Annotated in this window: 51 protein-coding genes, 1 pseudogene and 1 riboswitch (2 of these 53 cut by a window edge); of the genes and pseudogenes, 29 read left to right on the top strand and 23 right to left on the bottom strand. The window is 63.8% G+C overall.

The genetic code is table 11. The annotated features are described in order from the left end of the window. From ACZ3GY_RS19260 to ACZ3GY_RS19280, 5 genes and pseudogenes are all read left to right on the top strand, one after another. Positions 1-189, top strand: the 3' portion of a protein-coding gene (locus tag ACZ3GY_RS19260) for a trimethylamine monooxygenase (protein WP_465911616.1). The gene continues 1,185 nt to the left of window position 1, outside the view; only the last 189 of its 1,374 coding nucleotides appear in the window; its start codon lies off the left edge, out of view; the stop codon is at positions 187-189. A 9-nt stretch (positions 190-198) separates the two neighbouring features. Further along, the gene (locus ACZ3GY_RS19265) at positions 199-2,544 is read left to right on the top strand and encodes a trimethylamine N-oxide demethylase (protein ID WP_465911617.1); all 2,346 of its coding nucleotides are present in this window, start codon (positions 199-201) and stop codon (positions 2,542-2,544) included. A gap of 461 nt (positions 2,545-3,005) precedes the next feature. Next, positions 3,006-3,549, top strand: a pseudogene (locus tag ACZ3GY_RS19270) (methyl-accepting chemotaxis protein); the annotation flags it as partial. A 261-nt stretch (positions 3,550-3,810) separates the two neighbouring features. Continuing rightward, a complete protein-coding gene (locus ACZ3GY_RS19275) occupies positions 3,811-5,181 on the top strand; it encodes an ammonium transporter (RefSeq protein WP_465911618.1) in 1,371 nt (456 codons plus the stop codon). A 48-nt stretch (positions 5,182-5,229) separates the two neighbouring features. Beyond that, on the top strand, positions 5,230-5,409 hold the full coding sequence (locus tag ACZ3GY_RS19280; protein ID WP_042553459.1) for a hypothetical protein: 180 nt from the start codon (positions 5,230-5,232) through the stop codon (positions 5,407-5,409). A 340-nt stretch (positions 5,410-5,749) separates the two neighbouring features. On the opposite strand, the gene ACZ3GY_RS19285 is transcribed toward ACZ3GY_RS19280, so the two are convergent. The 5 genes from ACZ3GY_RS19285 to glnT all read right to left on the bottom strand — a co-directional run bounded on the left by ACZ3GY_RS19285 (position 5,750) and on the right by glnT (position 10,490). Continuing rightward, entirely contained in the window at positions 5,750-6,085 is a 336-nt protein-coding gene (locus ACZ3GY_RS19285; RefSeq protein WP_225836600.1) for a DMT family transporter, read from the bottom strand. 65 nt (positions 6,086-6,150) lie between these two features. After that, complete coding sequence (locus ACZ3GY_RS19290) at positions 6,151-7,473, bottom strand: FMN-binding glutamate synthase family protein (protein WP_465911619.1); 1,323 nt, start codon at positions 7,471-7,473, stop codon at positions 6,151-6,153. 15 nt (positions 7,474-7,488) lie between these two features. Next, complete coding sequence (locus tag ACZ3GY_RS19295) at positions 7,489-8,172, bottom strand: protein glxC (protein WP_465911620.1); 684 nt, start codon at positions 8,170-8,172, stop codon at positions 7,489-7,491. Continuing rightward, positions 8,169-9,083 (bottom strand): class II glutamine amidotransferase, encoded by a 915-nt coding sequence (locus ACZ3GY_RS19300; RefSeq protein ID WP_465911621.1) that lies wholly within the window; start codon positions 9,081-9,083, stop codon positions 8,169-8,171. The genes ACZ3GY_RS19295 and ACZ3GY_RS19300 overlap by 4 nt, the downstream gene beginning before the upstream one ends. Positions 9,084-9,155: 72 nt before the next feature. After that, complete coding sequence (glnT, locus tag ACZ3GY_RS19305; protein ID WP_225839565.1) at positions 9,156-10,490, bottom strand: type III glutamate--ammonia ligase; 1,335 nt, start codon at positions 10,488-10,490, stop codon at positions 9,156-9,158. Between the two features lie 245 nt (positions 10,491-10,735). Between glnT and ACZ3GY_RS19310 the strand changes: the two genes are divergently transcribed. The 9 genes from ACZ3GY_RS19310 to cls all read left to right on the top strand — a co-directional run bounded on the left by ACZ3GY_RS19310 (position 10,736) and on the right by cls (position 21,311). Continuing rightward, positions 10,736-11,335, top strand: coding sequence for a helix-turn-helix domain-containing protein (locus tag ACZ3GY_RS19310; RefSeq protein WP_225836608.1), 600 nt, complete (start codon positions 10,736-10,738; stop codon positions 11,333-11,335). Positions 11,336-12,002: 667 nt separating this feature from the next. Further along, positions 12,003-12,869 (top strand): formyltetrahydrofolate deformylase, encoded by an 867-nt coding sequence (gene purU / locus ACZ3GY_RS19315; RefSeq protein ID WP_225836610.1) that lies wholly within the window; start codon positions 12,003-12,005, stop codon positions 12,867-12,869. After that, on the top strand, positions 12,866-13,744 hold the full coding sequence (folD, locus tag ACZ3GY_RS19320; RefSeq protein WP_465911622.1) for a bifunctional methylenetetrahydrofolate dehydrogenase/methenyltetrahydrofolate cyclohydrolase FolD: 879 nt from the start codon (positions 12,866-12,868) through the stop codon (positions 13,742-13,744). The genes purU and folD overlap by 4 nt, the downstream gene beginning before the upstream one ends. Beyond that, positions 13,744-14,985, top strand: a complete 1,242-nt coding sequence (locus ACZ3GY_RS19325) for an FAD-dependent oxidoreductase (protein WP_463562913.1) — start codon at positions 13,744-13,746, stop codon at positions 14,983-14,985. Before folD ends, ACZ3GY_RS19325 begins: the two co-directional genes overlap by 1 nt. Positions 14,986-14,998: 13 nt before the next feature. After that, positions 14,999-15,295: a sarcosine oxidase subunit delta gene (locus ACZ3GY_RS19330; protein WP_042553471.1), complete on the top strand. Its 297-nt coding sequence runs from the start codon at positions 14,999-15,001 to the stop codon at positions 15,293-15,295. Further along, a complete protein-coding gene (locus tag ACZ3GY_RS19335; protein WP_465911623.1) occupies positions 15,292-18,189 on the top strand; it encodes a 2Fe-2S iron-sulfur cluster-binding protein in 2,898 nt (965 codons plus the stop codon). The genes ACZ3GY_RS19330 and ACZ3GY_RS19335 overlap by 4 nt, the downstream gene beginning before the upstream one ends. Before the next feature lie 68 nt (positions 18,190-18,257). Next, the gene (locus ACZ3GY_RS19340) at positions 18,258-18,866 is read left to right on the top strand and encodes a sarcosine oxidase subunit gamma (protein ID WP_465911850.1); all 609 of its coding nucleotides are present in this window, start codon (positions 18,258-18,260) and stop codon (positions 18,864-18,866) included. Positions 18,867-18,996: 130 nt separating this feature from the next. Beyond that, complete coding sequence (locus ACZ3GY_RS19345) at positions 18,997-19,776, top strand: IclR family transcriptional regulator (protein WP_465911624.1); 780 nt, start codon at positions 18,997-18,999, stop codon at positions 19,774-19,776. Positions 19,777-19,871: 95 nt separating this feature from the next. Then, entirely contained in the window at positions 19,872-21,311 is a 1,440-nt protein-coding gene (cls, locus tag ACZ3GY_RS19350; protein WP_465911625.1) for a cardiolipin synthase, read from the top strand. Here the strand turns inward: cls and ACZ3GY_RS19355 are convergent. The 3 genes from ACZ3GY_RS19355 to ACZ3GY_RS19365 form a co-directional block, all read right to left on the bottom strand. Beyond that, complete coding sequence (locus ACZ3GY_RS19355) at positions 21,308-22,012, bottom strand: class I SAM-dependent methyltransferase (RefSeq protein WP_465911626.1); 705 nt, start codon at positions 22,010-22,012, stop codon at positions 21,308-21,310. The genes cls and ACZ3GY_RS19355 overlap by 4 nt on opposite strands. A gap of 151 nt (positions 22,013-22,163) precedes the next feature. Continuing rightward, complete coding sequence (locus ACZ3GY_RS19360) at positions 22,164-22,694, bottom strand: DUF3617 domain-containing protein (RefSeq protein ID WP_463562917.1); 531 nt, start codon at positions 22,692-22,694, stop codon at positions 22,164-22,166. A gap of 84 nt (positions 22,695-22,778) precedes the next feature. Further along, the gene (locus ACZ3GY_RS19365; RefSeq protein ID WP_465911627.1) at positions 22,779-23,282 is read right to left on the bottom strand and encodes a GNAT family N-acetyltransferase; all 504 of its coding nucleotides are present in this window, start codon (positions 23,280-23,282) and stop codon (positions 22,779-22,781) included. A gap of 312 nt (positions 23,283-23,594) precedes the next feature. Between ACZ3GY_RS19365 and ACZ3GY_RS19370 the strand changes: the two genes are divergently transcribed. Further along, positions 23,595-24,410 carry an ion transporter gene (locus tag ACZ3GY_RS19370; RefSeq protein WP_465911628.1) on the top strand — a complete coding sequence of 272 codons (816 nt, stop codon included), beginning with the start codon at positions 23,595-23,597 and terminating at the stop codon, positions 24,408-24,410. A 157-nt stretch (positions 24,411-24,567) separates the two neighbouring features. On the opposite strand, the gene ACZ3GY_RS19375 is transcribed toward ACZ3GY_RS19370, so the two are convergent. From ACZ3GY_RS19375 to cbiE, 8 genes are all read right to left on the bottom strand, one after another. Beyond that, the gene (locus ACZ3GY_RS19375; RefSeq protein ID WP_463562920.1) at positions 24,568-24,957 is read right to left on the bottom strand and encodes a DUF1850 domain-containing protein; all 390 of its coding nucleotides are present in this window, start codon (positions 24,955-24,957) and stop codon (positions 24,568-24,570) included. Next, a complete protein-coding gene (locus ACZ3GY_RS19380) occupies positions 24,954-26,981 on the bottom strand; it encodes a TRAP transporter permease (RefSeq protein WP_463562921.1) in 2,028 nt (675 codons plus the stop codon). The genes ACZ3GY_RS19375 and ACZ3GY_RS19380 overlap by 4 nt, the downstream gene beginning before the upstream one ends. A gap of 294 nt (positions 26,982-27,275) precedes the next feature. Then, entirely contained in the window at positions 27,276-28,232 is a 957-nt protein-coding gene (locus ACZ3GY_RS19385) for a TAXI family TRAP transporter solute-binding subunit (RefSeq protein ID WP_463562922.1), read from the bottom strand. Between the two features lie 409 nt (positions 28,233-28,641). Beyond that, the gene (locus ACZ3GY_RS19390; protein ID WP_465911629.1) at positions 28,642-29,985 is read right to left on the bottom strand and encodes a sigma-54-dependent transcriptional regulator; all 1,344 of its coding nucleotides are present in this window, start codon (positions 29,983-29,985) and stop codon (positions 28,642-28,644) included. Positions 29,986-30,025: 40 nt separating this feature from the next. Further along, complete coding sequence (locus ACZ3GY_RS19395; RefSeq protein WP_465911630.1) at positions 30,026-31,771, bottom strand: sensor histidine kinase; 1,746 nt, start codon at positions 31,769-31,771, stop codon at positions 30,026-30,028. Positions 31,772-31,951: 180 nt separating this feature from the next. Then, entirely contained in the window at positions 31,952-32,662 is a 711-nt protein-coding gene (locus ACZ3GY_RS19400) for a (2Fe-2S) ferredoxin domain-containing protein (RefSeq protein WP_465911631.1), read from the bottom strand. Between the two features lie 28 nt (positions 32,663-32,690). After that, positions 32,691-33,455, bottom strand: a complete 765-nt coding sequence (locus tag ACZ3GY_RS19405; protein WP_465911632.1) for a cobalt-precorrin-6A reductase — start codon at positions 33,453-33,455, stop codon at positions 32,691-32,693. After that, positions 33,452-34,657, bottom strand: a complete 1,206-nt coding sequence (gene cbiE / locus ACZ3GY_RS19410) for a precorrin-6y C5,15-methyltransferase (decarboxylating) subunit CbiE (RefSeq protein WP_465911633.1) — start codon at positions 34,655-34,657, stop codon at positions 33,452-33,454. The genes ACZ3GY_RS19405 and cbiE overlap by 4 nt, the downstream gene beginning before the upstream one ends. A 136-nt stretch (positions 34,658-34,793) precedes the next feature. Then, a riboswitch (cobalamin riboswitch) is annotated at positions 34,794-34,999 on the top strand. A 96-nt stretch (positions 35,000-35,095) separates the two neighbouring features. Here cbiE and cobG point away from each other — a divergent pair. The 5 genes from cobG (at position 35,096) to ACZ3GY_RS19435 (ending at position 40,311) form a co-directional block, all read left to right on the top strand. Then, positions 35,096-36,451, top strand: a complete 1,356-nt coding sequence (gene cobG / locus ACZ3GY_RS19415) for a precorrin-3B synthase (protein WP_465911634.1) — start codon at positions 35,096-35,098, stop codon at positions 36,449-36,451. Next, entirely contained in the window at positions 36,448-37,080 is a 633-nt protein-coding gene (locus tag ACZ3GY_RS19420; protein WP_225836677.1) for a precorrin-8X methylmutase, read from the top strand. Before cobG ends, ACZ3GY_RS19420 begins: the two co-directional genes overlap by 4 nt. An 8-nt stretch (positions 37,081-37,088) precedes the next feature. Further along, positions 37,089-37,841 (top strand): precorrin-2 C(20)-methyltransferase, encoded by a 753-nt coding sequence (locus ACZ3GY_RS19425; RefSeq protein WP_465911851.1) that lies wholly within the window; start codon positions 37,089-37,091, stop codon positions 37,839-37,841. 168 nt (positions 37,842-38,009) lie between these two features. Next, positions 38,010-39,674, top strand: coding sequence for a precorrin-3B C(17)-methyltransferase (cobJ, locus tag ACZ3GY_RS19430; RefSeq protein WP_465911635.1), 1,665 nt, complete (start codon positions 38,010-38,012; stop codon positions 39,672-39,674). A 115-nt stretch (positions 39,675-39,789) separates the two neighbouring features. Further along, a complete protein-coding gene (locus tag ACZ3GY_RS19435; RefSeq protein ID WP_465911636.1) occupies positions 39,790-40,311 on the top strand; it encodes a hypothetical protein in 522 nt (173 codons plus the stop codon). Here the strand turns inward: ACZ3GY_RS19435 and ACZ3GY_RS19440 are convergent. Beyond that, positions 40,304-41,308: an Ldh family oxidoreductase gene (locus ACZ3GY_RS19440; RefSeq protein ID WP_465911637.1), complete on the bottom strand. Its 1,005-nt coding sequence runs from the start codon at positions 41,306-41,308 to the stop codon at positions 40,304-40,306. The genes ACZ3GY_RS19435 and ACZ3GY_RS19440 overlap by 8 nt on opposite strands. Before the next feature lie 255 nt (positions 41,309-41,563). Between ACZ3GY_RS19440 and ACZ3GY_RS19445 the strand changes: the two genes are divergently transcribed. From ACZ3GY_RS19445 to ACZ3GY_RS19455, 3 genes are all read left to right on the top strand, one after another. Beyond that, positions 41,564-42,100 (top strand): sigma-70 family RNA polymerase sigma factor, encoded by a 537-nt coding sequence (locus tag ACZ3GY_RS19445; protein ID WP_465911638.1) that lies wholly within the window; start codon positions 41,564-41,566, stop codon positions 42,098-42,100. Continuing rightward, positions 42,093-43,061, top strand: a complete 969-nt coding sequence (locus tag ACZ3GY_RS19450; protein ID WP_465911639.1) for a FecR domain-containing protein — start codon at positions 42,093-42,095, stop codon at positions 43,059-43,061. The genes ACZ3GY_RS19445 and ACZ3GY_RS19450 overlap by 8 nt, the downstream gene beginning before the upstream one ends. 78 nt (positions 43,062-43,139) lie before the next feature. Then, complete coding sequence (locus tag ACZ3GY_RS19455) at positions 43,140-45,569, top strand: TonB-dependent siderophore receptor (protein ID WP_465911640.1); 2,430 nt, start codon at positions 43,140-43,142, stop codon at positions 45,567-45,569. Between the two features lie 217 nt (positions 45,570-45,786). Here the strand turns inward: ACZ3GY_RS19455 and aroE are convergent, their stop codons facing one another. Both aroE and hemF read right to left on the bottom strand, forming a co-directional pair. Continuing rightward, positions 45,787-46,608, bottom strand: coding sequence for a shikimate dehydrogenase (gene aroE, locus ACZ3GY_RS19460; RefSeq protein ID WP_465911641.1), 822 nt, complete (start codon positions 46,606-46,608; stop codon positions 45,787-45,789). 58 nt (positions 46,609-46,666) lie between these two features. After that, complete coding sequence (gene hemF / locus ACZ3GY_RS19465; protein WP_465911642.1) at positions 46,667-47,590, bottom strand: oxygen-dependent coproporphyrinogen oxidase; 924 nt, start codon at positions 47,588-47,590, stop codon at positions 46,667-46,669. A 171-nt stretch (positions 47,591-47,761) separates the two neighbouring features. Between hemF and ACZ3GY_RS19470 the strand changes: the two genes are divergently transcribed. Beyond that, positions 47,762-48,739, top strand: coding sequence for an NADPH:quinone reductase (locus tag ACZ3GY_RS19470; RefSeq protein WP_465911643.1), 978 nt, complete (start codon positions 47,762-47,764; stop codon positions 48,737-48,739). A 228-nt stretch (positions 48,740-48,967) separates the two neighbouring features. Here the strand turns inward: ACZ3GY_RS19470 and tsaC are convergent, their stop codons facing one another. The 3 genes from tsaC to ACZ3GY_RS19485 form a co-directional block, all read right to left on the bottom strand. Further along, positions 48,968-49,525, bottom strand: coding sequence for an L-threonylcarbamoyladenylate synthase type 1 TsaC (tsaC, locus tag ACZ3GY_RS19475; protein ID WP_042556032.1), 558 nt, complete (start codon positions 49,523-49,525; stop codon positions 48,968-48,970). Positions 49,526-49,561: 36 nt separating this feature from the next. Next, positions 49,562-50,677, bottom strand: a complete 1,116-nt coding sequence (gene dprA, locus ACZ3GY_RS19480) for a DNA-processing protein DprA (protein WP_465911644.1) — start codon at positions 50,675-50,677, stop codon at positions 49,562-49,564. An 83-nt stretch (positions 50,678-50,760) separates the two neighbouring features. Then, complete coding sequence (locus ACZ3GY_RS19485; RefSeq protein WP_465911645.1) at positions 50,761-51,786, bottom strand: LysM peptidoglycan-binding domain-containing protein; 1,026 nt, start codon at positions 51,784-51,786, stop codon at positions 50,761-50,763. Between the two features lie 151 nt (positions 51,787-51,937). Between ACZ3GY_RS19485 and def the strand changes: the two genes are divergently transcribed. The 5 genes from def (at position 51,938) to ACZ3GY_RS19510 (ending at position 56,493) form a co-directional block, all read left to right on the top strand. Beyond that, a complete protein-coding gene (gene def, locus ACZ3GY_RS19490) occupies positions 51,938-52,444 on the top strand; it encodes a peptide deformylase (RefSeq protein ID WP_465911646.1) in 507 nt (168 codons plus the stop codon). A 93-nt stretch (positions 52,445-52,537) separates the two neighbouring features. Continuing rightward, positions 52,538-53,479 (top strand): methionyl-tRNA formyltransferase, encoded by a 942-nt coding sequence (fmt, locus tag ACZ3GY_RS19495; protein WP_465911647.1) that lies wholly within the window; start codon positions 52,538-52,540, stop codon positions 53,477-53,479. Then, positions 53,476-54,792: a 16S rRNA (cytosine(967)-C(5))-methyltransferase RsmB gene (gene rsmB / locus ACZ3GY_RS19500; RefSeq protein ID WP_465911648.1), complete on the top strand. Its 1,317-nt coding sequence runs from the start codon at positions 53,476-53,478 to the stop codon at positions 54,790-54,792. Before fmt ends, rsmB begins: the two co-directional genes overlap by 4 nt. Further along, positions 54,789-56,162 (top strand): Trk system potassium transporter TrkA, encoded by a 1,374-nt coding sequence (gene trkA, locus ACZ3GY_RS19505; protein WP_463562945.1) that lies wholly within the window; start codon positions 54,789-54,791, stop codon positions 56,160-56,162. The genes rsmB and trkA overlap by 4 nt, the downstream gene beginning before the upstream one ends. 10 nt (positions 56,163-56,172) lie before the next feature. Further along, entirely contained in the window at positions 56,173-56,493 is a 321-nt protein-coding gene (locus ACZ3GY_RS19510; protein WP_465911649.1) for a tetratricopeptide repeat protein, read from the top strand. Between the two features lie 57 nt (positions 56,494-56,550). Here the strand turns inward: ACZ3GY_RS19510 and ACZ3GY_RS19515 are convergent, their stop codons facing one another. After that, positions 56,551-57,215, bottom strand: the 3' portion of a protein-coding gene (locus ACZ3GY_RS19515) for a LysR family transcriptional regulator (RefSeq protein ID WP_463562947.1). 235 nt of this gene lie beyond the right edge of the window; the window shows 665 of its 900 coding nt (coding positions 236-900); the start codon falls outside the window, past its right edge; its stop codon occupies positions 56,551-56,553.

A 57,215-nucleotide genomic window follows, 5' to 3' on the forward strand; every position in this document is an offset into this window, starting at 1 on the left:
ACCTTCCTGCAGTGGAAGAAAGACAAGTACGACAACATCATGGGCTACCGCGACAAGTGCTATCGCTCGCTGATCACCGGCACCCTGGCCACACCGCATCACACGCCCTGGCTGGAGGCACTGGACGACTCGCTGGATACCTATCTGAGCGACACGCCGCCGGCCGACCGCCTGAAGTCCGCCAGCTGAGGCGCTGCCATGAACCTGCCTGTGACAAGCCGCCCACTGGAGCCGGCGCTGTTCGCCCGCGCCGCCGATCTGGAACGCCACCGCGTAGCCCCTGGCGGGCTGACCGTGTTCGCGCTGGAGCCGGGTGATCGCCTGGAGGTGATCGACCTCGAGGGCGATCAGCCTGCCGAGCTACTGGCCTTCGCCGAGGATGGCCGCGAAGCGCTGGCGGCACTGGGCCTGCAAGCCAGCGCTGGTGCCGATGCCATCGCCCGCCTGCTGCACGATGGCAGCCGCGAGTCGATTCACGTCAGCAACGGGCTTACCCGCCGTGGTGTGGACTGTCGCCGCCTGCCGGCCGCCGCCCGGCTGTGGCCCGCCGCCACACCCGCAGGCTTCAGCCGCCAACTGCTGGCCAACGCTGCGCTGTGCGTGATCGTCGCCGCCCCTGGTGGGCGTAGCGCAGTGGACAGCCAGCAGCGCGCCAGTGAACTGCGTGTGCTGCTGCACCGTGCCAACCCGCGCAGGCTTTGGGTGCCGACACTTCCCGTGCCGCTGGGCGAATTGATCGACGAGTTCACCATCCACCCCGGCAGCGCGCGCGACTACCTCGTCGCAGCCGGGCAGTTCGTCCAGGTGATCGACGTGGCCGGGCGCCAGTGTTCGGATTTCGTCGCCTTCGACCGCGCCGGCCTGGATACCGGACGCGAGATCGACCTCGACCCCACCGTCACCCGTACCCTGAACGGCAACGCCTACCCGGGGCCGGGCCTGTTCAGCCGCTTCTACGACCGCAACATGCAACCCATGCTGGAGGTGGTGCGCGATACCGTCGGCCGCCACGATACCTTCGCCCTGGCCTGTGCGGCACGCTACTACGAGGCGCACGGCTACTTCGGCCACGCCAACTGCAGCGACAACATCAGCCGCGCCATGGCCGCTCACGGCGTACACCCGCGCGCCGGCTGGCCGGCGATCAACTTCTTCTACAACACCGCCATCGACGCGCACCAGCACCTGACGCTGGACGAACCCTGGTCGCGCCCTGGCGATTACGTCCTGCTCAAGGCGCTGACCGATCTGGTCTGCGCCAGCAGTTCCTGCCCGGACGACATCGACCCCGCCAATGGCTGGCAGCCCACCGATATCCACATCCGCGTGTATTCCGAGAAGGAGCGTTTCAGTCTCGCCATGGCCACTCGAAAAACAGCAGATGCCGATCCGGTGCTGACCCGCGAAAGCGGCTTTCACGCCGGCACCTCGGCCCTCACCCGGCAGTTCGCCGACTACCGGGGCTTCTGGACACCGACCCGCTTCGACGGCTACGGCGCCACCGAGGAATACCACGGCTGCCGCGAACGCGTAGCGGTGATGGATCTCTCCGCGCTGCGCAAATTCGAGGTGCTCGGCCCCGACGCCGAAGCACTGCTCGACCACTGCCTGACCCGCGACGTGCGCAAGCTGGCGGTCGGCCAGGTGGTGTATTCGGCGATGTGCTTCGAGCACGGCGGCATGCTCGACGACGGCACCCTGCTGCGCCTCGGTGCCGATGCGTTTCGCTGGATCGGTGGCGAGGACTACGCCGGCATCTGGCTGCGTGAACAGGCCGCAAAACTGGGCATGAAGGTGTGGATAAAGAGCGCCTCCGAGCAGATCCACAACGTCGCCGTGCAGGGCCCGCTGAGCCGCCAACTGCTCGCGCAGATGATCTGGACGCCAGGCACCCAGCCAACGCTGGAGGAGCTGGGCTGGTTCCGCTTTCTGGTCGGCCGTCTGGATGACTACAACGGCCCACCCGTGATGGTGTCGCGCACCGGCTATACCGGCGAGCTGGGCTACGAAATCTGGTGCCATCCGCACGATGCGCTACAGGTGTGGCAACGCGTGTGGCAGCTCGGCGAACCCCTGGGCCTGGTACCCCTCGGTCTCGAAGCGCTGGACATGCTGCGTATCGAGGCGGGGCTGATCTTTGCCGGCTACGAATTCGACGACCAGACGGATCCGTTCGAGGCCGGCATTGGCTTCTGTGTGCCACTCAAGAGCAAGGCGGCGGACTTCATCGGCCGCGATGCCCTATCAAGGCGCAACGCAGCCCCCCGCCACAAGCTGGTCGGCCTGCAGCTGGAAGGCAACGAAACCGCGGCCCACGGCGATGGCGTATACAGCGGCCGGGCCCGTGTCGGCGTGATCACCAGTGCCACGCGCTCACCGGTACTGGGCCGCAACATCGCCCTGTGTCGCCTGGATGTCGGCTACTGCGAGCCCGGTACCGCCGTCGAGATAGGCAAGCTCGACGGCCAGCAGAAGCGCATCCGCGCCGAGGTCAGCGCCAGCACTGTCGCCTACGACCCGGACAAGAGCAGGGTGCGGGCCTAACCGAACCGGTTGTGGAAAGAGAATTGCTTGGTGATGGCCATTCGATCTCACGGAGGTGGCCCATGTGGTTCAGCAATGCATCCCGAAACCTGGCCGATGAACTCAGCCAGTGGCTCAACCGCCTGTTCGACGGCCAGCCCGGCGCGGCCGCCGCACAACCGCATCTGCAGCGCGACGCCCGACTGCTCAGCAGCCTGCAACGGCTGCAGCGCGACTGGGACGAGTTGCAACGCATCCGCCAGCAGGCCGAATGCCAGGCGCCGCCACCCTGCAGTGCAGAAGAGTACGCCGCACTCCGCGAAGACCTCGCCGAGGCCCGGGCGCAGATCGGCGCACTCATCCACGAACGTGACCACAGCCAGCAGCGCCTGCACGAGCTGGAGGCCGAGCGCGCCCATTGGGACGAAGAACGCCAGGTCTGGGAACTGACCAAACGCACCCTGACCGAAGGCAGCTGGGCGATGAACGTGGTGGCCGGCGACCCTGACCACCCGCAGAACCTGATTCGCTGGTCAGAGCAGTTCCGCGAGCTGATCGGCTACAGCGCCCAGGAATTTCCCGATGGCTGGGACAGCTATTTCAAGGTGGTCAACGCCGATGACCTGAAACAGGTCATGCAGGCCTTCAATGCCTCGATGGTCGACACCGGCGGTGATGGCTTCTACGCCGTCGAATACCGCATGCGTCACAAGACCCGTGGCGAGGTCTGGTACCGCGAACGCGGCCGCTGCCTGCGCAACGCCCAGGGTCAGTTGCTGTATGTCACCGGCGCTGTGCGCGAGATCAGCGACGAGAAAACCGCCGCCACGCTGCACCAGCGCGAACAGGCCAACATCCAGGCCACCTACACGCAGATCGCTCAGGTCGCCGGGGGGATTCGCAGCATTGCCGAGCAGACCAACCTGCTAGCGCTCAACGCCGCCATCGAAGCGGCACGGGCTGGCGATCAGGGGCGCGGCTTCGCCGTGGTCGCCGATGAAGTGCGCAATCTGGCGCGACGAACGCAGGACTCGGTGCAGCAGATCCAGGGCATGTTGCAGAAGGAACGCTCGGGCGAACCATCTTCAGGCGAGGGCTACTGATCGTGAGCAAAAAAAGGGCACTGCAACCCCTTCTACGCCGCAGACAGCAAGGGCTGGAGCCCTTTAGGACTGGCACACTCATTGCTTTCCCAATAAGAACATTTGTTTATCCGCAATAAAATACTTTCGACTCGACCTGCCTGCGCACCACTTATTCCAATAAACCGCTTTCGAGGATTCAGTGATGGAAGAACAGAAGACACCGCCTACGCTCGAAGAGCTGCAGGCCCTGATTGAAATGACCAACACGCTGAACATGGAAATGTTCTATTGGTGGTGTACCGCACTGATGATCTGCATCCACGCAGGTTTTCTGTCTTACGAGATCGGCGCCTCGCGCCTGAAGAACGCCCTGGCGGCGGGCGTTAAGAACATCCTCGCCTTCGGCTTCATCGTGCCCAGCGTGTTCCTGCTCGGCTGGGCCGTTTATAACGCCTTCCCCGATGGCCTGGTGCCGCGTATGGACGCCCTGATGGCCGGCATGCCGTGGAGTCAAGCCATGGGCCCGAACATCCAGGACAACGCCACCGGCATTTTCTGGGGCGCCTTCGCGCTGTTCGCCGCCACCACCGGCTCGATCCTCTCGGGAGCGATCATCGAGCGTGCGCGGATGAGCGCATTCATCATCATGACCATCGTGCTCGGCGGCTTTCTCTGGCTGCTCGCCGCCGCGTGGGGCTGGCACCCAGAAGGCTGGCTGACCGTACTGTGGGGCTACCATGACGTCGGCGCGGCAGGTGTGGTGCACATGGTCGCGGGCTTCTTCGCCCTTGGCGTGCTGATCAACCTCGGGGCACGCATCGGCCGCTTCAACCCGGACGGCAGCGCCAATGCCATCGTCGGCCACAGCATGCCGATGTGCGTGGTCGGCCTGATGCTGATCATCGTCGGCTTCTTCGGCTTCCTCGGCGGCTGCATCATCTACAACTCCGGCGCTCAGTGGACCAACATCTATGGCCAACCGACCAACCTCTCCGCCTTCTCCTTCAACACCCTGATGGGCTTCGCTGGCGGCCTGATCGGCGCCTACCTGACCACCCGCGAACCCTACTGGATGATGTCCGGTGGCCTGGTCGGCATCATCTCGGTAGCACCCGGCCTGGATCTCTACCACCCCGGGCTGGCCTACCTGATCGGCATGGGCGTTTCGGCCCTGGCACCACTGGTCAACAACCTGCTGCTCAAGTTCAAGCTGGACGATGCCGTCGGCGCGTTCGCCGTGCATGGCTTCGGCGGTTTCGCCGGCCTGCTGATCAGCGGCATCTTCCTGGCCGGTTACCCGAACGTGAACGGTATGCCGGAGATCAGTTTCTTCGGCCAGCTCGGCGGCGCACTGGTGATGGCAGCGCTGGGCTTCTTCCCCGGCTACGGCATCTCCTACGCCCTCAAGAAGGCCGGCATCCTGCGCGTTCCGGCGCATGCCGAAGAGCGTGGCCTCGACCTGACCGAAGTGCCGGCCCAAGCCTATCCGGAGTGGAGCAGCATGTACGGGCAGAGCACCACGGTGGGTGGCAACTCCGCACAGCCGCCTCTGACTGCCGCCCCGGCCAAATGACCCCTGGCCGGCCGCGAGGGCGGCCGGCTCATCTCAAGGAGTATCGCCATGAGTATCACCACCTACGAAGGTGCCAGCGCTGTATTCACCTTCGCCGACAAGCCCGCCATCCTGATCTTCATCAGTTTTCTGGTGGCTGCCGTCAGCCTCTACGCCCTGATCGCGACGATCATTCACGAGAAGCACAGCTACGCGCTGCCTGATGAAGAACTCGACAAGCTGAAATAACCCTTCGACCGGCGGCAACCGCCGCCGGTCATCCCCCAGCCCCTCCACTCTTTCGAAGCCACCGCTCGCGAGTTATCCGCAGCGAGCAGCTTGACGGCGCATCGCCTTCACACAACGAACGTCCTCTCGATGACGGCATCTGCCTGACCAGCCGCAGGGCTATGGCGGCCGACCAAGCGCCTTAGCGTCAACCAGGCAGTCGGTGACCGACAGGGGTGCAGCAGTGCATCAGGAGAATGTGCGAGATCTGATCATTGGTCGCAGACAAAGGCTGACGCATACCAGGAACGGCATGCCTTACAGGAGAAACTGCAGCCGTTGCGATTAGCCAGGCCTGCCTTCAGCTCACCGGGCTGAACAGCTTCAGGCCAGCCACCCCACAGATGATCAGCACCAGGCAAACGAGTCGCGCCAGCGTGGCGGGTTCGTTGAGGTAGACGATGCCGTAGATTGCCGTGCCGACCGCACCGATGCCGACCCATACGGCATAGGCAGTGCCCATCGGCAAGTAGCGGGCCGCAAGCGCCAGCAGGTACATGCTCAGGGCGATGAAGAAGATGCAGTAAAGGCTCGGCCAAAGCCGCGTGAAGCCCTGCGTACGAGGAATGGCAGAGGCGTACATCACTTCGCAGATGCCGGCGGCGAGCAGTGTCATCCAGGCCCAGGATGCAGTCATTTGAACTCCTTCAGGTGCACAAAAGCCGGCTTCTCTGCTTGAGAAAAGCCGGCTGATGGGTGTGATCAGTAACCCTGCCCAGGCACCCAGTTGGTGCCGGCCAGCGGTACCCGTGCCATGGCTGCAGACTCCACGGTCAGCGCCACCAGATCTTCTGGATCAAGGTTGTGCAGGTGCGACTTGCCGCAGGCGCGGGCCATGGTCTGCGCTTCCAGCACCAGTACACGCAAGTAGTTTGCCAAGCGTCGACCACCTTCGACCGGGTCGAGGCGTTTGGACAGCTCCGGGTCTTGGGTGGTGATACCGGCCGGATCGCGACCATTCTGCCAATCGTCGTAGAAACCGGCGGCTGAACCGATCCTCTTCAGCTCCTCGTCCAGGCGCGGGTGGTTGTCGCCCAACGCGATCAGTGCAGCAGTTCCAATAGCCACGGCATCGGCGCCCAGCGCCATGGCCTTGGCCACGTCGGCGCCGTTGCGGATGCCACCGGAGACGATCAGCTGAACCTTGCGGTGCATGCCCATTTCCTGCAGCGCCTGCACGGCTTGCGGAATGGCCGGCAGAATCGGGATACCAACGTGCTCGATGAACACTTCCTGAGTCGCTGCGGTGCCCCCCTGCATACCGTCGAGGACGATCACGTCAGCACCGGCCTTCACCGCCAGCTTGACGTCGTAATACGGGCGGCTGGCGCCGATCTTCACGTAGATGGGTTTTTCCCAGTCGGTGATTTCGCGCAGTTCGGCGATCTTGATCGCCAGGTCGTCCGGCCCCGTCCAGTCCGGGTGGCGACAGGCGCTGCGCTGATCCACGCCAATTGGCAGGGTACGCATGCCGGCGACTCGCTCGGTGACCTTCATGCCGAGCAGCATGCCACCGCCGCCAGGCTTGGCCCCCTGGCCGAGGACGATCTCGATGGCGTCGGCCTTGCGCAGGTCGTCGGGGTTCATGCCGTAGCGTGACGGCAGGTACTGATAGACCAGATGCTGGGACTGACCGCGCTCTTCAGGCGTCATGCCACCGTCGCCCGTGGTGGTGCTGGTACCCGCGATACTGGCGCCACGGCCCAGGGCTTCCTTGGCATTGGCCGACAGGGCGCCGAAGCTCATGCCGGCGATGGTTACCGGGATCTTCAGGTGCAGCGGCTTCTTGGCGAAACGGTTGCCGAGGATGACGTCGGTACCGCATTTCTCGCGGTAGCCTTCAAGGGGATAACGCGACACGCTGGCGCCGAGCAGCAGCAGGTCGTCGAAGTGCGGCAGCTTGCGCTTGGTGCCACCACCGCGGATGTCATAGATACCGGTCTCGGCGGCGCGCTGGATTTCCTGGATGGTCAGGCGATCGAAGGTGGCCGACTCGCGCAGAACGGGAGGTTGCTTGTCACTCATGATGATGCTCCTGAATCAGTACGCGCTGGCGTTATCGACTTTGAAGTTGTACAGCTGGCGAGCCGAGCCGTAGCGTTTGAAATCGGCAGCGTTCTCCTTGAAGCCGGCGCGATTGAGCAGCGCCTGCAGCTCCTCGATATGTTCGGCGCGCATTTCTTTTTCGATGCAGTCGGAACCCAGCGACTCGACACTGCCTTTGACGAAGATCTTCGTCTCATAGAGCGAATCGCCCAGCGCATCACCGGCGTCGCCACAGACCACCAGCCTGCCGGCCTGGCCCATGAAGCAGCTCATGTGGCCAATGCTGCCGCCGACCACGATGTCGATGCCTTTCATGGAGATGCCGCATCGTGCGCCGGCATCGCCCTCGATCACCAGCAGGCCGCCATGAGCGGTGGCACCAGCAGCCTGGGAGGCGCTGCCCTTGACGCGCACATAGCCGCTCATCATGTTCTCGGCGCAGCCCACGCCGACGTTGCCGTGCACGGTGACCGAGGCCTTCTGGTTCATGCCCGCGCAGTAGTAGCCGGCATGCCCCTGAATATCGATGGAGATGGCTTCGTTGACGCCAACCGCCAGGTTATGGGCGCCGTTGGGGTGGGCCACGACCCACTCGCGATCGCTGACCGCCTTGGCCTGGTCATGCAGCGCCTGGTTGAGGTCACGCACGCTGGCGCTGGAAAGATCGATGGTTTTCATGCTGCGTGCTCCTTCTTGCGTTCCCAGATGTACAGGGTGGCGGGAACGGGCTCCCAGACCCTGGCCTTGTCGATACCCGGCAGGCTGGACAGCGCCTGGTATTCGGAGGCCATGGCGACGTAGTCATCGGTCTCGGCGAGGATCGCCGGCTTGCAGGCGATCGGGTCGCGGATCACCGCAAAGCCGTTGCGGGTGCCAATGGCGAAGGTGAAGAAGCCGTCGAGGGCCTCCAGTGAGTTGTCCAGAGCCTGTTTCAGGGAGTCGCCCTGCTGCAGACGCCAGGCCAGGTAACCGGCAGCGACCTCGGTGTCGTTCTCGGTTTCGAAATGAATGCCTTCGCGGCGCAGTTCCTGACGCAGACGGAAGTGGTTGGACAGCGAGCCGTTATGCACCAGGCACAGGTCGACACCGGTCGAGAACGGGTGGCTGCCCTCCATGGTCACGGCACTTTCGGTAGCCATGCGGGTGTGGCCGATGATGTGGCTGCCCTTCATCGAGGCCAGGCCGAAGCGCGCGGAAATCTCTCTGGGCAAGCCCATGCCCTTGAGAATTTCGATGCTCTGCCCGGCACTCATGATGCGCACGCCCGGCGCCAGTTCGACCAGTGCGGCACGTACCACGGGCTCTTCGGCCTTGATTTTCAGAACCATGGCGCTGGCGTTCTGAAACCAGTCCAGCTCGGCACCGAGCTTTGCCTTCACGGCGCTCACCAGGGCGGTGAAGTCGTAGCCCTCCGTGGTGGCCTGCAGGGTCAGCTTGACCCAGCCATCGGCGACTTCATCGCCATAGATGGCGAAGCCGGCGCTGTCCGGGCCGCGGTCGGTCATGGCCTCGAGCATCGGTTCGAACAGCTTGCCGAGCTGCGATTCCAGCTGCGGATTTTTCAGGTAAAGCCCCACGATTCCACACATAGCTAAAAACTCCTGGGCAGAAGGCGCCCTACCCACGGGCGGGCGCCGGAAACGGTTGAAGAGACGGTCGGGTCAGAAGAATTCGGTGTAGCGCTTGATCTCCCAGTCGGAGACGTGGCGGCTGTATTCCACCCACTCCATGCGCTTGAGCTTGATGAACTCACCGACGATCTCCTTGCCCATGACCTCGGCAAACAGCGGGTCGGCCTCCAGCGCGTCGCAGGCTTCCTTGAGCGACTGCGGCAGGGTCTTGATGCCTTTCGCGGCAATCGCTTCGAGGCCCAGTGCGTAGAGGTTTTCGTTGCAGATCTGATCGGGCATCAGTTGCCGGTCGATACCGTCCAGCCCAGCGGCGATGATCGCGGCGCTGACCAGGTACGGATTGCAGCCGGCGTCCGGCAGGCGGAACTCCAGGCGGCCGTAGGGCACACGCACCATCGCCGAGCGATTGTTGGCGCCAAAGGCGATGAAGGCTGGAGCCCAGGTGGCACCGGACAACGAGTTGCCGACCACCAGACGTTTGTAGGAATTCACCGTCGGCGCGGCGAAGGCGCACAGCGCCGGCCCGTGAGCCAGCAAGCCGGCGGCGAAGTGATACGCGAGTTTCGACAGACCCATGCCGTTCTTGTCGCTGGCATCGAAGAACAGGTTCTTGCTCTCGGCACTGGCGATGGAAAGGTGGAAGTGCATGCCGTTGCCAGCACGCTTCGGATCCGGCTTGGGCATGAACGAGCAGATCATGCCCAGATCGTTGGCGATTTCGCCGGCCGCCATGCGGAAGAAGGTGAAGCGGTCAGCCGACTCCATGGCGTCGCTGTAGGTGTAATTGATCTCGAACTGGCCGTTGGCGTCTTCGTGGTCGATCTGATAGATGTCGAAGCCGACCGGCTGCAGCGCTTCCGTCAGCTTTTCCAGAAACTCGCGAGAGCGCGACAAGCCTTTGTAGTCGTAGCATGGCTTGTCGAGGTTATCGCTGGCGTCGACCAACTGCAGGGTGCCGTTGGCGTCACGGCGCATCAGGTTGAATTCGGGCTCCAGGCCGGTATTGAGCGTCCAGCCGCGCGCCTTGAGACGCTCCACCTGCTGCTGCAAGACATAACGGCTGTCGTACGGCCAAGGCTCGCCATCGACGTGCCCGATGCACACCACCCGGCCGTAACCCGGCTGCCACGGCACGGGAATCAAGGTCGACAGATCGCCTTTGGCCATGAAGTCCGGGCCATGGGGCTCCATACCCATGCCGCAGATGGCGAAGCCAGCGAACCCTGCCCCAGCTTCCGCCACCGCTTCGAGGCCCGACACCGGCACCGACTTGGTCTTGGCCGAGCCATGGATATCCACGAACTGGGCAAGCACATACTTGATCGCGTGTTTCTCGATGACCCGCTGGGTTTCGCTTGGCAACATCATGTGCCTCCTGTCGACTCGATGATTATTCCGATTAGGAAATTAACTTTCCCAATAAGAATGCAATCAACTTGCCAATTTTCAGCACAACGCATGCGAGCCAGCTGCCGCGCGGGTTTTCTTCTATCCGCAGAGGAAAAATGCTTTCATAGCAGGAATCTCACACCGCCCGGCGTGCACCGTTGCGAAGCAGCCTGATCATTCCTGGTGCGAATTTATTATTCATAATTAGAAAATGGCCTCGCATGAGCAAACCGACAGATATCCCACCCCGCCTGAAACTAGAGCAATACCTGGGCATGCAGATTCGCCGTCAGCGCCAGGCTCAGGAACTGAAGATCGCCGAAGTCGCGCGCATCGCCGGTATCAGCCAGGGCATGCTCAGCAAGATCGAGAACGCTCAGGTATCCACCAGCCTCGATACCCTGAGCCGACTGTGCGATGTGCTGGGCATGCCGATGTCCAAGCTGTTCAGCCAATACGATCAGCAAGGTAGCGGTGCGCTGCTGGTGAAGTCCGAAGAAGGCCTGGAAGTGGTGCGCCGCGGTACCGAGAAGGGTCACACCTATCACCTGCTGAACCATACCCGCGGGCCGAAGAAGAGCTTCGAGGCCTATATGGTCAGCATGGACGATGCCAGCGAGGAATTTCCCACCTTCTCTCATCCAGGCACCGAGTTCCTGCACCTGCTCGAAGGTGAACTGGTCTATCGCCACGGCAACCAGCTCTACGCCATGCAGGCCGGCGACAGCCTGACCTTCGACGCTGAAGTCCCCCACGGCCCGGAACAGCTGGTGCAGGTTCCGATCCGCCTGCTGTCGATCATGAACTACGGCAAGGAGTGAAGGCCGAGTTCATTCGGCGGCTATAAGCGGAAGCGGACGGTCGCGATCTCGTGGGAGTGGCTTTAGCCGCGAGCTCTTTACGCCTAGCTAGGCAAGATCGAGGCTAAAGCCTCTCCCACATAAGCAATCAACAAACGGCTGCTTCCGCCTCGAAGCTGCCTTCAGGCGTAGGGTGGACGTCGCTTCATCCGTCCACCACATTACGATCGCAATGGTGGACAAAAAGAGCGTTGTCCACCCTACGCACTTGATAAAAAGCTCGCGGCTAAAGCCCCTCCTACAAGTTACGCGAACGGCCGCTTCTACCTTAAACAGCCCACGTCGCACTCAACGCCCTTCTTCCAGCGCGCCTTCCAGGTCGAACAGAGCTGGATGGCTGGTGGCGCATCCCTCCTTCCGTTTTCTCGCCTCAGAGACGAACCCGCGACCTGGCTGCGGACTGGCGCCGGGAACAGCGATGACGTCCTCGCTATTATCCTCGCGACCACATCCTATAAATTCCTGATGGGATAAATAAATTCCCCACAGGCATAGACACGAACAAAGCATTCGCTTATAAAAATCACCATCAAGAAAATTAGATTCGTCACAAGAAAATATTTTCATAGACGAACCACGCATTCACCCATGAAGAATTCCCTGCCGCCGACCCTTCAGAGGATCCGACATGCAGCACGCCCAGAATCAGTACGTGATCAAGATCAGTTGCCCGGCCACGTCGGGCATCGTCGCCGCGGTGGCGTCCTTTCTTGCCGAGCATCAGTGCTACATCAGCGAGATGTCGCAATTCGACGACGAGGTCAGCAGCACCTTCTTCATGCGCGCGGTATTCCGTTTCAACACCGGCGTGACCGATGACCTGGCGAAGATCGAGGAAGGCTTTGCCGCGGTGGCCAGTGCCTTCGAGATGACCTGGGGCCTGTACAGCACCAGCAAGCCCACGCGCGTACTGTTGATGGTCAGTAAGTTCGACCATTGCCTGGCGGACCTGCTCTATCGCCATCAGAAGGGCGAGTTGAACATGGAGATCACCGCCATCGTCTCCAACCACCTCGACCTGCGCCCCATGGCCGAGCGCGAGGGCATCCGCTTCATCTACCTGCCGGTGACCAAGGACACCAAGACCGGGCAGGAAGCCGAGCTGATGAAGATCGTCGATGAAACCGGCACCGACCTGGTGGTGCTGGCGCGCTACATGCAGATTCTTTCCAACAACCTGTGCAAGCAGCTGGCTGGCAGGGCGATCAACATCCATCACTCCTTCCTGCCCGGCTTCAAGGGTGCCAAGCCTTACCACCAGGCGTTCGAGCGCGGCGTGAAGCTGATCGGCGCCACCGCCCACTACGTCACCTCGGACCTCGACGAGGGCCCGATTATCGAGCAGGAAGTGCAGCGCGTGGATCACGCCCTGAGACCTGACGACCTGGTCGCCATTGGCCGCGATACGGAAACGGTGGCGCTGTCGCGAGCGGTGAAATATCACATCGAGCACCGCGTGTTCCTCAATGGCGACCGCACGGTGATCTTCCGATGAGCCCGTTGATCGACGGCAAGGCCGCGGCCGCCCGCGTACTCGCCGACATACAGGCAGAGGTCGAGCAATTGCACGCTCAGGGCATCGAGCCGGCGCTGGCCGTGGTGCTGGTCGGTGACGATCCGGCCAGCCACGTCTACGTGCGCAACAAGGTGCTGCGCGCCGGTGAAGTCGGCATTCGCTCGCTCGAATATCGCCTGCCGGCCGAAGCCAGTGCCGCCGAGGTGCTGGACGTGGTCGGCGCGCTGAATGCCGACCCGGCCGTGCACGGCATCCTGGTGCAGTTGCCGCTGCCCAAACACATCGACGAAGTGCGCGTGCTCGAGGCCATTGACCCCGGCAAGGATGTCGACGGTTTCCATAGCGAGAACGTTGGCGGCCTCAGCCAGGGCCGACCGGTGCTGACACCCTGCACGCCAGCCGGCTGCATGCGCCTGCTGCGTGACACCCTGGGCGATCTTTCCGGCAAACACGCCGTGGTGGTCGGCCGCTCGAACATCGTCGGCAAGCCAATGGCCGCGCTGCTGCTGGCGGCCAACTGCAGCGTCAGCGTGGTGCACTCGCGCAGCATCGAGCCGCAGAAGCTGTGCAGCCAGGCGGACATCGTGATCGCCGCCGTCGGCCGCCCGAGAATGATCGGCGCCAGCTGGATAAAGCCCGGTGCCGTGGTGATCGACGTCGGCATCAACCGCATCGAGGAAGACGGCAGAAGCCGCCTGGTCGGGGATGTGGATTTCGCTGCCGTGCAGCCCATAGCCGCGGCCATCACCCCGGTACCCGGTGGAGTCGGCCCCATGACTATCGCCATGTTGATGCACAACACCGTCCTCGCCGCCCGTCAGCAGACCGGGCAAGCCACTCAGGAGGCTCGCTGATGCCTTTCTCGCTGCTCAAATACGGCCTGTCGTCGGAGTATCCCGTCGAGGTCGACCTGCCCGCACCGAAGGAGCTCAAGTCCTCCTACGACGTGGTCATCATCGGCGCCGGTGGGCATGGCCTGGCCACCGCCTATTACCTGTCCCGGTACCACGGCATCAGCAACATCGCGGTGCTGGAGAAAGGCTACCTGGGGGGCGGCAACACCGCGCGCAACACCGCGGTGATCCGCTCCAACTACCTGACCAGCGAGGGGGTGAAGTTCTATATCGAATCGGTGCGGATGTTCGAAAACCTCTCCAACGAGTTCGACTTCAACATCATGTACTCCGGCCGTGGCCAGCTCACGCTGGCCCACACCGACGCCAGCGTGCGCGCGTTCCGCCAGCGCGCCGAAGTGAACAAGCACTTCGGCGGGCGTACCGAGATGATCGATCGCCAGCAGATCCGCGAGCTGGTGCCGAGCCTGAATCTGGATCCCGGCCATATTCCGGTGCTCGCCGGCCTGTGGCACATCGACGGCGGCACCGCGCGCCACGACGCCGTGGCCTGGGGCTACGCCAAGGGCGCAGCCAAACGTGGGGTGGAAATTCACCAGCTCACCGAGGTACAGGACTTCGTCGTCGAGGGCGGGCGCATTCGCGCGGTGAAGACCAATCGCGGCACCATTCAGTGCGGCTGCGTGGTTCAGGCGGTGGCCGGTACCAGCTCGCTGCTGATGAACAAGCTGAATATCAAGGCGCCTATCCACACCTACCCGCTGCAGGCGATGGTCACCCAGCCGTTCAAGCCATTCCTCGATCCGCTGGTGAGCTCCTCGGCCCTGCATTGCTACGTGCAGCAGACCAGCCGTGGCGAGATCGTCTTTGGCGGAGGTTCCGACCCCTACCCGCTGTACAACAGCCGTTCGACCCTGGATCTCAAGGAAAGCCTGCTGGCCTCGGCAGTCGAGATGTTCCCCTTCATGGCCAACGCCAAGCTGATGCGCCAGTGGGGCGGTATCACCGACATGACCCCGGACTACAGCCCGATCATGGGTCTGTCGCCCATCGACGGTTACTACCTGGATGCCGGCTGGGGCACCTGGGGCTTCAAGGCCACGCCGATCTGCGGCAAGACCATGGCCGAGCTGGTCGCCAGCGGCGGCAAGGTTCCAGAGCTGATCGCGCCGTTCGGCCTGGATCGCTTCAGCCGCTTCCAGCAGGTCAACGAAATGGGCGCCACGGCGGCCAGCCACTGACGGGTTACAGCCAATGAAGATCATGACTTGCCCGCTCAACGGGCCGCGCAATATCAGCGAATTCACCTACGGCGGCGAACTCAAGCACATGCCCGACCCGACGACCTGCAGCGTCGCGCAATGGGCCGACTACGTGTTCAACAGCGAGAACCTGCTCGGTGTGGTCACCGAATGGTGGATGCACACGCCGTCGAGCTACTGGTTCCTGGCCGAGCGCCACACCGGCAGCGACGAGATCCTGCGTACCTTCGACCCTCGTGAACTGTTCGACCAGCGTGTCGATTTCGCCGCACCGGAGGCCGCCCAATGAACCGCCTGCCCGCCCCCATGGGGTTGTTGATCGACCGCAACAGACCACTGACCTTCAGCTTCGACGGCCGCTCGTGCCAGGGCTTTGCCGGCGACACCGTCGCCAGCGCCCTGGCTGGCGATGGTCGTTGGCTGCTGTCGCGCTCGTTCAAGTACCACCGCCCACGCGGCCCGCTGACCATGGCCGGCCAGGACGCCAACACCCTGGTGCAACTGCCGGACGAGCCCAACGTGCTGGCGGACGACCACCCGATCGCTGCCGGTATCAGCGTCACCCCACAGAACGTCAATGGCAGCCTGGAGAAGGATCGCGACGCGATTCTCGGCAAGTTCTCCAAGTTCATGCCGGTCGGTTTCTACTACCGCGCCTTCTACAAGCCCAAGGGCATGTGGAAGCGCTGGGAACCGCTGATCCGCAAGAAGGCCGGCCTCGGCGTGCTCGACCTCGGGTTCGAGCCGAGCTACCACGACAAGGCCTACCTGTTCTGCGACCTGGCAGTGATCGGCTCCGGGCCCGCGGGCCTGTCCGCCGCCCTGCACGCGGCCAACGGTGGCGCCAAGGTACTGCTGATCGAACAGAACCCGGTACTCGGCGGCTCGCTGACCTACGCCCGCTTCGGCCTCGACGCCAACGCCGCCATGGGCCTGCGTGAAGAACTGGTCAGTGCGGTGAAGGGGCATGCCAATATCCGCGTGCTCGACCAAGCCCTGTGCAACGCCTGGTTCGCCGATAACTACCTGCCGGTGATCCAGGGCAACCGCCTGTACAAGGTGCGCGCCAAGCAGTGCATCATCGCCAGCGGCTCCTTCGACCAGCCGGTGATTTTCCGCAACAACGACCTGCCGGGCGTGATGCTGACCAGCGCCGCCCAGCGCCTGATGCGCCTGTACGCGGTGAAACCGGGCAAACGCGCGGTGGTACTGACCGGCAACGATGACGGCTACCTGGCCGCCCTCGACCTGTTTGATGCGGGTGTGGAGGTCGCCGCGGTGGTCGACATGCGCGAGCGTATCGACACCCCCGGCCTGGTCACTGCGGTGCAAGCCAAGGGCATTCCCTGTCACGCCGGCCACACCGTGTATGAAGCACTCGCCGACAAGCACGCGCGCCACATTAGTGCTGTCGACGTCAGGCGTATCAGCGCTCAAGGCAAGGTGGCCGAGGCCAGCACGCGGATCGATTGCGACCTGTTGTGCATGTCTGCCGGTTACATGCCGGTCTACCAGTTGCTCTGCCAGGCCGGTGGCAGCCTGCGTTACGCCGACGAACATGCGGCGTTCTCGATTCATAATCTGCCGAAGATTCTCCGCGTAGCCGGCTCGGTGAACGGCCGCCACGACCTGCAACGGGTAATCGCCGACGGTCAGCGCGCCGCCAGCGAAGCCCTCGTCGACCTCGATCTGGGCGGCGCTCCGGTAGACGGCGCGGACAAGGACGACAGCCGGGTCAACTTCCCCTGGCCGATCTTCGCCCACCCCCAGGGAAAGGAGTTCGTCGACTTCGACGAAGACCTGCAGATCCGCGATATCGTCAACGCCACCCGTCACGGCTACCGCGACGTGCAACTGGTCAAGCGCTTCTCCACCGTCGGCATGGGACCGTCTCAGGGGCGCCACTCGGCGCTGCCCACGGCGCGCCTGGTCGCCGATGCCACCGGTCGTAGCGTCAGCGAAACCGGAGTGACCACGGCCCGTCCGCCCTTCTCGGCGGAGAAGCTCGCGCACATCGCCGGCCGCGGCTTCGACCCCTATCGCCAGACCGCCATGCACCGCCGTCATGTCGAGCTCGGCGCCAGGCTGATGCCCGCGGGTGTCTGGCAGCGCCCGGCGTTCTACGGCAAGGCAGAAGATCGTGAAGCCTGTATGCAAGCCGAGGCCCGCCATGTGCGTGAGAAGGTCGGCCTGATCGACGTGTCCACCCTGGGCGGCCTCGACATTCGCGGGCCGGATGCCGCCGAGCTGCTGGAACGCATGTACACCTTCGGTTTCAAGAAGCTCGCCGTCGGCCGTACCCGCTACGCGCTGATGACCGCCGAGGATGGCGTGGTGATCGATGACGGGGTGGCCTGCCGCCTGGCCGAGCAGCACTTCTACGTATCGGCGACCACCAGCGGCGTGGATCGCGTCTACCGCAGCATGCTCAAGTGGAATGCGCAGTGGCGCCTGAACGTCGACATCGCCAACGTCAGTGCCGCCTTCGCCGCGGTCAACCTGGCCGGGCCGTTGTCGCGCCAGGTACTGGAAAAGGTCTGCAGCGATGTCGACCTTGACGCTGAAGGCTTCCCCTATCTCGGCGTGCGTGAGGGCAGCGTTGCCGGGGTGCCGGCGCGGCTGCTGCGGGTCGGTTTCGTGGGCGAGCTGGGTTATGAAATCCACGTGCCCGCGCGCTTTGGCGAGCACCTCTGGGATGCGCTGATGGAGGCCGGCAAGGCCGAGGGCATCCGCCCGTTCGGGGTGGAAACCCAGCGCCTGCTGCGCCTGGAAAAAGGCCACGTGATCATCAGCCAGGACACCGATGGCATGACCCACCCTGCGGAGATCGACATGGGCTGGGCCATCGGCCGCAAGAAGCCCTTCTTCGTCGGCAAACGCACCATCGAGATTCTCGAAGCACAGCCCCTCAAGCGCAAACTGGTGGGCTTCACCCTGCCCAGGGGCAGTGCCAAACCGCTGGAAGGCCATCTGGTGCTCAAGGGCCCGGATATCAGCGGCAACGTGACGTCCTGCGAGTACTCGGAAACCGTCGGCGCGATCATCGGCATGGCCTACGCGGGCGCCGATCAGGCCGAGCCGGGCATGCAGATTCCAATTCGTGTGGAAGGCGGTGAAATTGTCCAGGCCACGGTGGTGCAACTGCCGTTCTTCGACCCTGAAAGCAAACGCCAGGAGCTGTGATCATGAGCCTGACCATTCGCGACCATACCGAACGCAGCCCTCTCTACGACCTGTATGGCAACGCACCGCTGACGCTGCTGGGCGAACGACTGTTCGTCGCCGGCTCGCAAAGCGACAGCGAACAACTGCAACGCTGCGCACTGATCGACCTGAGCAATCTGCCACGGCTCGGCTTGCGTGGCACCGATAGCGCGGCCTATCTGCAGGGCAAGGGTTATCAACTGCCAGACGCACCCAATCAGGCGCGTCTGCAGAGCAGCGGCGAGCGGGTGCTGCGCCTGTCGCAGACCGAGTATTTCCTGCTCGGCAGCCTGACCGACGGCGGTGCCCGCATCGCCTCCGATGAAGCCGACTGGCGCTACGACGACGGCCAGGCCAACTACCTGCTGCCCCGTCAGGACAGCCACGCCTGGCTGGCTCTGACCGGTGCGCACCTGCCTGAACTGCTGGCCAAGGTCTGCGGTGTCGACCTGCGCGCCGATGCCTTTCCGATCGGCGCAGTGGCCCAGACCTCGGTGGCGCGTCTCAATGCCATCGTGGTCAACGCAGGCACGGAAAGGCTGCCAGTGTTCCAGCTGTTGTGCGATCGCGCTTCGGCGCATTACCTGTGGGGCGCGCTGCTCGATGCCATGCAAGAGTTCGGTGGCAAGCCGGCGGGGATCGAAGCGCTGCAATAAGGCCGATGATCGTTCCCACGCTCCGCGTGGGAACGCCTGCCAAGGACGCTCCGCGTCCGCTGCTGATCCTGTGACGCACCTGATACTCCCACGTCGGAACGCGGGAGCCATCCATGAAAGAGATTCGCCCATGGCCGCCGATAAAGAAGAGCTGACCGACTACCGCGTCCCGGCGCTGCAGCGCGGGCTTGGCATCCTGCAGATGTTCAATGCCAGCGAGCGCAGCCTGAGCAGCAACCTCATCGCCGAGCGCCTGGGCGTCAGCGTCTCGGCCATCTACCGCATTTTGGTCACCCTCACCGACATGGGTTACCTGAACAAGCTGGGCACCAACAACTACGAACTCGGCCCCCAGGTGCTGTGCGACGGCTTCGCCTACCTGGCCAGTCGCGACCTGGTGGATATCGCCATGCCGCACCTCAACACCCTGCGCGACCGTACCTCGATGTCCTGCCATCTGGGTATCCGCGAACACACCGAGGTGGTCTATCTGTACCGCGCCTTCGCCGCCCAGCGGCTGTCGGTCAACGTGCCGATCGGCACGCGCCTGCCGTGCCACGTCACCGCCCTGGGCCGCGTACTGCTCAGCGAGCTGGATGAAAACTCCCTGGCGGGGCTCTATGCACACGTACGCCTGGACGGCTACCCGGCCCCCGCACCGAAGACGTTGCCAGAACTGCTGCGCATGAGCGACGAGGATCGTGCCCGTGGCTTCGTCCTGCATCGCTCGGACTACTCCACCGCCATCGCCGCCCCGGTACGTGATCACAGTGGGCATATCGTCGCCGCCATCAACCTGTCCGGGCCGGATGCCGTGATGGACGACGAAGCCAATCGCCAGACCCTGCGTGAAACCCTCTTGACCAGCGCGGCCCAGATATCCCGAAGCGCCGGCTACCGCGCGGCATGAATCACCGGGGTTTCACGTGAAACGCTGATTTCTATCGGTGACGTCGTGTCGATAGCGTGGTCTATGCTGGCACAGCAGCCAACAAGCGAACGGCAATGGAATTCGGCATACAGCATTTCTTCGGTTATCTGATCGCGGTGATTCATGGCCTCGGGGCGATAGCTGCCGTGCACGCGATCCTTACCGTACGTACCGCTCAGGGCGCCATCGCCTGGGCGTTGTCGCTGTTCTTCATGCCCTACCTGACGCTGCTGCCCTACGTGGTTTTTGGGCGTAGCCGTTTTTACGCCTACATCGAAGCCCGCCGTCAGGTGGACAAGCAGATGCATCAGGCCATGGCCGCCCTCGACTGGCGACCGTGGGTTGCAGAAGCCATCGCCGCCGGTGAATCGGAAGCCTACGGCCAGCTACGTGCCCTGCCTAGGCTGGGTCGCATGCCCTGCCTGGCGAACAATCAGGTCAGCCTGCTGATCGATGGCAAGGCGACCTTCGAGGCGATCTTCCAAGCACTGGCCGAGGCGCACCAGGTAATCCTCATCCAGTTCTTCATCGTCCACGATGACAAGCTCGGCCGGCGCCTGCAGGAGGTGCTGCTCGAACGCGCGGCCGCTGGGGTGCAGGTGCACTTCCTGTTTGATGCAGTCGGCAGCCACGCTCTGCCGCGGCGCTATATCAAACGGCTGCGCGACGGCGGTGTACACATGCACGCCTTCCCCACCGGCGGCAGCCTGTTCAATCGCTTCCAGCTGAATTTTCGCAACCACCGCAAGATCGTCGTGGTGGATGGCGAGCGAGGCTTCCTGGGCGGGCACAACGTCGGTGATGAGTACCTGGGCGAGAAGCCGCGGCTTTCACCATGGCGTGATACCCATGTCGAGGTGCACGGCCCAGCCGTGGTCTGCCTGCAGGAATCCTTTGCCGAGGACTGGTTCTGGGCGACCCGCAAACTGCCGCCACTGCTGCTACCGGAGCGCTACCCGGACGAAGGCATGCTCTGCCAGGTGATCACCAGCGGCCCGGCGGATGCACAGGAAACCTGCTCGCTGCTATTCGTCGAGATGCTCAACGCAGCCCGCGAGCGCATCTGGCTAACCAGCCCCTACTTCATCCCTGACGAAGCGCTGTTCGCTGCACTGCGCCTGGCGGTGCTGCGCGGCGTGGATGTGCGCATCCTGCTGCCGTCGCGGCCGGATCACCGCATCGTCTATGCCGCGTCCAGCCTGTTCGCCCTGGAAGCGCTGCGCGCCGGTGTGCGGATCTTCCGCTACCTGCCTGGCTTTCTGCACCAGAAGGTCGTGCTGATCGATCAGGACATCGGTGTGGTGGGCAGCGCCAACCTGGACAACCGCTCCTTCCGCCTCAACTTCGAGATCACCCTGGTGACGGTCGACGCCGAGTTCGCCCGCCAGGTCGAGGGCATGCTGGAAAACGACTTCAGCCAGTCCCGCGAACTGATAGGCGCCGACCGCCGCGACGTGCATCGCCTGCAACAACTGGGCATGCGCGTAGCGCGGCTGATCTCGCCGATTCTCTAGACTTTGTGCGTCAGCCAAGCGCCCCAGAACAGGCTGCTGAAGAACCTTGTACCCTCGGCAAAACCAGCATCGTGGAGCAGGCATTGAACCGCTTGCTCGGAACGAGGTGGATCAGCACCCTGCAGAATTTTCTCGAGCTTGGCCTGCACCTCGTCTGCACCTACACCTTGTTGGCGCCAGCGTGCCGCCCAGGCCCTCAACAGCAATGGCTGACTGGTATATGCATGGTGATTGCCCGCGACGATCAACGGCGCGCATGGCTTCAGGCGCATCTGGATGGATAGCAGCAACGCTCGCTTCGGATCATCGCCAGGCACATGATGCAGGACGCCAATCAATGTCGCGGCATCGTAGCCTTGAGCTGCGGGGAGGTCATCGACCGTACCCTGCACGACCTCGACTCTGTCCAGCAGACCATGGGCCTGTAACTGCTCACGAGCGGTGTCGAGCATCGCCGCCGACGGATCTACAGCCGTGAAACGCCAGCTCGGTTCGATAGCCGCCATGGTAATGATTTCCTGCGCAGTACCACCTGCCCCAACCACCAGCAGATGCGCACCCGGGCTTTGCTCAAGACTGACGCTGAGCATGCAGGCAGCCAGCTCATGGCAGGCATCGTATCCTGCGAGGGCAATACGGCTCTGACGGCCATATTCACTGGCACGGCTGTTATCGAACTTTGCGAAGCAATGCTGGGTCATGGAGCGCTCCATTGGAGCGCTCACCATAGGCGAGAAGGCCTAATAAGAAAAATTCTTACTTTTCATCAAGTCCATTCCAGCATGGAATTCAATGCGGACTGCATCATTCAGCTCGAATGCCTCTTCGTGCAAACCACGCTACCCGTATTACTCAGGGCTGGCGCGGCTTCAACGCGCCACAATCGGCCGATACCCAACGGGCGTCCGACTCCATGCTGCCCTGCTGGCGGCCGGCACCGCTGTCGAACTCGCCGCTGACCTTGGAGCTGAAGGACTTGTCGTCGAGAAAATGCGCCTCACCCTGCCCCTGACCCTGCGGACAAGTGAAGTTGAACACCCAACGATCATTGTCACGCGAAGTGATCTGCTGGCTACAATTGGGATCTTGCAGCGGAATGTTCTGCGCATCGACCTGCGCCTGGCTGATGCAGTACTGCACGCCCTTGTCGCCCAGCTGAATACCCTGCTGGGCCATGGCCCGTTCGAGCATTTCACGCTGCGCCTGAGGTAGGTTCTTGAACTGCTGCAACATCACATCGCTACTCGGCAACGCCTTGCCGCCGAGCTGCATGTTCTTCGAAGTGATTTCCCAGAGACCAGGTTGAATCTGCTGCTGGGCAGTGGCCATGAACGGCAGCACCAGCAGGCAAAGTGGCAGGATTTTCAAACTAGGCATCGGCATACAAGACTCCGTTCAGTGACCATTGATATGGCTCGCCTAATCTCCGACAGCAGAGCTGCCGGGATGTCACTACAGAATGGCCACTCAGCCTTCGACTTCCTGGTGATAAAGCTGCAGCCCACGGGCCTGATAGTTGGCAAGGGCGCTGGGATGATCGAAGGTGCAGGTGTGCACCCAGACCCGCCGGGTACCCGGCCAGGCCCAGGCGGATTGCAGGGCGTGGCTGAGCAACGGGCCACCGAAGCCCTGACCGAAGAACGCTTCGGCGAGACCGAAATAGAGAATCTCCACCGAGCCGTCGGCGTCACGCTGCAACTCGTAGTAACCGGCGATGGCACCTTGGTGATATGCCACCCAGGTGCGATGCTCGTCACGCTCGATCAGCTCGCGCCATTGCCCATCTGTCCAGGACAGCTTGTCCGTCCACTCCCAGGGCCCGCCCACCAATTGGTAGAGAAAGCGATTGAGCTGGAACTGCTTGATCCGGCATTCGACGACCTGCAAATCGTCCGGCAACGCCTTGCCACGCAACTGGTCGGGGCTGTTCATTTCCAGGTAGTAGGTGATGTTTTCAACCTGCTCGCTCATACCGTGATCCGTCGCTCTGGTAAGCCACGTGGCTGTGGCAAAGAGCGCAGGCTAAAGATCCGAGTGGCGTTCAGCAATCCCGCTTCGGGAAAACGGCAGCACTCAGGCACAACCCACCTGTACGAAAATTGGCCAGTAAAAGCTACGCGTGCGCTGCAAATTTACACATGGGCGAAGAAAAACTTACACATAGCCGCCCGCTAGCCCGCATGCCGCCTACACATTTAGCGAAAATCCAGTAGTCAGCCGCGCTTTCTTCCGTCACCTCGCTTATTTACTCTCGGCAGCCCGATTGCAGCCGTCGACACCACCATGACCGATATCGCCACACCGAACGCTCCAAGCGCCTGGCGCCAGCAACTGGCTCAGTTTATGGACGGCAAACCCGTGCAACGCCTGATCACCGTGCTGATCCTGATCAACGCCGTGATCCTCGGCATGCTCACCTCGGTGGAGATCGTCAGCGAGTGGGGCTGGCTTTTGTTGCCTGTGGATATGTTCATTCTCGCGGTGTTCGTGATCGAGCTGGCGCTGCGCTTCGCGGCCCGTGGCATCGGCCTTTTGCGAGATCCGTGGGCGGTGTTCGATTGCATCGTGGTAGGCATCGCGCTCGTGCCGGCCAGCGGGCCGTTCAGCGTATTGCGGGCATTGCGCGTCTTGCGGGTGCTGCGCCTGGTGTCGATCAACCCGAGCATGCGCAAGGTGGTGCAAGCGCTGCTGGCGTCGCTGCCTGGCATGGGCAGCATCATCATGCTGATGAGTCTGATCTTTTATGTGTCGGCGGTGATGGCCACGCAGCTGTTCGGCGAGCGCTTTCCCGAGTGGTTCGGCTCGTTGACCGCCAGCCTGTATTCGCTGTTCCAGATGATGACCCTGGACAGCTGGTCGAGCGGCACGGTGCGACCGATCATGGAGGTGTATCCGCATGCCTGGCTGTTCTTCATCCCTTACGTACTGATCGCCACCTTTATGATGCTCAACCTGTTCATCGCGGTGATCGTCAACGCCATGCAGGACGCCCAAGGCCCGGATCCCGAGATCGAGGCGCGCGTGCAGCGCGAGCAACTGATTCTCGATGAGCTCAGGGCCTTGCGGACAGAATTGGCAGAGATGCGCCGCCAGCCTTGACCCCTAAACGACGGGCAGGGCGACGCCTTCAAGGCGAAAGCGGACGGTGAGCAGAGCTTTTGTGGGAGAGGCTTTAGCCTCGATTTTGCCGAGCTAGGCGTAAAGAGCTCGCGGCTAAAGCCCCTCCCACGAGATCGCAACCGTCCGCTTCTGCCTTTCACCTGCCCAGCTCACAACTCCACAACTCCACCGCGGGCTGACTCGCCGTCGGTGGCCCGAGCCACTCGCTGAAGGGCTTACAGCCCTGGGCATCGCAAAGTTGATAGTCGCCAGCCTCGGGTGTGCGCCCGAGGCGTAGCGGTTGCAGAGGTGGCAGCTGACGCTGGTAGTGCCAGGCGCCATCACGCAATACCGCGCCGTCCGGAATTTCCATGCCGGCACCACTGCCGCGCACCCGCGCCTCGCCAAGCAACAACCCATCCGGCGTGACGCGGTAGTCCTCTTCCCAGCGGATCTTTTCGATCGTGTGGTTCCAGGCCAGGGTGAAGGACGGCAGGGGCATTTGCGCCCATACCGCCCCAGCCAAACCCAGGCACAGACCCATCACGCCGCCGCCACGCGCTGGGCGCGGCGATCACGCCAGACGTGCTGGGCGATCAGCAAGAAGCCCAATGCATAGCCAATCTCGTCACTGATCGGCATCGCCAGAATCAGCGCGACGCCGGCGCCGAACGCCCACAGTCGCTCCCACCAGGCCATGCGCACATTCAGGTAACCCACCACGGCCATGCCCCACAAACCGACCGCAAACACCGTTTTGACGAACATGTACAGCGTTGCGCCCCAGCTGTCGCCCTGCATCATCAGCGCCGGGTCGTACACCGCCATGAACGGCACAACGAACCCAGCGGCGGCGATACGCACGGCCCACAGGCTGATCTTGAAGCCGTTCTCCTTGGCGATTGGCGCCGCCGCGAAGCAAGCCAGCGCTACCGGCGGCGTCAGGTCGGCCATCAGGCCGAAATAGAACACGAACATGTGCGAGACGATCAGCGGCACACCCAGATCCAGCAACGCCGGCGCGGCGATGGCGCTGGTGATGATGTAGTTGGGAATGGTCGGAATACCCATGCCCAGAATCAGGCAGGTGACCATGGTCAGCACCAGCGACAGGAACAGGTTGTTCTGGCCGACGGCAAGGATGTACCCGGCAAAGGTCGTGGCGATACCAGTCAGCGAGACCACGCCGATGATCACCCCCACCAGTGCACAGGCGATACCCACTGGAATCGCATGCCGAGCGCCCTCGGCCAGTGCATGCACACAGGCGCGCAAGGTGTCGCGACCGCCCTTGACGAACCAGCACACCGCGACCAGCGCAGCGATGACGCCGAACACCACGCCAATGCCTAGTTGGAAGAACCCGGCGCAGAGAATCCCCAGGGCTACCCAGAAAACCATGCGCATGACTTTCGACGACACCTTGAGAATGATCGCCGAGCCGATGATCACGATGGCCGTCAACGCCAGCCCGACAGTGCCGGAGAACATCGGCGTACGCCCGGAAAACAACAGGTAGACCAGCACCAGCAGCGGGATGAGCAGATACCAGCGCTCCTTGACCGCGCCCCAGGCGCTCGGGCACTGATCCTTGGGCAAGCCGCGCAGGTTGGCTCGTTTCGCCTCCAGGTGCACCATCCAGAATACTGCGCCGAAATACAGCATGGCCGGAATCAGCGCGGCCTTGGCCACTTCGATGTACGGCACGTTGATGGTCTCGGCCATGATGAACGCCACGGCACCCATCACCGGAGGCATGAGCTGGCTGCCCATGCTCGCCGTAGCTTCTACCGCGCCTGCAAACGCCGGGCGGTAGCCAAATCGTTTCATCAGCGGAATGGTGAACTGTCCGGTGGTGACCACGTTGGCCACGCCAGAACCGGTAATGGTGCCCATCAGTGCCGAGGAAACGACCGAGACTTTGGCCGGGCCGCCGAGCTTGTGACCGAACAGCCCCATGGCGAAGTCGGTGAACAGTTTGATCATCCCGGCCTGCTCCAGAAACGCGCCGAACAGGATGAACAGGAAAATGTAGGTCGCCGACACATAGGTCGGTGTGCCATAGAAGCCTTCGGTACCGAAGGACAGTTGGTTGACGATCTGATCGAAGCCATAACCGCGGTGCGCCAGATCACCCGGCAGGTACTCACCGAACAGCCCGTAAAGCAGGAACAGCCCGCAAATCAGCGGCAAGGCGATACCCATCACCCGCCGTGCGGCCTCGAAAATCAGCACGGTCAGGGTAATCCCGACCACCATATCCAGACTGCTCAGGTCGCCCGAGCGCTGGACCAGATCGGCCTCGAAGTACCACTGGTAAGCGAAGGTGGCCATACCAGCCAAACCCAACAACCAGGCCAGCGGTTGCCAGGGACGCCCGGTGCCACGCGACGGATAGCAGATAAACACCATCAGCAGCAGGAAGCCGATATGCCCTGCGCGCAGCACCTGGCTGGACACGGGGTGGAAGGCTGCCGTGATGATCTGGTACGTCGAGAACAGCAAGGCGGTATAGAACAACGCCTTCGGCCACTCGCTCGGGCTGGCGTTCAGCCCCTGATGTTCACTCATGCTGTCATACCTTCGCTAACGCCCAAAGGGCGAAGAATCGGACGTTCACGCAATGACTCACCCGGCGTGGGCGATATCATCAGTGAGTTGAAAAAGATACCTGGCGGCGCTGTAGATTCGGACAAGCCGCGCGGGTTAGCGCGGCCCTACAGCAGCCTTGCACACGACACTGTCGTGGTGCGTCGCGTAACCCGCCAGGCAGTAGTCGGCGTTGCCCCAGGGATGGGTTAGGGCGCGCCCGTGAGCGCACAGAGTGTGTGCCGCTAACAGGCGTCTAACCCACCCTATGGATGACTACTTGAGTACACCTGCTTCTTTGTAGAAACGCTCAGCGCCCGAATGCAGTGGGATTGGCAGGCCATCGGTGGCGGTTTCCAGCTTGATGTCCTTGGCCGCGGAGTGGGAGTTGGCCAGACGAGGCAGGTTGTCGAACATCAGTTTGGTCATCTGGTAGGCCACCTCGTCGGAGACGCCGTCATGGCTGACCAGGATGTTGATAATCGCAGCGGTGGGTACATCCTGATCCTGGCCGTCATAGGTGCCGGCCGGAATCACGCGCGCCTGATAGGCACTGCTGCCAATCTTGCTGACCACATCCTCGGGGATCGCGACGAAGGTGATCGGCACCATTGAGGCCAAGTCGCGAATAGCCGCCATGCCCAGACCGGAGGATTGCAGGGTAGCGTCCAACTGGCGATTCTTGATCAGCTCGACCGACTCGGCGTAAGGCATGAACTCGACGCGGCCCATGTCCTTGTAGCTCAGGCCAGCCGCCTTGAAGATCGCCCGGGCATTGAGTTCGGTACCGGATTTCGGCGCGCCGACGGAAATACGCTTGCCCTTGAGATCCTCCAGGGTTTTGATCCCGGATTCCTTGCTGGCGACGATCTGAATGTAGTTCGGGTAGGTCGCGGCGATGGCGCGAATCTTGGTCAGCGGCGCTTTGAAGCCGGCTTCTTCAACACCTTTCCAGGCATCGTCCACCGAGTCGCCCAAGGCAAAGGCCAGCTCACCACGACCGGCCTGCAGCAGGTTGAGGTTCTCGACCGACGCCTTGGTGGCCTGTACGGAGGTTTTCGAGCCCTCAATACCGGTGCCATAAACCTGCGACAGCGCCACACCGATCGGGTAATAGACGCCGCTGGTGCCGCCCGTCAAAACGTTGATGAAAGTAGGTGCCGCGAGCACCGCCGTGCTGGCAGTGATGGCCGCAGCGGCGGCAAAAAGGCTGAAACGCTTGGTCAGTCGCATGGGTGTTTCTCCGTGATTATTCTTGTCAGAGAGCCGGTTCGGGATCAGTGAGCAAAAGGGACGGAGAGCGCCGCGTGAACGGACAGCATGCAGTTGTAAACCGCGGTGCATGACGACTCTTGTCTTTCTTATGGTCACCGGATCAATCAATACCGGTTGCCCAGAGAACAATGCAGATGCCATGCCAGTGGCAACAAAGCCCGCGCCAGAGCGCTGAAGGGGTTCAAGCGGGGACTAAACCAGCGGAAGCCTGCCGATTAGCCGAAAGAAAACGGCAAGATTCCGCTCAGACTGGCTCCTGGGTGTGGCTTCGCTCAACCCAGGCTACGTCTTGTGATCGAACCCATTCTGACGAAGTAGCTCGGATTGAGCATAGCGATAGCCGGGGCAGATTTATGCGCCTGCCCCCTCAGTCCTCGTCGCCGCTGCCGGCCGGGCGATAGGTGCTGCGCTGCAGACCGTGACGCTGCATCTTTTCATTGAGCGTACGGCGCGGCAGTTGCAGCAGCTCCATGGCCTGCAAGATGCTGCCCCGACAACGCAGCAGGACGTTGTGCAGGCACTGCGCCTCGAACGCTTCCATCTGCTGGGCCAGGGATTGTTCGGCGTGTTCCTGACTGGAACCGCTCAGGCCCAGCGCATGACGCTCGGCAGCGTTGATCAGCTCGCGTACGTTGCCCGGCCATGAGTGGCCAAGCAGAGCGGCCAATTCGGCCGGCGTGAGGGGTTCCAGGCTGCGACCATGGCGTTGCGCGGCCTCTTCGGCGAAGTGCTCGAAGAGCAAGCTGATATCTTCGCGACGCTCGCGCAACGGCGGTAGTTGCAGGGTGGCGAGATTGAGCCGATAGAGCAGGTCTTCGCGAAAGCGTCCGGCGCGAACCTCATCGAGCAGGTCGGGCTTCACCGCACTGATCACCCGCAGATCGACGCGAATGCTCTGGTTGGAGCCCAAGCGCTCCAAGGTCTTTTCCTGCAGCACGCGCAACAGCTTGACCTGCTGGGCCAGCGGCAGGCTTTCCACTTCATCGAGGAACAGGGTGCCGCCATCGGCGTGTTCGATACGGCCGATGCGCTTGCTCTGGGCACCGGTAAAGGCGCCACTTTCGTGGCCGAACAACTCGCTCTCGAACAAATGCTCGGGAATCGCCGCGCAGTTGAGCGCCACGAACGGCTTGCCAGCACGCTCGCTGAAATCGTGCAGGCAGCGCGCAACGCGCTCCTTGCCAGAGCCAGTCTCGCCACGGATCAAGACGTTCACCGAGGTGCCGGCCAGCTCCAGAATCTGCCGGCGCAAGCGCTCCATGGAGCGTGACACGCCAAGCAGTTGCGCCGTTATTCCCTCCTTGAGCGCGAATTGCTGGTGCAGCCCGCGGTTCTCGCAGACCAGTCGGCGCTTTTCCAGGGCCCGCCGCACCGTATCGAGCAGCCGCTCCGGAGTGAAAGGCTTCTCGATGAAGTCATAGGCACCCTGCTTCATCGCCTGCACAGCCATCGGTACATCACCGTGCCCGGTGATCATGATCACCGGCAGGTCGCGGTCGCACTCGACCAACTTGGCCAACAATTGCAAGCCATCGGTGCCGGGCATGCGCACATCGCTGATCACCACGCCGGGAAAATCGATATTGATCAGCGCCAGCGCTTGCGCGGCATTCGAGCAGACCTGCACGCTGAAACCGGACAACTGCAGCCACTGCTGCGCCGCCTCGCGGATCGCTGCTTCATCATCGACGACGATTACCTGACCACTCATATCACCTCCTGGCTCGACGCCGCAGTGTAACGCCATCCGCTCATGCCTTTGGCAGGCGCAGGGTGAAGACGGCACCCGCAGCAACGTTACCGGCCTCCAGATCTCCGCCCAGATCACGAACGATGCCATAGGAAATCGCCAGGCCAAGGCCAAGCCCCTCACCCACCGGTTTGGTGGTGAAAAAGGGTTCGAACACATGACCCAGGTGTGCCTCGGCGATGCCGCCACCGCTGTCGCTAATACGCATCACGCACTGCTCACCCTGCACCTCGATCGACACACCCAGCTCCCGTATGGCGCTGTCGAGCATGGCATCCAGGGCGTTGTTGAGCAGATTGAGAATGACCTGCTCCAGGCGGATGGCATCCCCACAGACCCGCTCCTCGCTACGGATCTCGCAGCGCAGCTCGACCTGCTCGCTGCGCAGACGCGGCGCCAGCAACAGCAAGGCTTGCTCCAGCACATCACTGAGCAGCAGTCGCTCGTTCAGCCCGGCCGGGCTCTTGCGCGCGAAGGTTTTCAGGTGCCCGGTCAGGCTGGCCATGCGCTGCAGCAGGCCGTCGATGCGCACCAGGCCGTCGCGCACATCGCCCTCACGGCCGTTATCGAGCAACAAACCAAGGCTGCTCAGGTGCATCTGAATGGCTGTCAGCGGCTGGTTGATCTCGTGAGCCATGGCCGCCGACATTTGCCCCAGCGCGGCCATCTTCGCCGCGTGCACCAAACCCTCCTGGGCCTCGCGTAACTCGGCGGTGCGCAGGGTCACTTCGCGCTCGAGGTTCTCGCGGATGCTCGCCTGCAAACGCTGGTTCTTGCGCCGTTGCAGCAGGAATAGGACGAAGAACACCAGGGTCAGCCATACACCCGCCGCCGCCAGGCGATAGCTGCGCGCCGTATCGCCAAGGCTGTCCTCGTCGATCAGCAGGTGCAGCGTCCAGGCTTCACTGCTCAGTTCAAGACGCTGCCACAGGTAATTGTGCCGCCCGTCCGGCCCATCGATGTTCATCCAGTCGGCATCTTTGCCGAGCGACTGCCCCTGTTGTTTGGGCAACGTGCGCAACGCACGCTCTGCATACTTGCGCACCTCCACCAGCTCGGCATGATCGAGCGCATCGAGTTCCTCAAGGGCCTGGAAACGCCAAGCCGGTCGGCTGCTCAGAATCACCACGCCATAGCTGTCGGCGACCAGCAGCACACCGGGCTGGCCGACCCACTCACGCTGCAGCTCTTCCAGTTCGAGCTTGACCACCAGTACGCCGATCACCGCACCGTTATCGTCATACACCGCGTGGGAGAGGAAGTAGCCGGGCACGCCGGTGGTCACACCAACCGCGAAATAGCGGCCAGATGTGTGGTGCAGGGCATCCTGAAAATACGGCCGGAAACTGTAATTGCTGCCGACGAAACTGCTCCATTCGTTCCAGTTGCTGGCCGCCAGTGTGATGCCCTTGGGGTCGATCAGGTACAGCACGCTGGCGCCTGCAGCGGTATTGAGCAACTCGAAGCGGCGGTTGAGCTTGTCACGTAACAGCGGATCGTCCGGCGACTGCAGCAGCGCCTGGATATCACTGTCCATCGACAGCAGCTGCGGCACCGAGCGAAAGCGATCGACCAGGGTCTGAATCGATTGTGCATATAGCTGCAACTGGCCGTGGGCCTCGCTACTGCGATCTTCCCAGGCCCGCTGTTCGGCGTAGCGGCTGGCCAGCCACAGGCTGACGGCCAGGCCGAAGATCACCAACAGCACGATGGCGACGATGCGATAACGCAGAAACAGGGCGGTCATGCACGACTCGAATTTTTATGATGCCGGCATGTTAGCCCGAAATGCGCGCGGGTCGCCTATGAGGATGCCGCGGCTTTTGTAGCCTGAGTTAGCCGAAGGCGTAACCCGGGACGACAGGCTCGGAATAATCGCCCGGCCCCGGGTATCGCTACGCTCAACCCAGGCTACGGGCGATACCGGTCACGGCCGCACCATCATCAGCTCGGGCACCGCACGGCCAGCGACCAGTTGCTCGTCGACCAGGCGCACCACGTCTTCCTCGCTACGCACCTGATACCAGTGACCCGGCGGATAGACCGTCAGCGTCGGGCCCTGATCGCAGGGGAACTGGCACTGGGTACGGGTGATATGCACACCGCCCTCGCACTCCAGCTTGCCGGCCGCCTTGACCTTCTCGCGCAGCATCTTCCACAGCGGCAGAGCGCCACGGCGAGTGCAGCGCGGACCGTTGCATAGCAGCACGCGGTACTGGTGAGCGGGAATCTTCGACCAGGCGTGGCTGCCGGGCAGCGCTGGCACATCGACGCAGCCCAGATGCAGCTCCGGGCGCTCGAGCAGTGCACAAGCGGCCCCGGCTGCATCGGCATCGAGCTGGCCGAACAGGCTGGTGACAAAGACCCGTGCAGGATCGGTCAGGCTCGCCAGTTCGCTACGCAGCCAGTCGACATGCTGGCTGCTGCTCTGCGCCTCCAGATCGATCACCAGCAGCCTGCCGCTGCCCTCCTTCACGCGCTGCCAGAGGCCGTCATAACCGGCGCCGGTATCGACGATGTCGGCCAGCGCAGCCTCGCCACGCAGCTCGACCAGGCGGGCACGAAACAGCTCGGCAAAAGAGCCGTCGAGCAGATCCGGGCCGGCGAACAGCACCTGAGCGTAGGGCGTGGTAGTCATGGGTAGGCTCCGGGAAAAGGGCGGCAGTCTAACAGCGTCGTGACGGACAAGGTTTCGTAGCCTGAAACTCGACGCCATGGCTCAGCAGCGCCTGCCACAGCGCTTCGGGTTCGGCGAACTCGCGATCCACAGCGGGCAACAAGGGTCGCTGCAACACCAGCACCGGCACGCCACGCTCACGAGCGACCTGCAGCTTGTGCTCGGTGGCGGCGCTGCCACTGTTCTTGCTCACCAACACATCGCAATCGAGGCGTTCGAACAGCGTACGCTCATCGTCCAAGCTGAACGGCCCTCGGGCGCCGATCACTTCGGCGCGGGGCGTGGCAGGCTGGCTCTGCAGGCAGCGCACCGTCCAGTGCTGGTGGGCGGGAATCTCGTGCAGATGCTCCAGTGGCTCGCGGCCCAGGGTGAACAGCGGGCGCTGGAAATCGCTCAGCGCGGTGATCAGCGAGGGCCAGTCGAATACCTCACGCCAGTCATCGTCGGGTGATGAAACCCAGCCCGGGCGACGCAAGGCCCAGCAGGCAATACCAGCCAACTGGGCGGCATGGGCAGCGTTGCGGCTGATCTGCGCAGCATAGGGATGGGTGGCATCGACCAGCAGGTCGATGCCCTGCTTGTGGATAAAATCCGCCAGCCCCTCGACACCACCAAAGCCACCGACACGTACCTGGCAGGCCAGATCCTCCGGCACCTTGCCCAGCCCGGCCAGGCTATAGATATGTGCGGGGCCAAGGCGACGGGCAAGATTCAGCGCTTCGCCGATCCCGCCCAGTAACAGGATGCGGCTCATAACGGCTTGCTGACCTGCAACAAGGTGATCGGCAAGGCGCCACGCCAGGTATCGAAGCCGCCCAGGGGTTTGGCCTGGGCCAGTTCGATGCGCGTCAGCTCGCCGCCCTCTTCGCCACGAAAGGCGATCAACGCCGCCTCGCTCTGCAGGGTCACGGCGTTGGCCACTAGTCGGCCACCCGGCTTGAGCGCGCGCCAGCAGGTGTCGAGCACGCCCGGCGCGGTCACCCCGCCACCGATAAAGATCGCGTCTGGCGCCGCCAGCCCGGCCAGCGCCTCGGGTGCCCGCCCGGCCACCAGTTGCAGGCCCGGCACGCCGAGGGCATCGCGGTTGTGGGCGATATGGCCCTGGCGGCCTTCGTCGGCCTCGATGGCGATGGCCCGACAAGCAGGATGGGCACGCAGCCACTCGATACCGATGGAGCCGCAGCCGGCACCGACATCCCAGAGCAGCTCGCCAGGCAGCGGCGCCAGACGCGCCAGGGTGATGGCACGCACGTCGCGTTTGGTGAGTTGCCCGTCGTGGCGATAGGCATCGTCCTGCAGGCCCGGCGTGAGTGGCAGGCGCATGGCGTCATCACCGGCAACGCAGTCGATCGCCACCAGATTCAGATCAGCAGATCGAGCCAGCGCCCAGCCATCAGCCAGGCCATCGATACACCGCTCGCGCTCACCGCCCAGGTGTTCGAAGACGCTCAGCCGACTGGGGCCGAAACCACGCTCGCGCAGCAATGCGGCAATGGCCGCCGGGCTCTCGCCATCGTTGCTCAGCACCAGCAGGCGCACGCCGGGATGAACCTGCGCATTGAGCGCTGCCAGCGGGCGACCCACCAGCGAGACCAGGGCTGTGCTCTGCAGTGGCCAGCCCAGGCGAGCCGCCGCCAGCGAGCAGGAGGAAGGCGCCGGCAGAATGTGCAGCTCATCGCTCGGCAGCTCGCGGGCCAGGCTGGCGCCGACGCCAAAGAACATCGGGTCACCGCTGGCCAGTACACAGACTGGCGTACCGCGCCTCTCGAGCACTGGCACCAGGGAAAACGGCTTCGGCCACTCCAGACGTGTGGCACGGATGCAATGCGGCAACAGCGCCAGCTGGCGCTCGCTGCCAAACACCTGTTCGGCCGCCAGCAATGCATGTCGCGCCGCCTTGCCGAGGCCGGGGTAGCCGTCTTCACCAATGCCCACGACGGTTAGCCAGCGTGTCATGCGTTTTTCCTCGTTATCAAAATCGCCCAGATCGTTCCTCACGCTCCGCGTGGGAATGCCGCCCAGGACGACGCTCCGCGTCCGATGCTGCACGCTATCGGACGACGCGGCTTTTCATCCTAGCGAACAAAGCGGGCATAATAGCGCCTCTGTCGGTGTCCGTCGGCTACGTGGTACGTAGGCGCGGGCCTAAGAGGGAACACGAGCAGATCGTTCTGCGGCGTGGCTGCCCCCGCAACTGTTGCAGCGAGCGCATGCGCCAATCGCCACTGGGAAACCGGGAAGGCCGGCCACGCGCCATGACCTGCGAGCCAGGAGACCTGCCGACGGATTCAGTCGCATGTGCCCACACCGGGCGGGGTGTCCCGGTGATAGAAGCTCGTCCTTCTCTGGCCTATCCTCGAACGGATGCCCATGTGACCCGACCCCGGTGATCCGTTGAAACAGGCTTTTTGCATTCCATCCCCTGCTGTTCGCCCCTCGGCCTGTCCGGGGTTGCTGCGTATCGTGCAGGCGAAGGATGGCGGCATCTGCCGGATCAAGCTGGCCTGCGGGCGCCTCGATGCCACCGGAGCCGAGCGCATAGCCCAGGCCGCACAACACCATGCAGGCGGCGTGATCGAAGCCACCAACCGCGCCAACCTGCAGATTCGCGGCATCCACGCCGGCAGTGAAGACGCATTGATCGGCGAGTTGCTGGCCGCCGGCCTCGGCCCGCGCTCACCCGCTGCCGACGATGTGCGCAACCTGATGGTCAGCCCGGCGGCCGGCCTCGACCCGGCGGCGCTGGTCGACGTATCACCACTGGCCGCCCACCTGCTGACGACGCTGGAGAACACTCCGCGCCTGCACGCGCTGTCGGCCAAGTTCGCCCTGCTGCTCGATGGCGGCGAACGCCTGGCCATGCTCGAACACCCCCACGACATCTGGCTCAGCGCCCTGCCGCTGGATGGCCAGATCGGCTATGCCTTCGGCCTGGCGGGCTGCCCGCCACAAGCGCCTGGCGATGTGCCCGCGCTGGCCGTGGTGCCCGAGGCCCATGCCGATGAGCTGCTGCTGGCGCTGCTCGACCTGTTTCTTGAACTGGCCACGCCCGAGCAGACACGCATGCGCCACCTGCTGGTCAGCCACCCGGCCGCCGAGCTGCTGCAGCACCTGAAGGAGCGCCTGGGTGACGTGCTGCTGAGCGCGGATGACTGGCGACGCAGCCCGGCGGAGCCCCAGGCCCATATCGGTATCGGCGGCCAGCGCCAGCTTGGCCGCGTGTATGTCGGCGGCGTCCCTCCATTGGGCCGGCTCGACGCCGAACAGCTGCTCGGGCTCGCCGCTCTGGCTAGGCGTCTGGGCGATGGCAGCCTGCGCATGACGCCCTGGCAGAGCGTGCTGCTGCCCAATATCGCCACAGCCGATGCGCAGGCAGCCCTCCAGGCGCTGGAGGGGCTCGGCTTGCTGGTCGATGCCGATGCGCCGCTAGCCCGCATCATCGCCTGTACCGGCTCAAGCGGCTGCGCCAAGGGCCTGGCCGATACCAAAGCCGATGGATGCCGCCTGGCCGAGACGCTGAAGGCTGGCCGCCGCCTGGCCGGCATCCACCTCAGCGGCTGCAGCCGTTCCTGCGCCGCCGCCCACCGTGCCCCCGTGACCCTGCTGGCGGTAGCCGAAGGCCGCTACGATCTGTTCGCCCGCCAGGCGGACAGCAACGATTTCGGCGCGCCACTGGCCCGCCACCTGACACTTGACGAGGCCAGCGAGCTGCTGGCCTCGCTTCCCGATACCTGGAGTTTCACCCGATGACCGATTACATCCGCGATGGTCAGGAGATCTATCGCCATTCCTTCTCCATCATCCGCGCCGAGGCCGACCTGAGCGCCATTCCGGCGGATCTCGAGAAGCTCGCGGTGCGGGTCATCCACGCCTGCGGCATGGTCGATGTGGTGCAGGATCTGCGCTTCTCCGCGGGTGCCGGTGCAGCCGGTCGCCAGGCCCTGGCCAATGGCGCGGCGATTCTCTGCGATGCGCGCATGGTCGCCGAAGGGGTGACCCGTGCGCGCCTGCAAGCGGCCAACCCGGTGCTCTGCACCCTCAACGATGCCGGCGTGCCTGAGCTGGCCAAGAAGCTGGGCAACACCCGTTCGGCGGTGGCGCTGGAGCACTGGCGCGAGCATCTCGAAGGCTCGGTGGTGGTGATCGGCAATGCCCCCACCGCATTGTTCTATCTGCTCGACATGCTCGCTGCGGGCGCGCCCAAGCCAGCGCTGATTCTCGGCTTCCCGGTGGGCTTCGTGGGCGCTGCGGAGTCCAAGGATCTGCTCGCCAGCACCTTTGCCGAGCATGGCGTGCCCTACGTGATCGTTCAGGGCCGTCGGGGCGGTAGCGCCATGGCCGCCGCCGCGGTCAACGCCCTGGCCACGGAGGTCGAGTGATGAACGGTATGGACCGCCCCGGCAAAGGCCGCCTGCTGGGCCTGGGCGTAGGCCCGGGCGACCCCGAGCTGATCACCCTCAAGGCCCTGCGCCTGCTCAAGTCGTCACCCGTGGTCGGCTACTTCGTGGCCAAGGCCAAGGCCAATGTCGGTCAGGGCGGCAACGCCTTCGGCATCATCGAAGGCCACCTGGACGACAGCCAGCAGCGCCTGCCACTGGTGTATCCGGTAACCACCGAAAAACTCGAACCGCCACTGACTTACGAAGGCGTGATCAGCGACTTCTACGACACCTGTGCGGTGCAGATCGCCGAGCATCTGGATGCTGGTCGCGACGTGGCGGTGATCTGCGAAGGCGACCCGTTTTTCTACGGCTCCTACATGTACCTGCACGACCGCCTGGCCGAACGCTACGAGGCCCAGGTAATTCCGGGCGTGTGCTCGATGCTCGGCAGCGCGGCGGTGCTCGGCGTACCGTTGGTGTACCGCAATCAGAGCTTGTCGGTGCTCTCCGGCGTGCTGCCCGAAGACGAGCTGCGCGAGCGCCTGCGTGATGCCGAAGCCGCCGTGGTGATGAAGCTGGGTCGCAACTTCGAGAAAGTCCGCCGCGTGCTGCAGGACCTTGGTTTGCACGACCGTGCTCACTACGTGGAACGGGCGACCATGGCCAACCAGCGCATCGTGCCGCTGCACGACGTCGAGCCCATGGCCTCGCCGTATTTTTCAATGATCGTGGTGCCCGGTGAGAAGTGGCGGGGTTGAACCGAAACAGCTGTCTCGCAGTAAGCACCTTTTCCGTAGGAGCCAGCTTGCTGGCGATATCGATGGCCAAATCGATAGTTGTGTTGCGGGTCGGATCGTTTCGCCAGCAAGCCAGCTCCTACATGACTCCAGCGAACTCGCCTGCCTGTTCCTGACAGTGGATAAACCATGACCTCTTCACCCGCCATCGTCATCCTCGGCACCTCTGCGCTGGCCACTGCACGGCGCATCCAGGCACTTTATCCACAGGCCGTTATCCATGGCTTGCGTGAGCGGGTAGACGCCGATCAGGCCTACGACGACTTCGGCGATACCTTGCGCAGCCTGTATCGCAACGGCACGCCGATCATCGCCCTGTGCGCCGCGGGTATCGTCATCCGTAGCCTGGCGCCGCTGCTCGCCAGCAAGGGTGCCGAGCCACCGGTGCTGGCCGTGGCCGAAGACGCGAGCGCCGTGGTGCCGCTGCTCGGCGGCCTGGGTGGCGTCAACCGCATGGCCAGAGAAATCGCCGCGACGCTGGAAACCCGCGCAGCCATAACCACCAGTGGCGAACTGCGCTTCGGCACCTGCTTGCTCGACCCGCCGAGCGGTTATGCCCTGGCCGATCTCGAGCAGGGCAAGCGCTTCGTCTCCGACCTGCTGGGCGGCGAAAGCCTGCACATCGATGGCAATGCGCCATGGCTGGACGAAGCCAAGCTACCGCTGGCCGAGGATGCCAGCCGTACCGTGCGGATAACCACCGAGCAGCGCCCTGCGCAGCCTGACGAACTGCTGATCCATCCACGCACGCTGCTCGTTCTGGTCGACCAGGCAGATGATCTTGCAGCAGCCATCCGCCAGGTATTCGAACAGTCGCGCATGGCGCCGAAATCACTGGCCGCTCTGCTCGCCCCCCAGACTCTGATGAGCGACAAGCGTCTGGCCCAGGTCGCCAGCGACCTCGCCGTACCGCTGCGCTTCGTCCGCGCTGACAATGGACTGCCACCTCGGGTGCACCGCAGCGAAAACCTGCAGTTGCTGCAGGCCGACTCGCCCGAAGCGGCGCTCGGCATTGGCCGCCCCCGCGGTCGCCTGAGCGTGATCGGCCTCGGCCCCGGCGCCGCCGAGCACATGACCCCCGCGGTACGCCGCGCGCTGGACGAAGCCGAAGACCTGCTTGGCTACGAAACCTACGTGAAGATGGCCGAGCCGTTGCGCCCGGAACAGGTACGCCACTGCAGCGACAACCGTGAAGAGCTGCAACGCGCCCGCCATGCCTTCGAACTGGCCGCCAGCGGCCGCCGCGTGGTGGTGATTTCCTCCGGCGACCCCGGCGTATTCGCCATGGCAGCGGCCGTGCTGGAAGCCTTGGAAGCCAATGGCACGGCGACCGACTGGCACGCCGTCGAACTGGAAATTCTGCCTGGCGTCTCCGCTGCCCTGGCCACCGCCGCCAAGGCCGGCGCGCCGCTGGGCCACGACTTCTGCCTGATCTCCCTGTCGGACAATCTCAAGCCCTGGGCGGTGATCGAAAACCGCCTCGACCATGCTGGCGCAGCGGATCTGGCGATGGCCTTCTACAACCCGATCTCCAAAGCCCGCCCCTGGCAACTCGGCCGCGCCCTGGAAATCGTCCGCCAGCACCGCACGCCCGACACAGTAGTCGTACTCGGCCGCGACATCGGCCGCCCCGCCGAAGCCCTGCGCGTGCTCGATCTTGGCGAACTGACGCCAGAGATGGTCGACATGCGCACCCTGGTGATTATCGGCTCCAGCCAGACCCGCCGCTTCCCCCGAGGCGATGGCGGTGAGTGGGTGTACACGCCGCGCAGTTATCCACAGCTCCATCCGTAGCAACGCGCGGGGTTTACACCAGCTTTACATCTGCCTGACGTCACCTTGCACAGGCCTCCCGATAATCGATTCTGCCCAACCATCTGGTCGGGCTGTCGATTCTCTGGAGCCCATGATGAAAGCAAGTCTCCCCCGTACCGCCGTCGCCGCGCTGTTGCTGGCGACGCTTTCCCTGAACGCGGTGGCTGGCCCAGGCGGGCCGGGTGGTGGCCCAGGGGGCCCGGGTGGTTATCGCGGGCACGGCGGCCCTGGGCCAGGCTGGGGCGGCCCGGGCCCACGGCATGGTCACGGCCTGCCGGACTACGCCCGTGAGCTGTGGATCGGCAGCGCGCTGTACTTCGTCGCGGCCGGCAGCTACTACATGTGGAACGCCGACCGCAGGCAATACATCGTGGTCGAGGCGCCGCCGGTAGCCGTGGCGGCCCCTGCGGCCAATTACAACGTGATCGCCTATCCAGCCCGCGGCCAGAACGCGGACTTGCAGGCCCGCGACCGCTACGAGTGCCACAGCTGGGCAGTCAGCCAGAGCGGTTTCGATCCGGCTACCGCCATCAGCGCACCCGCCGCCACCGCCACCGACTACTACCGGCGCGCCCTGGGTGCCTGTCTGAGCGGACGCGGTTACAGCATCAATTGAGCAGCGCTTTCAGGTCGTCGTAGAGCGCCTGGGGAATCTGTACGCCGTCGGTAAGGCTGCGGGCGCGCGCATCGTAGCGACGCTGCGAAGGCAGTCGTGCGCCCTGCCCTTCGATGCCGTCGAACAGCGCCTCGGCCCTTGCCAGGTGCTGATCGGCGGCCGCACCGAGAAAGCGCTGAGGATCGAGGGCGATGATCAGCTCGCCGTGATACGGCGACGATTTGCTGCCCGCGTCATAGGCCAGGGACTCGGCGCTGGTCAGGTCACCGATCAGCGGCCCGGCGATCAGCTCCACCATGGCGGCCAGTGCCGAGCCCTTGTGTCCACCAAAGGTCAGCATGGCGCCGTTCATGACCGCCTCGGCGTCGGTGCTCGGCTGGCCGTCGGCATCGATGCCCCAGCCCTCCGGGATGGCCTTGCCGGCACGACGATGTAGCTCGATGTCGCCGCGGGCGATGGCGCTGGTGGCGAAATCGAAGATGAACGGATGCTTGCCGGCGCGCGGCCAGCCAAAGGCGATGGGGTTGGTGCCGAAGATCGGCTTGCTGCCACCGGCCGGAGCCACCCAGGCATGGCTGGGGTTACAGGCCAGGGCTACCAGCCCAGCCTCGGTGAGCGCTTCAATCTCCACCCACAATGCGGAGAAATGCACACAGCGATTGATCGCCAGCGCGGCGATGCCGTTGGCCCTGGTTTTCTCCTCGAGCACTGGCAACCCGGCCTGGAAGGCCAGTTGCGAGAAGCCGCCGCGGGCATCCACGCGGACGATCGATGGCGCCTGGTCGATCACCTCGGGCTCGGCATCGGCCACCACCTTGCCGGCCTTGAGCGAGCTGACGCAGCCCAGCACACGGTACAAACCATGGGAGGCGCAGCCGTCGCGCTCGCCCGCCAGCACGGTGGCGGTCACGGCACGCGCCTGGGCCTCGCTGAACCCGTTGTGGCGCATGATCGAAAGCGCCAGCTCTTCGGCTTCGGCCAGGGTCAGTCGAATCATCTTCAGCTCCTTGTTAGAGGCGGCCGCAGGGCCATATTGACGGTATACAGTGAGACCTGAACCCGCCGCTGGCTTGATGCCTTTGCTCCCGGCAGATGACGAATTCAGCATAGCCCGATCAACACTGACATCGCCCGTAGCCTGGTGTTGAGCGCGGCGATACCCAGGAGGCAGTCCAGCCGCGCCTTTGTTTGCACGAGCCTCGGGTTACACTGATAGAATGCGACGAATTCTCATTCCCACCGATCCCATCCAGTGCATTCGACCTCATCGGCATCCCACCAGCATCAGGCCATCGATCAGCTCTACAGCCACCACCACAGCTGGCTGCAGGGCTGGCTGCGCAAGCGCCTGGGCAATGCCGCCGATGCGGCGGATCTGGCCCAGGATACCTTCGTGCGCCTGCTCAGCAGTGAGCCGGGCGAGCCGCTGAACCTCACCACACCACGGGCCTACCTGGCCACCATCGCCAACCGCCTGACCATCAACCTCTACCGCCGCCGCTCGCTGGAGCACGCCTACCTGGCCGCGCTGGCGGAAATACCGGGAGAGCTGGCGCCATCGCTGGAACATCAGGCCCTGGTGCTCGAAGCCCTCGACGAGGTCGACCGGGTACTCGCCGTGCTGCCAGCCAAGGCCCGGCAGGCGTTCCTGATGGCGCAGCTGGAAGGTTATACACAGGAAGAGATCGCCAGCCGGCTCGGCATCAGCGTGCGCTCGGTGCAGCGCCACCTCGCACGGGCCTTCGAGGAGTGCATCGTGCTCGCCAGTCTGGGCGCCCAGCATGAGTGAGTCGCCCATCGACCGACGTGTCGCCCGTGAGGCGGCCGGCTGGTTCGTGCGCCTGCAAAACGCTGGCGCCAGCGCCGCCGAGCATGCTGCCTGCGTCGAATGGCGGGCCCGGCATGCCGATCACGAACGAGCCTGGCAACTGGCCGAGCGCTTCAGCGGTCGCGCCCAGCAGCTTGCCGGAGGCGCCGGACGGGCGGCCCTGGAGCGCCCACGCAATCTGCAACGGCGACAGGTGCTCAAGACCCTTGCCCTGCTGATCGCCGCCACCCCGCTCGGCCTCACCGCACACCACGGCCTGCCGTGGCGCGAATGGCAGGCGGACGAGCGCACCGCTACCGGTGAGCAGCGCACCCTGCGCCTGCCCGATGGCGGACAGCTTCGCCTGAACACTGGCAGCGCGGTCGATATCGCCTATGACGACAGCGTGCGGCGGGTGCGCCTGATCGCCGGTGAGATGCTCGTCGAGGTGCCCCGCGAGCATGCCAGGCGGCCGTTCATCGTGGATACCGCCGAAGCGGAAATCGCCCTGCTCGGCAGCCGCTTTCTGGTGCGCCAATACCCGCAAAGCACCTACCTCGCCGCGCTGGAGGGCGCTGTCGAGGTGCGTCCGCGGCTGTCACGAAGCGATGACGGCCTGCTGCGTCTGGCGGCAGGCCAGCAGACCCACGTCAACGCCCACACTGCAGAGCCTTCAGTGGCACTGGCACAGAATCGTCTCGACTGGCTCAGTGGCGTACTGCGCGCGGAAAAGATGCGCCTCGATGACTTCATCAGCGAGCTGGATCGCTATCGCCCCGGCCTGCTGCGCTGTGATCCAGCGGTGGCCGGGCTGCTGATCTCCGGCGCCTTCCAGCTGCGCGATACCGACCAGATTCTTCGCGCCCTGAGCCAGACACTGCCAGTGAGCGTCCAGTACCGCACGACCTATTGGGTCACCGTCACGGCGCGTGCGAACGCGTAAGAGAATCATTGTCGTGTTTTATGAATGCTGCGTGTCCCTCCCGTAACCACATCATTCTCACAGGGCGGGGACGGAAACATGGCGACGACGCAGGGCATGCAACCACTGGCACGGGCGGTACACGCTGCCGCACTGGGTCTGATCATCGCAGGCGGCAGCCTGACTGCGGCCTCGCTGCAAGCCGCCGAGCAGGCAGCCCAGCAGAGCCGTGCCTATCAGGTACCAGCCGGTAACCTGAGCAGTGCCCTCTCCGACTTCGCCAGTCAGGCAGGCATCACCCTGCCCATCGAACCGGGTCTGGTGGAAGGTTTGCGCAGCCCGGGCCTGAACGCCGCCACCAGCGTGGAAGGCGGCCTGCGGCAACTGCTGCAGGGCACCGGTCTGCAGGCTGCACCGCAGGGTAACGGCCTGTACCTGCTGACGCCGCAGGAAGCGGGGGCAAGCCTGGAGCTGGGCGCGACCAGCATCACCGGGCAAGGCCTGTCGTCGACCACCGAGAACAGCGGTTCCTACACCACTGGCTCCATGCAGACGGCCACCAAACTGCCCCTGAGCCTGCGCGAAACGCCGCAGTCGGTCAGCGTGGTCACGCGCAAGCGCATGGACGACAAAGCCATGACCAGCATCAGTGACGTGATTCAGAGCACGCCGGGCATCTTCCTCAACGGCTCCGGCGGCGTCGGCCGTCCGAGCTTCAGTGCCCGTGGCTTCGACGTCGATAACATCATGTACGACGGCTTCCCCACCAGCTTCCTGACCTACCTGCCCAGCGGCGAAGCCAACCTGGCCATGTATGACCGGGTGGAAATCGTCCGCGGGGCCACCGGCCTGGCCCAGGGCTCTGGCAGCCCCGCAGGCGCCATCAACCTGGTGCGCAAGCGCCCGACCCACGAATTTCAGGGCACGCTCACCGGCAGTGCCGGCAGCTGGGACGATTACACCGGCACCCTGGATGTCGGCGGCCCGCTCAATGAAAACGGCACCCTGCGCGCCCGTACGGTGGTCTCCCGGCAAGACGCCAAAAGCTTCCGCGATTCGGTGGAGCACGATCACGACCTGTTCTATGGCGTGGTCGACGCCGACCTCAGCGACAGCACCACCCTGACGCTCGGTGCCTACCGGCAGAAAAACCATACCAACTACATCTGGGGCGGATTGCCCATGGCACGTGGAGGCGGTCATCTGGGGCTACCACGGGACACCTTCCTGGGTCATGACTGGGAGTACTCGGACAACCGCACCACCGGCTACTTCGCCACCCTGGAGCACGCCTTCGCCAACGACTGGAAGCTGCGCCTGGCCGCCATGCAGTCGAAAACCGACACCGACGTGCTGGCCTCTTCAGTATGGGAATACGACCGCCACTATCTGTGGACGGAAGCCATGGAGCAGAAGGAAACCGGCTACGACCTGGCGCTCAGCGGCCCCTTCCAGTTGCTCGGGCAAGAGCACGACCTGACCCTGGGCGTCAGCAAGCGCCAGCTGGACTATCGTTCCGGCAAGGCCTGGAGCGCTTTCATCGACGCGGGCAGCAACCCCTTCGAGTGGAACCCGGGTGCGCATGCCAAGCCGGACTACGTCACCGGCGGCTACGGTCTTCCAGAAACCACCACTCAGGACAGCGTCTATGCCAGCACCCGCCTGCGCCTGACCGAGCCACTGGCGCTTATTCTCGGCGGCCGTCTCGACTGGTACGAACTCGAAGACCGCGAAAACAGCGAAGGTAACTACAAGGTCACCCGCAACCTGACCCGCTATGCCGGCCTGGTCTACGACCTGGATGCCAATCACTCGGCCTATGTCAGCTACACCGATATCTTCAAACCGCAGAACAGCAAGGGCCTGGACAGCAAGGTGATCGCCCCGATAGTGGGTGAGAATTACGAAGTCGGCCTCAAGGGCGAATACTTTGATGGCGCACTGAACGCCAGCCTGGCCGTTTTCCAGATCGACCAGAAGAATCGCGCCCAGGAGCTGACCGATTTCAAAGGGTGCGGCTCAGGCCCCGCCAGTGCCTGCTACGAGGCTTCCGGCCTGGTACGCAGCCGCGGCATCGACATGGAAATCCAGGGTGCCCTGACCGACAATTGGCAGCTCGCCGCGGGTTACACCTATACCCAGACCAAGTATGTCAGCGACGCCAACGCAGCCCGGGAAGGCGAAGACTTCGACCGCAAGAAACCGCGCCAGCTGTTCAAGCTGTCGACCCTCTACACCCTGCCCGGTGAGCTGCAGCGCTGGCGCATTGGCGGCGATGTCTACCAGCAGAGCCGCATCCGCACCTCGGGTGGCACCGGTGCCAGCGCCTGGAAAAACCAGCAGGGTTCCTACACCGTGGTCGGTCTGGTGGCCGGGTACAAGGCCAGCGAGCAGCTGGATCTGCAGGTCAACGTCAACAACCTGTTCGACCGTACCTACTACAGCAGCGTGGCCAACGGCGGTTGGAGCCCGTACGACATCTACGGCGACCCGCGTAATTTCAAACTGACGGCGCGCTACAGCTTCTGAGAAAGCAGCTCGCCAGCGAAGATCCAGGGAAGGACGACGCAGACCGGCTGCATCAAGGCGAAAGCGGCCGGTGAGCAGAGTTTATTTTGTAGGAGGGGCTTTAGCCCCGAGCTTTTTTGGGGTGCAAAGAGCTCGGGGCTAAAGCCCCTCCTACAAGTTACGCGAACGTCCGCTTCTGCCTTGCTCCAGACGCAAAAACCGGCGGCGCGGCGTGGTGCTACGCAGCCAGTTGGCGGCGGAGCTCGGCCAGTACCGGTGCGCTGTCCGGGCGCACACCGCGCCACAGGTTGAAAGCTTCCACGGCCTGTTCGACCAGCATGCCGAGGCCATCGAGGGTACGTGCAGCGCCCTGCTCCGCAGCCCAGCGATTGAAGGCGGTGGGGCCGGCGCCGTACATCATGTCGTAGCAGCAGGTATGGCCCGGCTGGATCAGACTGGCGGCGATCGGTGGCAGCTCGCCGGACAGGCTGGCGGACGTGCCGTTGATGATCAGATCCACCGGCGCATCGATCCAGTCGAAACCACTGGCCACCACCGGGCCGAGGTCAGCGAACTGGCGGGCCAGTTGCTCGGCCTTTTCCACCGTGCGGTTGGCGATCACCAGAATCTGCGGCTGCTGTGCCAGGAACGGTTCGAGAATGCCGCGCACCGCACCACCGGCGCCGAGCAGCAGGATGCGCTTGCCGCGCAGCTCGATGCCGGCATTCACGGTCAGATCACGCACCAAGCCGGCACCGTCGGTGTTGTCACCGAGCAGGCTGCCATCATCCAGCTTCTTCAGGGTATTCACCGCACCGGCACGGCGGGCGCGCTCGGTCAGGCTGTCGGCCAGGGCGTAGGCCTGTTCCTTGAACGGCACGGTCACATTGCCGCCACGGCCCTCGGCGAAGAAGGCTCGCGCATAGCCTTCGAAATCATCCAGCGGCGCCAGCAGTGTTTCGTAGCTCAGCTCCTGACCGGTCTGATCCGCGAACAGGCGGTGGATCAGCGGCGATTTGCTGTGGCCGATGGGGTTGCCAAATACACCGTAGCGATCCATGAAAGTTTCCGTGCGCAAAAGCCAAAGGCGGCAAGCCTGAAGCTTTTTGCGCTGACCTTCAAGCCTGGTTCTGGTCGTTCAGCCAATCGCGGTCAGTCAGGAAATACTCGGTCAGGCGTGCTTCCTCGCTGCCCGGCTGGGCTTTCCAGTCGTAGCCCCAGCGCACCTGCGGCGGCAGCGACATGAGGATCGACTCGGTGCGCCCACCCGACTGCAGACCGAACAGGGTGCCGCGGTCGTAGACCAGGTTGAACTCCACGTAGCGGCCGCGACGATACTCCTGGAACTCGCGCTGCGCTGGGGTGAAGGACATGGCCTTGCGACGCTGCACGATGGGCAGGTAAGCCTCGATGTAGGCGTCACCGATGGCGCGGATGAAAGCGAAGCAGGTGTCGAAATCCCACTCGTTGAGGTCATCGAAGAACAGCCCACCGATGCCACGCGGTTCACCGCGGTGCTTGAGATGGAAGTAGCGGTCGCACCAGGCCTTATAGCGCGGATAGACATCGGCGCCGAAAGGCTCACAAGCCTGCTCGGCGACCCGGTGCCAGTGCACGCAGTCCTCTTCGTTGCCGTAATAGGGGGTCAGGTCGAAGCCACCACCGAACCACCAGACCGGCTCTTCGCCTTCCTTCTCGGCACTGAAGAAACGCACGTTGGCGTGAGAAGTCGGCACATGGGGATTGTGCGGGTGGATCACCAGCGACACGCCGAGCGCCTGGAAACCACGCCCGGCCAGCTCCGGACGATGGGCGCTGGCCGACGGCGGCAGGCTGTCGCCGAATACGTGGGAGAAATTCACCCCACCCTTCTCGATCACCGCACCGTCACCGATGACCCGTGTGCGACCACCGCCACCGCCAGGACGCTGCCAGGCGTCTTCGATGAAACTTCCCCGGCCATCCTCGGCTTGCAGGGTGGCGCAGATACGGTCTTGCAGGTCGAGCAGGTAGGCTTTTACGGCCTCGGTCTGGTCACTCACGGGCTTACCCTGGTTGCGGCGAAATCGGCGGCTAGCATAGCACCGGGTATCCGCACTCCGCAGTTGACGCGGGTCAACGACAGGTGCGACGTTCAGCCGCTGAGAAAAAACGGTTTAACCCCGTACCGCACTCGCGGTCTATTGCACTCATCTTTAAGCAGGAGCAAGACGATGGCCAAACGCATCCAGTTCAGCCGCCACGGCGGCCCCGAGGTTCTCGAATACGCCGACTACCAGCCGGCTGCCCCTGGCCCTCATGAGGTGCGTGTGCATAACCAGGCCATCGGCCTCAATTTCATCGACACCTATTTCCGCAGTGGCCTGTATGCGCCGCCATCGCTGCCGTCCAGCCTGGGCACTGAAGGTGCCGGCTTTGTCGATGCCATCGGCTCCGAGGTCAAGGGCTTCCAGGTCGGCGACCGCGTCGCTTATGCCACGGGCCCGCTGGGTGGCTACAGCGAGTTGCACGTGCTGCCCGCGGAAAAGCTGGTCAAGCTGCCCGAAGCGATCAGCTTCGAGCAGGCCGCAGCGGTGATGCTCAAGGGCCTGACCGTGCAATACCTGCTGCGCCAGACAGCCGAGCTGAAAAGCGGCGACATCATCCTGTTCCATGCGGCCGCAGGTGGCGTTGGCTCATTTGCGTGCCAGTGGGCAAAAGCTCTGGGCGTCAAGCTGATCGGCACCGTGAGCTCGGCGAAGAAGGCCGATTACGCCAAGCAGCAAGGTGCCTGGGCGACCATCGACTACAGCCATGAAGACGTCGCCCAGCGCGTACTGGAACTGACCGATGGCAAGAAATGCCCGGTGGTCTATGACGGCGTCGGCAAGGACACCTGGGAGACCTCGCTGGATTGCGTCGCGCCGCGTGGGCTGCTGGTCAGCTTCGGCAATGCGTCCGGCGCCGTCACTGGCGTCAACCTCGGCATCCTCTCGCAAAAAGGCTCGCTTTACGTCACCCGCCCGACCCTGGCGGGCTACGCCAATACGGCGGATAACCTGCAGAAGATGGCCGATGAGCTGTTCGGCATGATCGCCAAGGGCAAACTCGACGTGGATATTGCCCAGCGTTATCCGCTCAGCGAGGCTGCTACGGCGCAGACGCTACTGAGTGACCGCAAGACCACCGGCTCGACCATTCTGTTGCCCTGAAACCCCGGCCATGGGATCTGTAGGGATGGCATCGAATCGCTCCCTACGCTCAGCTTCAGGGGTGCTCTGCGCCCCCGCAAGCGAGCGATGATGCAACCCATCGGTGGGCTGAAGCGGATCGCCGCCCGGCCCACCCTACAGGGCATGTGGGTGTGGCGTAGGGTGGGCTTTAGCCCACCAAATCCAACGGCCGACAGTATGAGAGCGAACACGGCCGGTGGCTTTTAATCAGGCCGGGCGACGCACGTCGCCGGTCACCAGATCGCGAATCACGCTGGGATTGCGGCGCCCACCCAGGGCACCGCCCAGCACCGCGTCCAGCTGCCTTGGAAAGTATTGCTCAACCCGCAACCGCGAGCGCGCAGCCGGGCGGCCGGCGGGGTTCGCGGAGGTCGAGACCAATGGCCCGGTCAGGGCGCACAGCTCGCGTACCCGCGGGTGATCGCTGACCCGCAAGGCAACGCTGTCGTGCTCACCGGTGATCCACTCCGGCAGGCGATCCTGATGCGGCACCAACCAGGTATTCGGGCCAGGCCAGGTGCTGGCCAGACGGTCCTGCCAGATCTCGGGCAGATCCTCGAGCAGGAAGTCGAACTGGCGGATGTTGTCGGCCACCAGAATCAGGCCCTTGCGCACGGGCCTTTCCTTCAGCGCCAGCAGGCGATCCACCGCCATTTCATCCCAGGGATCGCAGCCAAGCCCCCAGACCGCTTCGGTCGGATAGGCGATAACGCCCCCGGCACGAACCACACGCGCTGCCTGCTGAACCTGCCAACTGGTGATCATGGATATCTCCCCCGGAAAACACTGGGGCGCAGTGTATTACGCCTTGCAGCCCACCCAAAGCCCGGCTTCGCAGGCAACGCGCCCGTCCAGCTCCAGCTCGGTCAACGCGGCAAGCACCTCGGGCAGCGCCCAGCCGCTGGAGTGGGCCAATGCTTCACTGCTGTGGGGCGCGGCGTGCAGCAATGCCAGCAGCGGGTGGGCTGGCAGCTGCGGGGCAGCCTCGGCAACCGCCGAATGCTCAGTACTGGATGCCTGCCAACCGCGTAAGGCTTCGAGGATGTGGTCGATGCTTTCCACCAGCGTAGCGCCGTCACGAATCAACTGATGGCAACCCTTGGCGCCCGGATGATGAATGGAGCCGGGAATCGCATACACCTCGCGGCCCTGCTCTGCCGCGAGGCGCGCGGTGATCAGCGAGCCACTCGACGGGCTGGCCTCGACCACCAGCACACCCAATGACAGGCCAGAAATTATCCGATTTCTTCTCGGAAAGTTGCTGGCCTGGGGTGGACTATCCAGCGGCAGTTCCGAGACCAGCGCCCCGCCCCGCTCGATGATGTCCTGAGCCAGACGCTTGTGGCGGGCCGGATACAGGCACTGCAAGCCCGTACCGAGCACGGCGATGGTGTGCCCGCCGACATCCAGCGCGCCCTGATGCGCTGCGCCATCGATGCCGAGCGCCAGCCCGCTGGTGATCACGAAACCACCACGGGCCAGGCTGCGGGCGAAACTGTGCGCGGTATCCAGACCGGGCTTTGATGCCCGACGGCTGCCGACCATGGCCAGTTGTGGGCGCTCGAGCAATGTCGGATCACCGGCGACGAACAGCAGCGGTGGCGCATCGGGAATTTCTGCCAGCAAGGCGGGATAGTGCGGGTCATCCCACATCAGCACCTGCTGACCAGGCGCCTGCAGCCACTCCAGGCTCAGCCGTGCCCGCTCGCGCACCTGTGGGCTACGCCGTGCTTCGGCGCACGCCAACGGCAACCCAAGCGAGCGCCAAGCGCTGGCCGGCGCGCTCAGGGCAGCAGAGGCGCTGTCGAACGCACTGAGCAGTTTGTGGAAACGCTTTGGCCCCAGCTCCGGCAGACAATGCAGGCGCAGGCGGGCTTCGAGTTCGGCGGGAGACAACGCAGATGAGAATGGCGACATGGCTGATCATCCTTGATCGGTCGCGCCGCCAAAGCGGCGGAGGTAGAAAACACAAGCCCCGCAGAAGCGGGGCTTGTTTGACGTTACGGGTTGCGAACCTTGTCCATCACTGCCAACTGCCGGGAGGCATTGAGGATCATCCCGTAGCTGAGCTTCTCGTAGGTGCGGAACACCATCAGCAGACCGGCGCGCTCGTCAGGGATCTTCACTGACTCACCGGTAACCCGGTCGCGTACCGTTTCGCCGGTCTTGTAGACGGCCAGCACGTTGCCGATCTCCAGACCGTCACGGGCGCCCTTGTTCAGGGTGACCACGTCGAACTGACCGATCTGGCTGACACCACGCGGCACATCGAGGATCAGGCCCTTGATCTCCGTGGTCGGCTCGCTGGGCATGAACGACGAGTTGATAGCCCGCTCCTCGGTGGCGAACAGACGGTCGCCGTTACGCACTTCCTGGGTGGTGCGGGTCAGGTTGAGGGTACCGACGCTCTCTTCTTCGGCAACGATTTCACCGCCGCCGATGTCATCGGCGTTGATACCGAGGAATTCCTTGGTATCCGGATCCGTGTAAGTCTTGCCCTGACGGAAGATGCCGTACACCGGCGCGGCCGGGTCGAAGGTGCCACGGGCATAAACGCGATCACCGGCGCCACTGACCACACGCTCGGCATTGCCGGCGACGATATAAGGTGCGCGCTGGAACTCTTCCGGGGTATCGACGATACGGTTCTTCAGCAGAAAACTGTTGATCGCCTCCAGCGGAATGGTCGGAATGGCTTCCGCCATCGGCGTGCTGCGCACTTTCGGCGACAGCTTGATGGTGCCGCGCGATTCGCCACGACCGAGCATCAGACGCGGCTGACCGTCGATATAAACCAGGCTCAGCAGGTCGCCCGGATAGATCAGGTGCGGGTTTTCCACCTGCGGATTGGCGTGCCAGATTTCGGGCCATTTCCAGGGCTGGCGCAGAAACTTGCCGGAAATATCCCAGAGGGTATCGCCCTTCACGACCGTGTAACGGTCGGGGTGGCCTTCCTTGAGCTGCACCTCGGCGTGCGCCAGGCCGCTAGCAGCGACCAGCAACAGGGCGAGTAGTGATTTCCTCATGCGGTGAATCCCTTTATTATGTGGCTTCGCGTGAAGCGCCCTAGCGCCGCGACAGAACCCAGTAAAACCGCGGCGTGAAGCCGTTTTTCGATGCTGCCGCCATCTTAGCAGCGGATTTTGAATTTATTCCACAAGTGCATCACAAACGCATATGGCGATTTTAAACATCCTCGAATTTCCCGATCCACGCCTGCGTACCATCGCCAAACCGGTGGACGTGGTCGATGAGGCCCTGCGCCAACTGATCGACGACATGTTCGAAACCATGTATGACGCCCCCGGTATCGGCCTCGCCGCGACCCAGGTGAACGTGCACAAGCGCGTGGTCGTCATGGATCTGTCCGAAGACAAGAGCGAACCGCTGGTGTTTATCAACCCGGCATTTGAATCGCTCACCGAGGAAATGGATCAGTATCAGGAGGGCTGCCTCTCGGTGCCCGGCTTCTACGAGAACGTCGACCGCCCGCAGAAGGTCAAGATCAATGCCCTGGATCGTGACGGTCAGCCATTCGAGATCATTGCTGAAGGCCTGTTGGCGGTGTGCATTCAGCACGAGTGCGATCACCTCAACGGCAAACTGTTCGTCGACTATCTGTCTACGCTCAAGCGTGACCGCATCAAGAAGAAGCTGGAAAAGCTGCATCGCCAGCAAGATTGATCGCATTCAACCCAAAGGCTTGCTTCGCGAGCCTTTTCTTTTTCAGGTGAGACGCACGGCCAGGCCAGCGCTTCCCAGCAACCGCGAGACACCATGACCGAAGCTCTGCGTATCGTATTCGCCGGCACCCCGGAATTCGCCGCCGCCCACCTCAAGGCGCTGCTCGACACGCCGCACCAGATCGTCGCGGTGTACACCCAACCGGATCGCCCTGCGGGCCGCGGGCAGAAACTGATGCCCAGCCCGGTCAAGCAGCTTGCCCTGGAACACGACATTGCCGTGCTGCAACCGCCGAGCCTGCGTGACGCAGCGGCACAGGCCGCGCTGGCCGCGCTGGCACCAGATCTGCTGGTGGTGGTCGCCTACGGGCTGATCCTGCCGCAGGTGGTGCTCGATATTCCACGCTTCGGCTGCATCAACAGTCACGCCTCCCTGCTGCCCCGCTGGCGTGGTGCCGCGCCGATCCAGCGCGCGGTGCAAGCGGGCGACGCAGAAAGCGGCGTAACCGTGATGCAGATGGAAGCCGGCCTGGACACCGGGCCGATGCTGCTCAAAGTGCGTACGCCGATCACTGCCGACGACACCGGCGGCAGTCTGCACGACCGTCTCGCCGAGCTCGGCCCGCCTGCGGTGATCGAAGCCATCGCCGGTCTGGCCAGTGGCACCTTGATGGGTGAGGTGCAGGACGACGCCGCGGCCAACTACGCCCACAAGCTGAACAAGGACGAGGCACGCCTCGACTGGGCACGCCCGGCCGACGAGCTGGAGCGACGGATCCGTGCCTTCAACCCCTGGCCGATCTGCCACAGCACCCTCAACGACGCGCCGCTCAAGGTGCTGGCCGCCCGCCTCGCTGAGGGCCTGGGCCAGCCCGGTGAAATCCTCGCAGCCAGCAAGGACGGCCTGACCGTTGCCTGCGGTAACGGCGCCCTGCTGCTCACTCGCCTGCAATTACCCGGCGGCAAAGCGCTGAACTTCACCGACCTGTACAACAGCCGCCGCGAGCAGTTCGCCGTCGGCACGGTGCTGGTATGAACCCCAGGCTGGCGGCCGCCCGCGCCCTGGCGACGGTACTCGAAGGCAAGGCCTCGCTGGGCAGCAGCCTGCCACCGCTGCTCGACAAGGTCGAGGCACGCGACCGCGGTCTTGCCCAGGATCTGGCCTTCGGCGCCGCGCGCTGGCAACCACGCCTGGCGCTGATCGCCGACAAGCTGCTGCGCAAACCCTTCAAAGATGGTGATCGCGACCTCGAAGCCCTGCTGCTGATCGGCCTCTACCAACTGTTTTACACGCGGATTCCCGCCCATGCGGCGATCGGCGAGACCGTCGGCTGCGTCGACAAACTGAAGAAGACCTCGGCCAAAGGCCTGCTCAATGCCGTGCTGCGCAACGCCCAGCGCGACAGCGAGAGCCTGCTGGCCGAACTGGATCGCGATCCGGTGCTGCACACCGCCCATCCGCGCTGGCTGCAAAAACAACTCAAGGCCTTCTGGCCCGAGTACTGGCAGGCGATCTGCGCGGCCAACAACGCCCATCCGCCACTGATCCTGCGGGTCAACCGTCGCCATGGCAGCCGTGACGGCTATCTCGCCCAGCTGCGTCAGGTCGGTTTCGAAGCGGAGCCCTGTGTCTTCAGCCGCGATGGCATCCGCCTGCTGCAGGCCTGTGACGTGACCCTGCTGCCGGGCTTCGCCGAGGGCCACGTCAGCGTGCAGGACGAAGCCGCGCAGTTGGCTGCCGACCTACTGCAACTGGCGCCCGGGCAACGCGTGCTGGACGCCTGTGCGGCCCCCGGTGGCAAGACCTGCCACCTGCTCGAAGCCGAGCCTGGGCTGCAACAGGTGGTCGCCGTCGACCTGGAAGCCAAGCGCCTGGTGCGCGTACGCGAGAACCTCGACCGCCTGCAGCTCGATGCCACGCTGATCGCTGCCGATGGCCGCGATACGGCTGCCTGGTGGGACGGCAAGCCGTTCCAGCGCATCCTGCTCGATGCGCCCTGCTCGGCCACCGGTGTGATCCGTCGCCACCCGGACATCAAGCTGACCCGTCAGCCGGACGACATTCCGGCGCTGGCCAAACTGCAGGGCGAACTGCTCGACGCGCTGTGGCCCACCCTGGAAGTCGGCGGCATGCTGCTCTACGCCACCTGCTCGACCCTGCCGACGGAAAATACCGAAGTGATCGGCGCGTTCCTCGAACGTACGCCAGGCGCCCGTGAACTCGACATTGCAGGCCCCTTTGGCCTGCAACAGCCCCATGGTCGGCAACTGCTCGCCCAGCAGGACGGCCACGACGGTTTCTACTATGCCAAGCTGATCAAGATCGCAGCGGTTGGAGCAACCCGATGAAAATCATCATCCTCGGCGCCGGCCAGGTCGGCGGCACGCTGGCCGAACACCTGGCCAGCGAAGCCAATGACATCACCGTGGTGGATACCGACGGCGACCGCCTGCGCGCCCTCAGTGACCGCCTCGATATACGCACGGTGCAGGGCAAAGGCTCGTTCCCGACCGTACTACGCCAGGCCGGCGCGGATGATGCCGATATGCTGGTGGCGGTGACCAACAGCGACGAAGTCAACATGATCGCCTGCCAGGTGGCCTACACGCTGTTCCACACGCCGACCAAAATCGCCCGCGTGCGCGAGCCGGCCTACCTGACCCGCGCCGGGCTGTTCGACAACGAAGCTATCCCCATCGACGTGCTGATCAGCCCCGAGCAGGTGGTGACCAACTACATCAAGCGCCTGATCGAATACCCCGGCGCCCTGCAGGTTATCGACTTCGCCGACGGCAAAGCCCAGCTGGTGGCGGTCAAGGCCTACTACGGCGGCCCGCTGGTCGGCCAGCAACTGCGCCAATTGCGCGAGCATATGCCCAAGGTCGACACCCGAGTGGCGGCGATCTTCCGCCGCGACCGGGCCATCATGCCCCAGGGCGATACGGTGATCGAAGCCGATGACGAGGTGTTCTTCATCGCCGCCAAAGCCGATATACGCGCGGTAATGAGCGAAATGCGCCGACTCGAGGAAGGCTACAAGCGCGTGGTGATCGCCGGCGGTGGCAACATCGGCGAGCGCCTCGCCGAAGCCATCGAAAGCCGCTATCAGGTGAAGATCATCGAGATGAACCCGGCGCGCTGCCGCTATCTCTCGGAGAACCTGGAAAGCACCATCGTGCTGCAGGGCAGCTCCTCAGACCGCGATCTGTTGGTGGAAGAAAACATCAAGGATGCCGACATCTTCCTGGCCCTGACCAACGACGACGAAGCCAACATCATGTCGTCGCTGCTCGCCAAGCGCCTGGGCGCACGCAAGGTGATGACGCTGATCAACAACCCCGCCTACGTCGACCTGATTCAGGGCGGCGAGATCGACATCGCCATCAGCCCGCAGTTGGCGACCATCGGCAGCCTGCTGACCCACGTACGCCGCGGCGATATCGAAAGCGTTCACTCGCTGCGCCGCGGCGCCGCCGAAGCCCTGGAGGTGATTGCCCACGGCGATACGCGCTCGAGCAAAGTGGTGGGCAAGGCAATCAAGGATATTTCCCTGCCACCCGGCACCAGCATCGGCGCGATCATTCGCAACGATCAGGTGCTTATCGCCCACGACGCCACGATGATCGAATCCGGCGACCATGTGATCCTGTTCCTGATGGACAAGAAACACATTCGCGATGTCGAGCGGCTATTCCAGGTTGGCCTGACCTTCTTCTAGGGAGCACGTCATGAGCACCGAAGCACTGGAAAAGATGCTCGCCAAGGGTGTGGATAACTCGCTGCTGCGCTTCGGCCTGGGCAAGGGCTATCTGGATGCTGGCGAGGCGGCGCAGGCAGCCGAACACCTGCAACGCTGTATCGAGCATGACCCGCAGTATTCGGCCGCGTGGAAGCTGCTGGGCAAGGCCCACCAGGCCGCCGGCAAGCCCGATGCCGCCCGCGCCGCCTGGCAGAGCGGTTTACAAGCCGCACAGGTCAAAGGCGACAAGCAGGCGGAAAAGGAAATGAGCGTATTCCTGCGCAAGCTGGACAAGAGCGCCAGCGCTTGAATCGCGACGCAACCCGTAACCTCAACCCAGGCTACGCAAAGCGGTGCCCAGCCCCGCTTACTTCATCGCCTGCACTTCCCGAGTCAACAGATCGATAAAGGCTTGGGCCAATGGCGAATGTTCCTGGCGGCGTTTGACCAGCCATACCGCTGTGGTGGCATCGGCATCCATCAGTGTGCGGAACACCACGCCATCGATGCGGATGCGTCGGAACGAGGCCGGCAGCACGGAAACACCAAGGCCCGCGGCCACCAGACCGATGATGGTCAATGCTTCGTGTGCCTCCTGAGTGATCCGTGGGCTGAACCCGGCCTGCCGCGCCAGGTTGAACAACTGGCCGTACAGGCCGCTGCCGTAACTGCGCGGGAAGAACACGAAGGGCTCATCAGCCAGCTCCGCCAAGGCCAACCCGCGATCCTGCTCGCCAGCCAACGGGTGACCGGCATGCAGCAGCGCCACCAGCGGTTCGCTGAGCAGCTCCACCGCGTCCAGCTCGGCGGGCAGCTCCAGCGGGCGAATCATGCCGATCTGCAGTTTTTTTTCCAGCAGCGCCTGGCTGACCTGACGGCTGGTCATTTCCTGCAGATTGAGGTGTACCGCCGGAAACGCCTGGCGAAAGGCGAACACTGCCCGCGGGATGATCGACACGAACGGCGCCGATGCGGTGAAGCCGATCTGCAGCTCGCCGATCTCGCCCTGTTCGGCGCGGCGCACCACATCCA

It is taken from the genome of Pseudomonas sp. PME37.24/006 (genome assembly GCF_055556635.1).

Coding starts and splice junctions, on each gene's coding strand:
- ACZ3GY_RS19485 (WP_465911645.1), bottom strand. CDS start 51,786: ATGAGGAAATCACTACTCGCCCTGTTGCTGGTCGCTGCTAGCGGCCTG.
- ACZ3GY_RS19405 (WP_465911632.1), bottom strand. CDS start 33,455: ATGAGCCGCATCCTGTTACTGGGCGGGATCGGCGAAGCGCTGAATCTT.
- ACZ3GY_RS19390 (WP_465911629.1), bottom strand. CDS start 29,985: ATGAGTGGTCAGGTAATCGTCGTCGATGATGAAGCAGCGATCCGCGAG.
- ACZ3GY_RS19435 (WP_465911636.1), top strand. CDS start 39,790: ATGAAAGCAAGTCTCCCCCGTACCGCCGTCGCCGCGCTGTTGCTGGCG.
- ACZ3GY_RS19280 (WP_042553459.1), top strand. CDS start 5,230: ATGAGTATCACCACCTACGAAGGTGCCAGCGCTGTATTCACCTTCGCC.
- ACZ3GY_RS19400 (WP_465911631.1), bottom strand. CDS start 32,662: ATGACTACCACGCCCTACGCTCAGGTGCTGTTCGCCGGCCCGGATCTG.
- ACZ3GY_RS19265 (WP_465911617.1), top strand. CDS start 199: ATGAACCTGCCTGTGACAAGCCGCCCACTGGAGCCGGCGCTGTTCGCC.
- glnT (WP_225839565.1), bottom strand. CDS start 10,490: ATGTTGCCAAGCGAAACCCAGCGGGTCATCGAGAAACACGCGATCAAG.
- ACZ3GY_RS19395 (WP_465911630.1), bottom strand. CDS start 31,771: ATGACCGCCCTGTTTCTGCGTTATCGCATCGTCGCCATCGTGCTGTTG.
- ACZ3GY_RS19425 (WP_465911851.1), top strand. CDS start 37,089: ATGGACCGCCCCGGCAAAGGCCGCCTGCTGGGCCTGGGCGTAGGCCCG.
- ACZ3GY_RS19440 (WP_465911637.1), bottom strand. CDS start 41,308: ATGATTCGACTGACCCTGGCCGAAGCCGAAGAGCTGGCGCTTTCGATC.
- ACZ3GY_RS19360 (WP_463562917.1), bottom strand. CDS start 22,694: ATGCCGATGCCTAGTTTGAAAATCCTGCCACTTTGCCTGCTGGTGCTG.
- ACZ3GY_RS19335 (WP_465911623.1), top strand. CDS start 15,292: ATGAACCGCCTGCCCGCCCCCATGGGGTTGTTGATCGACCGCAACAGA.
- cbiE (WP_465911633.1), bottom strand. CDS start 34,657: ATGACACGCTGGCTAACCGTCGTGGGCATTGGTGAAGACGGCTACCCC.
- tsaC (WP_042556032.1), bottom strand. CDS start 49,525: ATGATCACCAGTTGGCAGGTTCAGCAGGCAGCGCGTGTGGTTCGTGCC.
- dprA (WP_465911644.1), bottom strand. CDS start 50,677: ATGTCGCCATTCTCATCTGCGTTGTCTCCCGCCGAACTCGAAGCCCGC.
- rsmB (WP_465911648.1), top strand. CDS start 53,476: ATGAACCCCAGGCTGGCGGCCGCCCGCGCCCTGGCGACGGTACTCGAA.
- ACZ3GY_RS19470 (WP_465911643.1), top strand. CDS start 47,762: ATGGCCAAACGCATCCAGTTCAGCCGCCACGGCGGCCCCGAGGTTCTC.
- ACZ3GY_RS19420 (WP_225836677.1), top strand. CDS start 36,448: ATGACCGATTACATCCGCGATGGTCAGGAGATCTATCGCCATTCCTTC.
- ACZ3GY_RS19275 (WP_465911618.1), top strand. CDS start 3,811: ATGGAAGAACAGAAGACACCGCCTACGCTCGAAGAGCTGCAGGCCCTG.
- ACZ3GY_RS19455 (WP_465911640.1), top strand. CDS start 43,140: ATGGCGACGACGCAGGGCATGCAACCACTGGCACGGGCGGTACACGCT.
- ACZ3GY_RS19310 (WP_225836608.1), top strand. CDS start 10,736: ATGAGCAAACCGACAGATATCCCACCCCGCCTGAAACTAGAGCAATAC.
- ACZ3GY_RS19385 (WP_463562922.1), bottom strand. CDS start 28,232: ATGCGACTGACCAAGCGTTTCAGCCTTTTTGCCGCCGCTGCGGCCATC.
- ACZ3GY_RS19345 (WP_465911624.1), top strand. CDS start 18,997: ATGGCCGCCGATAAAGAAGAGCTGACCGACTACCGCGTCCCGGCGCTG.
- aroE (WP_465911641.1), bottom strand. CDS start 46,608: ATGGATCGCTACGGTGTATTTGGCAACCCCATCGGCCACAGCAAATCG.
- cobJ (WP_465911635.1), top strand. CDS start 38,010: ATGACCTCTTCACCCGCCATCGTCATCCTCGGCACCTCTGCGCTGGCC.
- def (WP_465911646.1), top strand. CDS start 51,938: ATGGCGATTTTAAACATCCTCGAATTTCCCGATCCACGCCTGCGTACC.
- fmt (WP_465911647.1), top strand. CDS start 52,538: ATGACCGAAGCTCTGCGTATCGTATTCGCCGGCACCCCGGAATTCGCC.
- cls (WP_465911625.1), top strand. CDS start 19,872: ATGGAATTCGGCATACAGCATTTCTTCGGTTATCTGATCGCGGTGATT.
- purU (WP_225836610.1), top strand. CDS start 12,003: ATGCAGCACGCCCAGAATCAGTACGTGATCAAGATCAGTTGCCCGGCC.
- ACZ3GY_RS19355 (WP_465911626.1), bottom strand. CDS start 22,012: ATGACCCAGCATTGCTTCGCAAAGTTCGATAACAGCCGTGCCAGTGAA.
- ACZ3GY_RS19380 (WP_463562921.1), bottom strand. CDS start 26,981: ATGAGTGAACATCAGGGGCTGAACGCCAGCCCGAGCGAGTGGCCGAAG.
- ACZ3GY_RS19300 (WP_465911621.1), bottom strand. CDS start 9,083: ATGTGTGGAATCGTGGGGCTTTACCTGAAAAATCCGCAGCTGGAATCG.
- ACZ3GY_RS19285 (WP_225836600.1), bottom strand. CDS start 6,085: ATGACTGCATCCTGGGCCTGGATGACACTGCTCGCCGCCGGCATCTGC.
- ACZ3GY_RS19295 (WP_465911620.1), bottom strand. CDS start 8,172: ATGAAAACCATCGATCTTTCCAGCGCCAGCGTGCGTGACCTCAACCAG.
- ACZ3GY_RS19290 (WP_465911619.1), bottom strand. CDS start 7,473: ATGAGTGACAAGCAACCTCCCGTTCTGCGCGAGTCGGCCACCTTCGAT.
- ACZ3GY_RS19450 (WP_465911639.1), top strand. CDS start 42,093: ATGAGTGAGTCGCCCATCGACCGACGTGTCGCCCGTGAGGCGGCCGGC.
- ACZ3GY_RS19510 (WP_465911649.1), top strand. CDS start 56,173: ATGAGCACCGAAGCACTGGAAAAGATGCTCGCCAAGGGTGTGGATAAC.
- ACZ3GY_RS19370 (WP_465911628.1), top strand. CDS start 23,595: ATGACCGATATCGCCACACCGAACGCTCCAAGCGCCTGGCGCCAGCAA.
- trkA (WP_463562945.1), top strand. CDS start 54,789: ATGAAAATCATCATCCTCGGCGCCGGCCAGGTCGGCGGCACGCTGGCC.
- folD (WP_465911622.1), top strand. CDS start 12,866: ATGAGCCCGTTGATCGACGGCAAGGCCGCGGCCGCCCGCGTACTCGCC.
- ACZ3GY_RS19365 (WP_465911627.1), bottom strand. CDS start 23,282: ATGAGCGAGCAGGTTGAAAACATCACCTACTACCTGGAAATGAACAGC.
- ACZ3GY_RS19330 (WP_042553471.1), top strand. CDS start 14,999: ATGAAGATCATGACTTGCCCGCTCAACGGGCCGCGCAATATCAGCGAA.
- ACZ3GY_RS19325 (WP_463562913.1), top strand. CDS start 13,744: ATGCCTTTCTCGCTGCTCAAATACGGCCTGTCGTCGGAGTATCCCGTC.